The sequence below is a fragment of the Thermostichus sp. MS-CIW-26 genome, assembly GCF_054059115.1.
Map to the genome: position 1 here is coordinate 1 of NZ_JBSSBV010000018.1, position 56,014 is coordinate 56,014.

Sequence of the window (56,014 nt, forward strand, 5' to 3'; positions counted from 1 at the left end):
TAGAAAGACGCAGCGGCATTATGACAAGCATCTGTATCAAGAGAGGCATTTAATCGAATGCTTTTTTCATAAGTTAAAGCAGTACCGGCATCTATTTTCTCGTTTTGACAAATTGGCCAGGAACTTCTTGAGTTTTCTCTATCTCGTCAGTGCTCTCTTTTGGCTCAAATGAAAGATCAACACAACCTAGTGGTGCTGCGGGAGAAACCCTTCCAGGTTATGGGTGTATTCGTTGCCGGCAGGCCCGTCTTTCTCAGAGATAGCCTCTGTTGGAGGGGGGTCTTCTAGGCTTCCCGCCAAGGCCTAGGTTGGAAGGCGAAGACAAGACTTAGTCCTGCCCGAAGGCAACCCTGGGCAGCAGTTTCCGGGTTGGCTTGCGCTCCAGGGACAGGGCAGGCCGTTCCAAGCGCGTATCCACCAGTACCGAGGGAGAGGCCAAGTTAACGCGCTCCAGCAGACGCCGCAGCAGTTGAGCATCGATGATGTCCACCCCTTGGCGGGCTGTCGCCGTTCCGGCCACCAGGGGGGTAGGGGTGGCTGGAAGGGGGGATCCCATCTCACTGCGCTCAGGTGCAGCCAGCACCAATTCCGCCATTGCCTGGGCCAGCTCTTGACCATACACCCCATCAGGGCCAGAGGGGAGCAGATCCAGCCGTCCCCGCTGAGCAGCCAGGTGGCTCAACCCCAGTTGCACCGCCACTACCGCCGGGCCCCGATCCCCCTGCCTCAAAGTGCGCTGGCCGGCCAGAATGCTCTTCAGTTGGGCCCTGGCTGCCTCTTGGTCGCTAGCCGGCAAAAGTTGCACCAGCCCTTCCAGCTGATCTCCCTCAGAGCCAGCCTTGGCCTCGGGAAGGGGATCCTCCCGCCAAAGGCGAGTCAGGTCGTAGAGCAAGATGGCATGGGGCACAGGGCGGCTGGGCTGGTTGGGGCCGGCATGGCCAGTAGCGAGGATCTCCCCTTGGTAGACCAGCGAGGTGCTAAAGCCAGAGTCCAGCAGCACGGCTTCTCGGATCCCGGTTTTGGGCAGCAGACTGGCCAGGATGGCGGCGTTGACGTGGGTTTTGGTAACTCCGATCACCACCCGCTCCTGGTCATCTACCCCAAAGAAAGCTCTGGGGCGAAACTCAGCAGCGCTGGCAAGGCGGAACGAGTTGATCTCCGCCGGAGAGAGGGCATGGCCATCCTTAACCAGCCATAGACCGGCCACAAACAGATCCGTGACATCCGGCATCAACTGGCGGATGTTCTCCAAGTGGGTCATGGTGTCGGGATCAAAGGGCACAAAGCGGAGGCGATCCCTGCCCAGCAGCACCAGCGGCCGGCCGCGGATTGCCTGGTCATCTTCGGGACGACCGGGGATGAAGGTCTTGTGGTTGGCAGCCATCGCCGGCCCCACCATGACGTTGCTGGCGGAGTTGATCCAGGGGATGGAGAAGAAGCTGCCGTTAATGCCAGCATCGGCCTGGTAGCGCTGGACCAACGTCCTGACTTCGTAGCGCCGTTCTGCGTGCACTGTGGCTGCCCGTCCGCCGCGGATGGTGAGCACCCGCACCCCGTCAATGATCTCGTCGGTCAGAGCCAGAGGCTGCGTCACATCCAGCCAGTAGTCGAGGCTGCGGCTGAGGCTAAAGGTGCGGGCGCCAAGAATGGCCTCGGTGAGGCGAAACTGGTTAAAGCGCCGCACCTCCAGCAGGTTGGGCGATTGTCCTGTAAAGCCAGGATCCATCGTAAAAGCCATCCAGTAACCCGCCTCGGCCAGGTATTGCTTTACCCGCTCATCCCGATTGCTCTCCGGATAGGCGAAGTAGTGGATGGGGTGGCCCAGCTCCTGCTCCAGCTTGGTCTTGCAGTCGAACACTTCCCGCCGCAGACGGGCATCGTCTAGCACCCGCAGGTCAGGGGGATGGGTGACGGTGTGGGCGGCAAAGTCGATCAGCCCGCTGGCATCCATCTCCCGCATTTGATCCCAGGTGAAGTGATCCTTGCTGGTGGGCACGCCGACAAAGCCGGTTTGCACAAAGTAGGTGGCGGGGTAGTTGTACTCCTTCAAAAGGGGGTAGGCGTTCTCGTACAGGCCCAGGTAGGCGTCGTCAAAAGTGAGCAAAATGGCTTTTTCGGGCAAGGGATCCCCGTCCCGCAGGTGTTTGTACAGTTGGTCGATGTGGATGGGGGTCAACCCCGCCTGCTTAATGGCCTCAAAGTGTTGCCGCAGCTCCGCCGCCGTAGTGTCGAACCAGACCTGCTTGCGGCCAGCCACCACATCGTGATACATGATGGCGGGCACATAAGAAAGGCTGGCCAAGGGATCCAAAGCAAAGGAATCCCGCTCCAGTTGGGCCTCTAAGGAGATGGGCAAGCGCTGTTGAGCCGCTTTAGCGTGGGCGCGGGGGGCAGGGATCTCCGCTAGAGGTGGCGAGAGCCCCGGCAGGCGGCTGACCCAGTCGGGATGAGCAGTTGCCCAGGCCACCAGGGCTCCAGTCCCAAACCCCAGCAGGATCACCAGCAAGCTGAAAAAGTGGAACGACCTAAGGCGAGACTTTGCCGGCGAACGTCGAGGGGGATGGGGAAAGCTCTGTCGTGAAGTGGGTGAGGAGTATGGCTGGGATCCCCTTGCTGACCCAAAGCCTGCATGGCCTTGGGGCATCGACCCTCCCAAGCGCGTCGGCTGTCGTCGAGATGTCATGGCCTCACTCCCCACTCCCAATTGCAAAAGCTCAGCCCTTGCCGGAACGCCTTTTCCTACCCAAAGCCCACCCCCAGGACAGCAGGAAAAGGCAGCCTTCCAGGCAACGGCAAAACCAACGCCAGCCTACCACCCCATCCTCAGGTTGGGGATAGGGGAGAAATCGCCGCATGCTTTCTACAGGGATCCCTCGTTGAAATTGTTTGAACCAGAACGGCCTGGACGGGTGGCCTGAAAGAACCCAGAACCTCCCAGGAAGCCGCCCGCTACTCAAGGGTGCTTAGCAGATTGGACTCGGCAATGCTGACGATCTTGCCTCCCATTTGGGTGATCCGTTTCACTTCTTGGGAAAGGCGGCTGAAGGGCACTTTGTACTCGACAACACTTCTGCGCACACCTCCTCCCACGAGGCCGGATACCTTGATGGCGAAGATTTTATCGCTATTGGGCAGCCCTCCTTCTGAGCTGCTGGCCTGAGCAACCTCTGGTTCTGGAGCCAATGCCACCTGAGGCGCCGTGGCGACGCTCTCCCGCTCCAGGAGTAGCCGCCAGCTGCGGGGATAGGCAGGCGCCAAACGATAGACCACCTTATAGGAGCCGGATATGTGGTCATCCTCGGCCTCCACCTTCACCACAGTTCCCGCTGGAATGTCCAGCTTGGCCCCCTTAGACATAACTTTAATTCCCGGCCAATTGGTGGGCACATCCGTCAGCAGCTCAACCTCAAAGGCTTGATCCCCCAACAACAACTTGGCCATCTCAACAACTCCGTTTTGCTCAGCACTCAGTGGCGAGAGAGCCGCTCACAGCCACAGCTTTACCGTCAGACATTCTACCGCTGCCAGGTGCCCACCAGAAGCTTCCCGCTGGCATGGGTCAGCTAGAAATCGCAGGAGCCCCGCACTGTACCCGTAGGGTCAGTGTCGGGAGGAATGCGGAAGTTATGATAGAACCATGACCCAAGTCCTGACCGTCTCCTGCAAGCTCAAGGTGTCCCAGTCGCAAGCCGCAAAGTTGGATGCGACAATGGATGCCTTTGTGCAGGCGTTGAACTGGGTCAACCAAAACACACCAGAAAAAGTAGTCAACGCGGTCAAACTCCAATCCCTTTGCTACTACGAGATTCGAGCCCGGTTTGGCTTGTCCAGTAACTTGGCTCAACAGGTGTGCAGACGGGTAGCGGGTTCCCGCAAAGTGGCTAAGCAGAAAAAGCGTCCCGTCAAGGAGTTTAAGAGCGGCTTTGTTACCTACGACGCTCGCATCTTTTCGTTCCGTCAAAAAGACTGGACGGTGTCGCTGACCACGGTGGAAGGGAGAGAACGCTTTGAACTGGTCATTGGCAACTACCAGCGTGGGATGCTGGCTGGTTCCAACCCCAAATCTGCCACCCTGGTCAAGCGCAAAGATGGCTCCTACTACATCCAGATTTGCGTAGAGAAAAAGCCACCCAAGCAACAAGATACCGACAAGGTGATCGGGGTGGACTTGGGAAGGACAGATATTGCCCATACATCGGAAGGAGACAACTGGAATGGACAACAGTTGAACCGAGTCCGAGACCGCTACTCCCGGTTGAGGGCGGTACTCCAACGTAAAGCCAGTAAGGGCACCCGCAGTTCGCGGCGCAGATGCAGAGAACTGTTGCAACGGCTGTCTGGCAAGGAGAGACGCTTTCAAGTGTGGGTCAATCATCGCATCTCCAAAGCTATTGTCTCCAGGGCAAAAGCTACCAACAGCGCTATTGCTCTGGAAGACCTGACAGGGATCCGGGAAAGGGTCAATCAACAGCCACGCAGCAAGACAGAGCGTAGGCGGGCAAATAGTTGGGCGTTTTATCAACTCCGTCAATTTTTGGAGTACAAGGCTCTGCGTGCAGGGGTTGCTTTGATTCTTGTTCCGCCTGCCTACACGTCGCAGACCTGCCACCGGTGTTTGCACATCCATCCCGACCCTGCGCAATCCTATCGCAGTGGAAAGAAGTTTAAGTGCGGGCACTGTGGATGGGAAGGGGATGCGGACTTGAATGGTGCAAACGTAATTGCGCTCTTGGGGGCTGCCGTAAACCAGCCTAGAGGTTCGTGGTTGGCTTGCCAACTGCAGGGCTACCGAAAGCCCGCCCTGTACTGCGAAGCAGTCAGGGTCGGGTAGTTTACCTGACGTCCTCCCTTCAACGAATTGAGGGAGATCACTGATGTCCTCCCATTCTAGAATTGGGGTGTTGTAGATTTGTTAAGCAGCTGTAGATTTATTGCGGAGGTAGAGGGAGCGCCATGAACCTGTTGAGCTTGGCCTTGCCGGATCTGTCGGCAGCTTCGGATGGGTTAGCCGCTACCTTGCAGCCCGTAGCCCAGTTTTTTGCCGGCCTTAACTTGCCCCAACCCATTGTGCAATGGGGTCACCCCTTGATGATGGGGATCGTGGTGGTGGTGATGGGCAGCTTTGTCGGCCTGACTGGGTGGCGAGGACGGGCCTTGCGTCTGGCAGCCGCCTCCACAGCGCCAGAGGGATCCCTGCCGGAAGCGGCCCAGAAGCCTCTGCTTGACCACCGCAAATTGGCCCCCTGGATGGCCACCTTCATTGCCTTGGGCTACACTGGCGGCCTTCTTTCTCTGGTGATGCAAGGGAAGCCCCTGTTGAGCAGCCCCCATTTTTGGACGGGATCCCTGGTGTTGCTGTTGTTGGCGGTGAATGGAGCTTTGTCCCTCAGCGGCTTTGGGGGCAACCGCGCTGCTTTGCGCACCACCCATGCCTATGTGGGCAGCCTCATTCTATGTGTACTGTTTGCCCATGCCCTGCTTGGGCTCAAGCTGGGTTTGTCGTTGTGAGTGGCAGTAGGCTTCCCTCTGCCTGGGCAGGAACTAGCGATAAGGCTGCAGGGATTGCAGCAGGTGGAGCACGGTGAAAATGCCGATACCCAGCAGGACGACGGATCCCACCAGGTAGCTGCTGGCATTGGAGCGCTGCTCTTCCAAGAGGGCTTCAGGGGATTTGGGGGCAATCATAAACCTTTCCCCAGAAAGGGGTTTTCGGATCACGGGATCCCCTGCCTCAAAACGCACCTGCCCCATGGTAAACGCCATCGCATCCACCGGAATCACCCATTCCTTATAGATAAAAGCTCGGGTGGAGCGATTTTCTGTTCTCACTCCGGAAAGGTAGCGCTTGAGATTGAAGTTGAACCGGCTGGGCCCTTTTCCTGGAAAAATATGCTCATCCACAACCGACATAGCCTCTATCTCCGCACCTGTGGGATCCACCCTCACCCTTCCAGTTTCGTCTTCGATGAAAAAAGGGATCTGGCGAACCACCGAGTGAAGGGTTTCGTCTCTCGTTCTCGTCTCTCTTTCAAGGAGATATTCCCGACCTGTGCTCGGATCGTAATACACGTTGGCGTAGTGTTTTTGGGGAGAGCTTACTTCGGAAAACGGCGATTTTTGAGGATAGCCTGGAGAGCCAAGCTGCTGGGGGTAGTCGGGGTAACCAGGCTTTTTCTGGAAAGAACCGGAACCGGGGTAGCCAGGGTTGGGCTTTTGTGGAAAAGAATTAGAGTAGTCGGGATCAACCCTTTTCTGAAAAGAACCGGAGTCAGAGTAGCCCAAGCCGGGCTTTTTCCCGACCATCTCCCCCGGATAGGATTTTGCTCGGGATCCCAAGCGTAGAGCGTTCTGATATTCGCCTTCGCTGATCCGTTCGCTATACGCTACATCGCCTTGGCTATTCAAATACCTTCGATAGCATTCGATCTCGTCATACTCCCAAGAGATCTCAGACTTGTAGTAGACGCAAGGCTGTCGCGAAAGTTCCGATACCAAAGGCCGATCGCACACAACCCTGCCGTAAACTTGAGCCAAGTTTGCTCCTTTTGCCTGGGGGTTGGTCTGACCGAGATGGCGAAGCTCGGCTATCTTGAGCAACCGAGTTGCAGAGAGCTGTTGAACCAACCTTTGGGAGCGCAAATACTCAACAAACGAAAACAGAGAGGCAGGAAGACAAAGCAGACCAAGCAGCATCAGCCAGTTCATAAAGGCCTTCCTTTCCGGGGGTGGGAGTGAAGTTGGCCTCATGCTAGCAGTTACCTGTGAAACAGGATTTAAGAGAAGTTTAAGGCAATCCCGAATGCGGGCAGTTCCAAACTTTACCAAGAAGCTAGGCCTGAAGCCCCGCCCTTCCAGGACGGCTTTTGCCCTGTTAGACCTGCGATAAGATACACCCACGCTGGTCAGAGAAGCCAAACTCCTCAACGCCACTCCAGCGCAGTACCAAGCCTTGGATGACAGAGTACACCGGCCAGGTGGTGGGGCTGGATGTGGGCGACAGCAGTGGGCAAGCTGTGCCGTGTCTCCAGTTTTTGCGTCGTGCCGAAAGGAGATTGAAGCAACAGCAAAGAAGACTGAGCAGAAAGTTAGGCCCACGGCCCGCTGGCGTGAATAGGAAGGGGGTAAAACCTCAATACAGCAACTACCACAAGTAGAGGAAGCGGCTTGGCGAGGTACACTTCAACCAAATCAAAGTCTGGCGCCAGCGTAGAGACCGGGTTATTGAGCTAGCCCAGTGTGTGGGAATGTCTCACGACATTGTGGTTTATGAGGACTTGCAGGTGCAGAACTTGGTGAGAAATCACCACTTGGCCAAGTCTTTCACGCTAGCGGCGCGGAGCGCTTGGGGGAACGACTGGGGAGATAGGCACCGCCGTCGTGGAGGGGAAACCTGATACAGCTAAGTGCTGTCGCAGAACCAGGAACCAGAATCCTTGCTCTTTGGGGCGGGGGGCATGTCAATCGCGCAACACGTAGCCTACCCCGCGCACCGTCTGGATAAGGCGCTTCTCCCCTGGGCCTTCGATCTTGAGGCGCAAGTAGCGAATATAGACCTCGATGATATTGGAGTCGCCCGTGAAGTCGCAGCCCCACACATGCTCTAAGATCTGTTGGCGGGTGAGCACCTGACGGGGGTGTTCCATCAAGTAGCGCAACAGGTCGTATTCTTTGGCCGTCAGCTCCACCTGTCGCTCTCCCCGGGTTACCTCCCGCGTTACGGGATCCAGAATCAGATCCATGAACACCAACTGGCCGTCGCGGGATCGCCTTGGCTGCCGCAAATAGATCCGTATCCGAGCCAGCAGCTCCTGAATGCTGAAAGGCTTGACCACGTAGTCATCCGCCCCAGCGTCCAAGCTTGCTGCCCGATCCGCCACCTCATCTCTGGCGGTCATCAACACCACCGGCACGCGGTTGCCCGTTGAGCGCAGCTGCCGACAAATTTCCAAACCTGAGATGCCGGGCAACATCCAGTCCAACAGCACCAAGTCGGGGTTTTGGTCGCAGGCTGCCCTCAACCCGGCCATGCCATCGCTGGCTACGCTGACTCGATATCCCTCACAGGTCAGCTCCGTTTCCACAAAACGAGCCAGCTTAGCTTCATCTTCGATCACCAGAATGTGGGCAGAAGAGGGTTCAGGCTCTGGCATACGCTCTCTTGCTGAATCCAAGGAAGACGCCGAAAAACTTGCTCATTGCCCCCAAGCATATCTCAACCGTATGGATTGGCAGTCGAGATGACTGAATCCGTCCTAGCCTGCAACAGCCTTGTGGAATTGCCTGGGGTTGATATCAGCAAGTGCTTTGAGTTATTCAAAAGGCATTCATGTACCTTATCACCATGAGTATCCTCAGCCATGACCCTCTCTCCTGTTCGGCTCACCCCGCCCCTACCTCCCATTCGATGGGAAAAACTGCCGGAAGACTTTCCCTTGCCGGATGAGCCTGTGGAAAGCACCTTACAGCCCCTTTTGGCTGCTGCTCTGCGTGAGGCATTGGAACTCGCTCAGATGATCCCTGCCCAGGCTTTGATCGCCTCCAACTTTGGCCTTTGCAGCACTGTCGGGGACAAGGTGGTGGTGAAAGCCCCCGACTGGGTTTATGTGCCCGCAGTACAGCCGATTCCCGAAGGAGAGATCCGCCGCAGCTATACCCCACACTTAGAAGGGAATCCCCCGGCGATTGTGATGGAATTCATCTCCGAAACCGAGGGCGGCGAGTACTCCATCAATCCCCACTATCCCTATGGAAAATGGTATTTCTACGAGCGCATTTTGCAGGTGCCTGTCTATGTAATCTTTCATCCCAAAACCGGTGAGCTGGATGTCTACCGCCTGGAGAATGGCCGCTATACCCCTGTATCGGCGGATGAAAACCGTCGCTACTGGATCCCGGAGATTGGCTTGTTTTTGGGGGTGTGGCGGGGACAAAAAGCCGAGACCAAAGCCAACTGGTTGCGGTGGTGGACTGCCGATGGGAATTTGCTCCTATGGGGAATCGAACAGGTAGAGCAGGAGCGGCAGCGGGCCGAGGCGGCAGAGGCAGCTCTCGAACAAGCCCGTCTGGAACAGCAGCGCCTAGCCGCGAAATTGCGGGAGTTGGGCGTGGATCCCGAGGCAATAGCCGATTGAGGGCTCTCCTAGTAGGTGCGCCCGCGCCAAGAGCGGGGCCGGCTGAGGGCAGATAGGATTATCCGCAGAACGGCCAAGGGATCCGCCAGAGGCGACATCCAGAACGTCCAAGGGGGATCCTGATAGGAGCCGCGAATGCCCAGCAGTACACCTAAGCGCAGAATCAGTAAGCCTAGGTTAAGCCCCAGCAGCACCTGCTCCGTCAGGGAAAAGGGAAACCCCATCCCGGCTTTGCCCAACAGCCCTACAACCACCGGCCCAGGGATCCCTTGGGTGAGGACGAGGAGAGCTATATCCCCCCACAACTGGGCCACAGGGGTGGCATCTTTCAAATCGAGGGATCGGCCCCACTCTCGCCAAGTTTCGCCAAAAGAAGTGTACATGCGCACCTTGAGCAGGTGCCGACCGTCGTAAAAAGCTACTTTAAAGCCGGCTGCCGCAATCTGCCGCACCAAGGTGACATCGTCACAGAAGGAGGCCCGCGCCAGCGTGTAGCCGTTCATGGCTTCCAGCACCGACCGGCGCACTAGCATACATTGCCCATTGGCCATCGTCCGTTCCGGCAGGGTGGCGGTGTCTCCGGCGGCCCCATAGCGATAGATCAGGGTTACCAAAAGAGCCGGCTGCAGCCAGCCTTCCCCCCAGTGCTGCAGGATAAACTGCGGTGCCAGGGTGATCAGGTCGAGCCTTTGGGCCTGGGCAGTTTCCAGCAGGCGCTCCACCAATCCTGGCTGGGGACGGGTATCGGCATCAATGCCCAGGATCCACTCAGAGGCCGGATCCGACTGGAGAAATCCATAGTGCAAGGCCCAGGGGCGCCCCACCCATCCGCCGGGGAGGGGATCGTCGGTCAGCAGGCGAAAGCGGGGATCCCGCTTGGCCATCTGCAGCACTTTTTCGGGGGTGCCATCTTGAGAGCGGCTGTCCACCACCAGCACCTCCCGCAGGACGGAGCTCTGTTGGTGCAATCCTTCCAGGCAGGGATCGATGCGCTCGGCTTCGTTGAGGGTGGGCAACAACACGCTGACCAAGCCCGGCTGCAAAGGGATCCCCGGCTGACCGGGAGGCAGAGGGGAAGGGCGCCGCAAAGAGGGCAGCAGCCGCGCCAGCAGCACCGCCAGCATCGGCACTTGCATAACCAATAGACTCAGGGCGGCAGCATCTCCAGCCCAGGCAGGGATCCCGTTCATGCCAGTTCTAACCTGTAAGGGAAAAGTGTCCAAGAATGCTTGCAAGAGAAGCCCAGGGAGGACAAACTCATACTCATGGTGATTTAGCAATTCAAAATCAGTCTGGTTGCATCGTGCCTGTGCCCATCCCCCCTCAAACCTGCCGGGCTTTTCATGGATGTCTTCATCCAGCTCAGCCACAAGGGATCCCCTGTTACGGTTGTGAAATTGCACAGTGAAAGGCTCAACGCCGCGATTGCCCGCGAGGTACGGAAAGAGCTAAGCCAAATTCTCACCGAGAAACCGGGACATTTCTTGTTGGATCTCAGTCAGGTTAGCCTGATCGACAGCATGGGGTTGTCGGTTCTGGTTTGGGCGCATCGCCATTGCCGCACTTTAGGCTATCAACTCAAGTTCTGCAGCCTGCAGGAGCAGGTCAAGCTGCTCTTCTCCATCACCGGCTTGGATGCCATTTACGAGATCTACCCCTCTGTAGAAAAGGCACTTGAGTCTTTTCCGTAGCTCTCCCTATCGGGTCAACTGAGAACCGTCAGGGATCAGCTTCTCAACACCTGGATTAGCCTAACGGTTGAAAACCTGCTCAGGGGGAGGGGTTGCTGTTTTGGTTCTCGACCGTCTGGGGCCGGTTCACCTGGGCATAAACTTCTGCCTGTTGCCGAATCTGCTCCCGAACTTGGGGCGGGGCCAGCCGGGCTGCTTGCTCAAACAGCTCAGGCGCTTTTGCCCGTAGGTTTTCATCGGTGGCGGAGCTGAGGGCTATGGCTTTGCCCAACACGGGGGTGAAATCACTGGGATCCGCCGCAATCAACTTGTCGTAGAGGACTACAGCTTTCTCAGTCTGGTTGTTGCGGGCGTAGACAAAGGCCAAGCGCAAACGTACATCATTATCTTCCGGCACTTCTTCAAGATGCTTCTCCAGCAGGGCAATGGCCTCAGAGGTGCGGCCCAGGGTTAGCTGCACATCCACCAACTGCTGCAGCACCTGGCCATCTTTGGGATCCCCCTCGTAAAGGATCTGGAGCTGTTCTAATGCCCCTTCAAAATCCCCCGTATCCTGCTGGATTTCGGCCAAAAAAGCTCGCAGTTGCCGATTTTCGGGCTCCAGTTCCACCAGCTTCTTCAGCGGCTCGATTGCCCCTTGCGGCTCGTTGAGCTGCAGTTGGGTGTCGATCAACCCCCGCAGAGCAATGGGGTTATCCGGCTCCCGCTCCAGCACGACGCGATAGCCGTCTGCCTGGGCCCGCAGTTGCTCGGTTACCAGGCTGGCCTCTGGAGATTCGGAAGGCCCGAGGGCCTGGAATAGCGGGCCAAAGGAGAAGCCCAAGAAAGTTACCGTGCCCACCACCAGCAGCAAAATGTTGAGGAGCTTGCGGGCTGGGGATTCTTGGGGTTTGGACTGAGGCATAAAGGGCTCGCGCAGAAGACTCCTCTGTACTCTATCATCGGCGCCGGGGCAGGCTGCGGGGTGAGGTTACCCAATACCCAAAACTTTTGAAAACAGCATCCAAGGGGAGGGCAATGCCGTACTGAATTCAGGTAGTGCTGAATCTTTTTGCCACCCCTCACTCCCTCTTAACCATGCGGATCACCAAATTTTCGGGCTGGAGGCCCGCACCATAGCCGCAGGCTTGGTGTCGGGAGGAAAGCCCGCCTCGATATAGGTTTGCCGGCCAAAAGTCTGGATAAACTACAATAAGCCCATGAGCCAGACTATCTCTGTACGTTGCAAGCTGATAGTCCCACAAGAGTTGCGTCAAGAAATTGACCGCACTTTGCAGGGCTTTGCGAATGCTTGCAACCAGATTCTCGACACCGCCAAACAAAAGAACTGCTGGAACACCGCTAAGCTGCACCACTTGGTCTATCGACCGGTAAGAGCGGCTACGGGGCTGAAGGCTAATCACGTCTGTCAAGCGCTTCGCCGTGTGATTAGTAACGCCAAAGCGGTGAAGCAAGTCCACAAGTTTCGCCCCACCAGTCTGACTTTGGACGCTCGTACTTTTAAGTACCGAGAGTCCGACCAAGCCGTGGGCGTGACCCTGATGAGCGGGCGAGTCTGGCTCAAGCTCAAGATTGGCGGTTATCAAATCGCTTTGCTGCGGGGGCAAACGCCCACCAGCGCTACTCTGTCCAAGACCAAGCAAGGTGACTACTACATCAACATTGCGGTTGAGTTGGACACTCCCCCGACCGGCAAAACTCCAAAGGTAATCGGAGTTGACTTGGGCAGGCGGGATATCGCCACCGCTAGCAACGGACGCTCTTGGAGTGGAGAGCACATCCAGGCCGTCCGTGACCGGTTCAGTCGTGTACGCGCCAAGGTTCAATCCAAACGCACTCGCAGCTCTAGGAGGTTGCTGAGAAGGCTCTCTGGGAGAGAACGGCGCTACCAGACATGGCTGAACCACAACATCAGCAAAACCTTGGTCAGGGATGCCCAGGCTATTGGTGCGGCACTGGCTTTTGAGGACTTGACGGGCATTCGAGAGTGCCTGAATCAGAAACCTCGGAGCAAAGCCGAACGGCGCAGGACTAACAACTGGGCGTTCTACCAGCTCAGGATGTTTGTGGCCTACAAGGCTGCCATTGCTGGAGTGCCTGTGGTGTTGGTGCCGCCTGCCTACACCAGTCAGATCTGTCATAAATGCCTGCACATCCACCCTGAGCGGGGTAAGTCCTACCGCAATGGTAAGTCGTTTAAGTGTGGACACTGCGGGTGGGAAGGGGATGCTGACTATAACGCTGCTCAAGTAATCTCTCTCCTTGGGGCGACTGTAAACTCGCCTGAAATTCCGAAACTTAGCTGCCCCCTGGGGCCGCTGGGGATTGGGATAAAGCCCGCACTCTGCGCATAGCGCGGGTGTCGGGTAGTTTACCGCCGCCATTCTCAGCGCTTCCCTGCGGGGGACGGCCAACTTCGACGAGGAGAACTTTCCCTACGATGTTGTCTACACCTTGGGTCGCTACTTCGCCCAAATGGGGGCCTTGGTGCAGCAATATGGGGGAGTACTGGCCAACCAGAGCGGGCTGAGAAGTCTGGCTTTGTTTGGTCTCAAACAACCCGAGCTGGCCATACAGCAGGCGCTGCAGGCGGGGTTGGCGCTTGGGCAGTCGGTGGTGGAGTTGAACAGGTGTTTGCGGCAACTCTCCTACCCGCAGGTCAAGCTTGCCATCGGGATCCACTACGGCCCAGTCCTTTTGCTGCCCCTCGATCCCCAAGATCCGCAGCGGTTGTCCGCCTTCGGGAAGTCGGTTCAGTTTGCCACCTGGCTGGAGTCGGTTGAGGATGTTTCGCAAGGGGGGGAACAGTCTGAGGAACAGAGCTCCCGGTTGCTCATCTCGGCAGCCGTGTATCGAGCCGTGGAAGGGCAACTCCTGCAGGTGGAGCCTCTTTCGGTGAAACCTTTTCCCAACGCCAAACCCATCCGAGTCTACAGGGTGCATCCCAACCCCGTCAGCTTGCCGACTGGCGAGGAGCAAGCTCCAGAAGCAACCAAGCCCGAACCGATTGGATGGCTGGAAGCGCTCCGGGAATGGCTACAGGCTTGGTCTCGTTTTTGAGGGATCCCTTCAGGCAAAAACGCCATCCCTTTGCTGCACCTGGGCCCTCAGGTAGGGGATCCCCACCCGATGGCAGTAATCTCCAAAGCTCTCGCCAGGACGGCGCTCCTGCTTGTAGGCCTGCAGGAGAACTCTCATCAGCGGCACGATCTGGCTGATGTGCACCCGCTCCTGAAACACTTGCGCCAGGCGATCCCCCTGCGGGCTGGCTCCCAGCCAAATCTGGTAGTAGCCATCGGGGGCGGATCCCACCAATCCCAGCTCGGCCAGGTAGGGTCGGGCACAGCCGTTGGGGCAGCCGGTCATGCGTACCAAGAAGGGCGAATCTTGCAGATCCAGCTCCTGCAACAGCTGATCCAACTGGCGCACCAGCCCTGGCAAAGCTCGCTCCGACTCAGTAATGGCCAAGCCGCAAGTGGGCAGCGCCGGACAGGCCATCGACAGCCGCACCAGTTGAGGGATCTCTTCTTTGGAGAGCACCCCGTGGGATTTGAGGATCTGGTTGATGGCATCCCGCCGGCCATCCTCGATGTCAATAAAGATCACGTCCTGAGTGGGGGTCAGCCGCATGTCCAGAGAAAACGCCTCCACAATCCGGCGCAGTGCCGTCTTGAGCTGTCGCTCTGGGGTGTCCTGGATGCGGCCATTTTCGATGGAAATGCCCAAAAACCAACGGCCATCCCCCTGCTCGTGCCAGCCCAGGTAGTCGTCGCTGTTGGGAACAAACTTGGGTAGGGGGCGAAACCGGGGCAATTTTTCCCCCACATACTCCTCGACAACGCGGCGAAACTTGCGGATCCCCCAGTCTCTCACCAGATACTTCAGCCGCGCCTGCTTGCGATCGTGCCGGTTGCCGTAGTCCCGCTGCACCGCCAAAACGGCCTGGCAAACCCGATACACCGATTCCGGCGGGGCAAAGCAGAGCTTCTGGGCCAGCAAGGGCTGGGTTTCTTCCTTGCCGTGGGTACGCCCCATGCCCCCACCCACCACAATGTTGAAGCCCTTCAAGTTGCCCTTGCGATCCGTGAGCACAATCAAGCCCAAGTCCTGGGAGTACACATCTACCGTGTTTTCCCCGGCTACGGCGATGGCGGTTTTAAACTTGCGGGGCAAATAGACGGGGCCATACAGGGGTTCTGGGCCCTCTAACCTCACCCCGTTGCCGACAAACTTCTCGGCTTCCACCACTTCCTCATCCACCGGCGGGATGGGAATGGGCTCGCCATCCACCCAGATCTCGTAGTAGGCAGAGGTTTTTGGAGCCAACAGATCCGCCAGCTTGCGGGCATACTCTTGGGCATAGCGATAGGCAGGGCGATTTTTGTAGGGGGCCACCGGTGCCATCACGTTGCGGTTGACATCGCCGCAGGCGGCCAGGGTGGATCCCATCTGCTTGAGAATGCTGGCTATGGTGGCCTTGAGGTTTTTCTTGAGGATCCCGTGTAGCTGAAACGTCTGCCGCGTTGTGGCTCGCAGGGTGCCATTGCCGTACTCATCGGCCAGCCGATCCAGGGTCAAGTAAAGCTGGGGGGGCACGTGTCCCCCTGGGATGCGGGTGCGCAACATCATCGAATAGGCCCGCTCCAGCCCCTCCTGCTTTCGCTGCTGCCGCCGATCCCGGTCGTCCTGCTGGTAAGCCCCGTGAAACTTCAGCACCTGCACCGCTGCTTCGCTGAAGTGGGTGGTGTCTTGGGCCAGCTCCTGCTGAAGGGGATCCCGTAGAAAGTGGCTGTCTGCCTTGATCTGCTCCACCTTGGAGCGCTTGGCCTCGGATGGGATCATGGGGGGCATTGATAATCTCCAGTAAACCGGTCGGAATACTTGTGAATAACAGGCTATCACCTCCTTTGAAGAGCGTCCAGTTGGAAAAGTCAGCCTCCTATCCGGGTTTTGTCCCAAACCCGCAAAACTTGTCATTTGAGTCAGCTGGAGATGTCGGCGCTGCTAGCTGGCCAGGGCTAGGCGGGCACCGTACTCCTGCACCGACCACAGTTGCCAGGCACAATTCCCCTGCAGCTCCAAGACCAAGTCGTGGTAGGCCAGGAGGGTGGGGCGATGGCCGACGCTGATGTAGGTGGTGTTCAAGTGTTGCAGTTGCAGGTAGAGCAGTTTTTCGTTGGCCACATCCAGGGCGCTGGTGGCCTCGTCCAAAATGGCGTAGCGGGGCTGGGTGATCAAAATGCGGGCGAAGGCAAGGCGCTGCTGTTCCCCTAGGGAGAGGGTGCTGGCCCAATCTTTCTCCACATCAAAGCCGCCCACCCGCTCCGGCAAGTCCCCCAAGTTCACCTGGGCCAAGACTCGGATGAGATCTTCATCGGTGAGGTCTCGGCGGCGTTTGGGATAGAGCAGTTGATCCCGCAGGGATCCCAGCAGCATATAGGGTTTCTGGGGCAAAAAGAGCATCTCCTGAGTATCTGGGCGGGCGATGGATCCCTGGCCGTTGGTCCATAGGCCGGCAATGGCCCGCAACAGGGAACTTTTGCCGCTGCCGCTAACACCGACAATCAGCAGCCGCTGGCCGGCTTCCAAGGCGAAGGAGAGATCCCGCACCAGGGTTCGTTCTGAATTGGGGGTGAGCAAAGTGACGTGGTTTAGCGCCAATTGCTGGGCAATGCGAGTTTGAATGTTGCTTTCCCGAGCGCCGGTGTGGCGCAGCGCCGGATCTTCCAGAGACTCGTGAAAGGAGCCTAAGCGGTTGATCCCAGCGGCAAAACTGGAAATGCTTTGAATCTGGTTGGCCACAATGGAGAGGGCGCTCAACACCTGGCTGAAGGCAATGGTGGCTTGGGTAATGGTGCCGAAATCTCGCACGCCGCTGAAATAAAGGGGAGCCACGATGACATAGGGCACAATGCGGGTGAAATAGTTGTAGGCGTATTGGAAAATATCGATGATGGCCTGCCAGATGATCAGCAAATTAAAATTGCGCAAGGCCGCACCAAAGCGATGCAAAATCTGCCTGAGTTCTTGATCCTCTCCCTGGTAGAAGGCAATGGACTCGGCATTATCCCGCACGTGCACTAAGCTGTAGCGAAAATCGGCTTCGTAGCGCAGTTGATCGAAGTTAATTTTGATCAGCTTGCGACCAGCCAAAATGGCAATGGCGGTACCAATGGTGGCATAGACCACCAGCCCCAACGCCAACGGACGAGAAATGCCATAGAGAATGCCAGTAAAAGCATAGAGGGTGAGAATCGAGTCGAGAATGTCCAACAGGAAGGAGAGGGTGGTGCCGGTAAAGGAGCGAACATCCTCGGAAATGCGCTGGTCGGGGTTGTCGATTTCGGTGTTGGCGGCGTTGGAATCCAGCTCGTAGTAAGCCCGCTGATCGAAGTAGCGATCCAGAAAATGATCGGTCAGCCATTCTCGCCAAAACAGCCCTAGCTTGAGGCGAGTGTAGCGGTAGATCACCAAAATCGGAATAGCTGAGATAATCAGCACTCCATAAATAATCAAAAACTGCCAGAAAGTGGGCTCTTCTTTTTGCTGCAGAGCTGTGTCGATAAACCGAAAGATAAAGCTGATCATCACGTTCAGCCGGTTTACCGTCAGCGACAGAAACAGCAAAAAGGTGAGCAGCGCCCACTGCAACCAGCGCTGGCGAAGCTGCCGCCACGCCGCCCCAAAACAAAGGCTGCTCAGAGCCAAGCTGACCGAGGCCACCCACAGCACTGGCGAGGACAAGTTTCTCTCCGTTTGCGCCACCAATCCGGCTGCCACATTGGTGAAAAACTCCGGGAACAGGGCTTGACCGACCAAAGTCACCCCAATCTCCACAAAGAACATCAGGGCAACCACAAACACCATGGCCGCTGCCAGCAAGCCCAAAAAGATCCAGCCCCCATAGCGTACTCTGGGGTAAAAGTAGGGCTGGGCCACCGTGATAAACCGATCCCACAGTTTGCGGTCAAAGTTAAATTGAGAGGCTTGGGATTCCATTGTTGTGGTCGGCGGAGAGAGCAAGATCGACATCTCTCAGGCTAGCAGGCCACGGCTGCCAATCTGTGTTCAATAGGAGCAAATTCCATTGGGGGTGGAACAGGTTCGGTGTCTCTTCAACCTTGCAACCGGTTTTGCCAAGCCGATTGGGCCGCCAGCCACACCGTCTGAACCGGCACGTGAAACTCCTGGGCGCGGGCCACACAGTCGCGAAACTCCGGCTGAGCGTTGACGATGCGGCCATGGTGGCGGGCTACCTTGATGTCGACCAAGCCGTAAGGGGTTTCCACCCGCTCGATAACCCGCTCCAGTAGGGTGCGCTGCTGTTGGAAGTGGCGAATGCCCAGGGTGGTGGTCTCCCGGAAGATGAGATCTTGACACTCCGGCACCCGATCCGGCGGACAGATGACGGTAAGCAGGATCCCCGGCCGCCCCTGTTTCATGGTGATCGGCTGGGTAAACACGTCCCAGGCCCCGAGGGCCAACAACTGCTCGCAGGTGTAGGCAACCACTTGGGGGTTGAGATCGTCAATTTGGGTCTGCAACACCGATACCGTTTCCGTTAGCTCTCCCCCATCGGCTTCCCCAATCCAGAGACGAAACACGTTGGGAATGGGCAGCTCTTGGGCACCGGCCCCACGCCCCACTTTTTCCACCCGCATCGGCGGACAGGGGCCAAACTCTTCCGCCAACGCCACAGCCAAGGCTGCTCCTGTGGGGGTCACCAGCTCGGCTTCCACCCCGTTGCTGAACACCGGCACGCGGCCCATTTCCCACAACTCGATCACCGCCGGCACCGGCACGGCCAATTTGCCATGCTCTGTGCTCACCCAGCCGCCCCCAACAGGATGGGGGGATGACAACACCCGCTCCACCTGCAGCCAATCCAGGCCAATGCAAGTGCCGACAATATCCACCAAAGCATCCACTGCCCCCACTTCGTGAAAGTGCACTTTTTCCACAGGCATCTGATGGACTTTTGCTTCCGCCTGCGCCAACTTTTCAAACACCGCCAAGCTGCGGGCCTTAATGGCTGGGGAAAGCTGGGATCCCGCGATCAAAGCCTGAATCTCTGCCCAATGCCGAGCAAGGGATCCCCCACTCTGGGATCCCAGTACCTCTACCACAGCTTGCAGAGCAGGCTGCCCACACCGCTGCACCCGGCTCACCTGCAAGCCATATTCCCCCTCGATGCCCAACGCCTGGAGCTGACGGTTGAGGTACTCCAAAGGCACCCCGCAATCCAGCAGGGCTCCTAGACACATATCGCCGGCAATGCCCGCCGCACAGTCGAAGTAGGCTATTTTCATGCTGGAGAACTGGGGGTAGCCGCTGCCGCCAGAATGGACTTGGATCCCTCTTGATTGTAGGCAGCAACCGGCCTGGAAAAGGCGACGGGAAAGCAGTTAGGCTTCCCTAGAGTCAGAAGATTCAGAAGATCGAGCAGCAGATTCCCGCCACTGTTGGATGATGTTGCCCAAATTGCGCCGGAATTCTCCAATTCCCAGCAGGGATCCCGGCTCGGGATCCCAGGAAGCTGAGAACACACCGTAGCTGATGCCCAAAAAACCAAGGCCAAACAAGGTCAGCGACTCTGCCAAGGTGAAGTAGGGGGGCAGAGCGACCACATGGTTGGTCAAGAGATAGTAATTCACAAAAAAGCTGCTCAGACCTAGCCCCGAAGGGATCCCAGAAAACACCAGAATCCGCCGCACCATCCGCCGGCTGACCTCAGGGGGAATCACGGCAACAGGCTCCTTCTTGGCCGGCTTCTTCTCCACCTCAACAGAGGCGGAGGGGGAGCGACGGCGAAAGGTTTTGGACTGGCGGCTGGATTTGCCCACGAAGACAGATCTCCGATAGCGTTTTGGATGGGCTGCCTACTTTTTCACCCGGATGTTCAGCCGTTCGGCCAGCTCCCGGAAGCGGTCAGGAGAATGCTTGGCGATGTAGTTGAGCAAACGCTTGCGACGACCGATCATCATCAACAGGCCGCGGCGGGAGTTGAAATCTTTCGGGTTTCTCTGAAGGTGCTGAGAGAGCTGGTTGATGCGACTGGTGAGCAGAGCCACCTGAACCTCGGCAGAACCGGTGTCGGTGTCGTGCAGTCGATAGCTCTCAATGATCTGCTGCTTCTCTTGTTGCAATAAGGCCATAAGATCAAGGGACTGGATGCACTGCTTCAAGATAATAACATCGGCTTTTCCTCCCTCGCTATGGCCGAGGAGGGTTATGGAGAGAATGGGATATGACAACAACCTCTGGGGATCCTCCGGCACTGCCCGCTTTGCTGGAGCTGTTGAACTCACAAGACTTGGGAAATCGGCTGCGCGCTGTCAACAAAGCCAGAGAACTGCCTGGGCCAGAAGCCCTGACATTGCTGCAGCGAGCGATTCACGACGAGAATGCCCGCGTCCGTTATGCTGCCATCAGCCAGATGGGCACCCTGTCTGGCGTCGATCCGAACCTACTGTTGCCCATTTTGCAGCGCTCTTTGCGAGAGGATCCGGAGTTCGATGTGCGGGCTGCTGCCGCCGCTGCCCTGGGGGATCTCAAGCAGCCACAGGCCCTGGACGATCTCCTGGAAGCTTATCGGCGAGAAACGGAGTGGCTGGTACGGTTTAGCATCATCGCTGCCCTGGGAGAGCTGGGGAACCCTGCCGCCTTCGACACTCTGGTGGAAGCTTTGCAGGACAAGAGCGAGCTGATCACCACAGCCGCTGCCGCTGCCTTGGGCGATCTGGGGGATCCGCGGGCCATCCCCTACCTGGATCCCCTCATTGATTCCGACGACTGGCAACTGCGCTACCGCGTCTGCATTGCCCTGGCCAAGTTGGGAACAGAAGCCGCTCGCGCCGGACTGACCCGGCTGGCCCAGGATTCCCAAGAACAGGTGGCCGTACATGCCCGGGCTGCCTTGGGATCCCTGTAGTTCCCTAGCTCATGGCATTGATGATGTAGTCAAAGTAAGGGGCGGCTTCAGCGGCTGCCGCCGGCTCCAACAAGCTGAGGGCAGCTTCCTTCAAAAAGACAATCGCATCGATCATGCCGGGGATGGGTACATTGAGGGCATTGTACATTTCCCGCACCCCTATCAGGCCGATAGACTCAATCGGCTCTTTGCTGCCGGCAATAATGCCATAGGTCACCAGACGCAGGTACCAGTCGTAATCTCGCAAACATTGGTTGTAGCGCTTGTCACCGTAGGCATTGCCACCGGGTTGCACGTACTCGGGCCGCTTGGCGAATAGCTGCTTCTGGGCCTGGTCAATGATGCGCTTTTTGTTTTCTGCTAACACCTGAGCGATTTGCAAGCGCCTCTCGCCCGTGGTCATGTAATTCCTGATGGCTTCCAGTTCGCTAACTGAGAGGTAACGCAGCTGGTCATCCGCGGTCTCGATGATCTGGTTGATCACGCTCACGGTAGGGATTCTCCTGTTTTCTAACTTGCTTTCAATTCGGTTCATCAATTCGCAACCCATCCCCCCAGCCCAAGGTCGGCCCAAGAGATGAGCAGGTAGCTCGGCAAGCCAGCGCCGCCGGCTGCTCCCAGTTTAGGATAGGGCAAACCTTCCCTCAAGCACTTTGGCGTGACTCCATCTCGAGACTGGCCCTAGATCCGGCCTCGCAGCCATTGGGCCATCTCATTGCGGCGTGGGGCAGCCTCCAGACACACCTCTTCGGTAATCCGCCCCTCTTGGTAAAGCCTAAACAGGGATTGATTCATGGTACACATGCCCTCATAGGAGCCGTCGGCGATCAGCTCCTCAATTTCATCCACCGCCCCCCGCTTGATGTAGTCCCGAATGGCATCGGTGTTGCGCATGATCTCGTGGGCCGCAGCTCGCTTGCCATCGGTGGTGCGCACCAGGGTTTGAGCGATGATCGCCACCAGGGTTTCTGCCAGCTGCAGACGCATCGGCTCCTGTTCTTCCGGCTTGTAAATCCCCAGCAGACGCTCGATGGTGCGGACGGCGCTGTTGGTGTGCAGGGTTCCAAAGACCAAGTGGCCCGTCTGGCCGGCCTTCAGGGCAATATCCACTGTCTCTCGATCCCGCATCTCCCCAATCAGGATGATGTCCGGATCTTCCCGCAGAGAGGCTTTCAGGGCATTGGCAAATTCCAGGGTGTGGATCCCGACCTCCCGCTGCCGCACCATCGATTTCTTGCTCTGGTGGACAAATTCGATGGGATCCTCGATGGAAATGATGTGTTTGGGAAAGTTGGAGTTGATGTAGTCCACCATCGCCGCCAAGGTCGTGGACTTACCGGAGCCGGTGGGGCCGGTCACCAAAACCAAGCCTTTGTGCTCCTCGGCAATGCGCTTTAGCACTTCCGGTGCCCGCAACTGCTCCAGCGTCAAAATTTTCAACGGGATCAGACGCATCACCATAGCCGGGCCAAGCAGGGAAACAAAGCAGTTGACCCGACACCGCACCAAACCCTCGTACTGGATGGCAGTATCCAGTTCCAAACATTCCTCAAACTGGCGAATTTGGCTCTCCGGCAGGCTTTCCCGCAGCCAGCCATAGAACATCTCGGTGGTGGTGACCGGGTAGTTGGTCAAAAGCATTTGCCCCCGATCCCGAAAGCGAGGCACTTCCCCCACCCCCAAATGAATATCGGAGTAGCCTTTGTCATAGGCTTCCTGCACCAGTTGGCGCAGGGTCAGGCCCGCAGGAGCAGCTGGAGCCACTGGGATCCGACCGGCAGCCGTTGGGCGAGCTGGTGGCGCAAAAGGCGGGGCAGCAGGAGTGGGGACAGGTGGCGACACTGGAGGCCGAGCAGCAGCAGCCGGAGCCGGAGTGGGCGGGGGCATCTGAGGAGAAGCGGCAGAGCCCGGCACAGGCACAGGCACCTGAGGGGGAGCGACAGCCACACCAGGAGGAAGGGGCCGACCCAGAATGGGGTTGGGGGGGTTTTTGGCATTGGCAGGCCGGGATCCCATCCCTTGGGAAGCTGAACCCAGCACCGGATCCAGTTGCGTTGGGGGCTCCACCGGGGGCGTTTGAGCAGCCGGACGAGGCGGACGCTGCATGACCGGCGGAGCCGGGGGCTTCCAATCGGACTCCACGTCGGTGGGAAATTGATTTTCAGGGCTGACCTCGCTCATGACGGGCCTCGCTTCTGGCAGGGTTTGAGTCAATCTTAGGCTAGTATTCCCAGCCTGAGCAGAGGGTTAACTCAACCCAACCACCGGCAAAGCTCCGGGAAGCTCCCTAAAAATTGGACGGATGGCGAATAAGACTCAAAAACTCCTCACGGGTACGGGGATCCTCCTGAAACACCCCCACCATCGAGCTGGTGACCGTCCAGGAGCCGGCCTTTTGTACCCCCCGCATCACCATGCACATGTGGGTAGCCTCGATAACCACCCCCACCCCGTAGGGATCCAGCACCTCCATCAAGGCCTCAGCAATTTGCCGTGTCAGGCGTTCCTGAACCTGCAGGCGGCGGGAGTACATCTCGACGATACGGGCAATTTTGCTTAGGCCCACCACCTTTTGCTTGGGGATGTAGGCCACATGGGCTTTGCCGATAAAGGGCAGCAGATGGTGCTCGCACAGGCTAAACAGAGACACATCCCGCAACAGCACCATCTCGTCATGGCCCTCATCAAAGATGGCACTGTTCAGTAGCTCCTCCAAAGACTGCCGATACCCACTGGTCAAAAACTTCAAAGCCGCAACCACTCGTTGCGGGGTTTTTCGCAGCCCCTCCCGTTGGGGATCCTCCCCGATCCCCCGCAGCAGCGTCTCCACCGCCGCCACCATAGCCGGATCTGAGACATCCGAGCTACCCAATTCTTCTTCCGCAAAAGTGGCTCGATCTCGAATCACCCGAGACTTGAAATGGGCTTTGTCATCCATTCGAGATTGCGAGCCAGATCCGGGTTTCGCAAGGGTCATAGCAGGATATTCCTTGGTTAACGAAAGGCTAAGAGAACTCAGTGCAACTCAGCTCAAGGGGCATCCAGTCAAAAGCTGCGATAGCCAAGACCATCCTCAGTCAGGGGCAAGCCTAAAAGGCTCCCACCGCAGGCATGAAGGTGAGATCTTCCACCACCGCACCTGTGGGCAACCGAACAACGTAGGCAATCAAATCGGCTACCCATTCCGGCGAGAGCATTTTGGAACGGTCGAAGTTGACCCCTACCGTGCCCGTATCCCAGAGGGACGTGTCCACGGCACCAGGGCACAGGCTGGTGACCCGAATGCCATGCTGTCGTTCCTCTTCGGCCAAAGCTTGAGAAAAGCCCATTAGGCCGAACTTGCTGGCACAGTAAGCTCCCCAGTTGGGAAAAGCTCGCTTGCCCGCAATCGAGATGACGTTGACAATCGTGCCGCAGCGCTGCCGGCGCATTCCGGGAAGTACGGCTTGGGCACACAGAAAAGCTGCCGTCAAGTTCAAGTCGATCACTCGCTGCCAATCCGACAAAGGTAAGGTGGCCAAAGGGCCAACGTGGGCCATGCCCGCATTATTGACCAAGACATCGCAGACGCCAAATCGATCCAGGAGAGCCTGCAACTGCTGGGGCAGAGCTGCTAAGTCGGCCAAGTCCATGGGAAAAACCGCTGCCTTACCCCCCTGGTCTTGGATTTGGGCCTGCACCGCTAGCAGATCAGGTTGGGAGCGGGCCACCAGAGCCACCGCTATCCCTTGTCGGGCTAGGGCTAGGGCTACCGCTCTGCCGATCCCTCGACTGGCCCCTGTAATCAGAGCACGTTCGGGAAACTTTGTCTCAAAACCCATTTACAACAAGCCTCTGGCGTGCGCCACACAAGCAAGCGCCACCCAACCTGAGAAACTTCCTTAACTAAGTGTAACACTGATTTTCCATCGCTTCCCTTGGAATCAGGGTAGGGCGCAGAGACCTCAGCCTGTCCTGCTCAAGATCCGTCCGCTGGCTGTTGAACCTCGATCCGGCTAGGTGGGGTCTGGGAGTATGGTAGTGTGGTAAAAATGGTGAAAATCTTTTGCAACAACAACCGTCATGGCTGAGTCTTTGTTTTCTCCAAGCCCCACTGCCGCGCGGGAGGATCCCTCCTACATCCTTCAGCTTGAGGGCATCAGCAAGGGGTTTCCCGGCCAGCGGCAGTTGGTTTTGCGGGAAGTCGAGTTTCGCCTGCCCCAAGGAGACATCCTCAGCATTGTGGGCCCATCAGGTTGTGGGAAAACCACCTTATTGCGCACCATTGCCGGATTTGAGCAGCCGGATAGCGGGCGGATCCTGCTGGGGGGGCAGGTTGTGGCTGGGGAGGGGCAGTGGATCCCACCGGAGCGACGGGGAGTGGGGCTGGTGTTTCAGGATTTTGCCCTGTTTCCCCACTTGAACGTGTTGGCCAATGTGATGTTTGGCCTCCGACCCACTACCCCGTTTGCGTCGGCGGCAGGGGGTGGCAATCGCTCCTCCTCAACTGAGTTGCGAGCTGAGTTGCGAGGCGCTGCCCAACAGGCGCGGGAACGCGCTTACGAGGTGTTGCGGTTGGTGGGCCTGGAAGACTACACCCATCGTTATCCCCACGAGCTTTCGGGCGGGCAGCAGCAGCGGGTGGCTTTGGCGCGGGCTTTGGCCCCCAGGCCTAGCTTGATCCTGTTGGATGAGCCGCTGAGCAATTTGGATGTGCAGGTGCGCTACTACCTGCGGGAAGAAATCCGCAAAATCCTCAAGCAAACCCAGACCTCGGCCATTTTTGTCACCCACGACCAAGAGGAGGCTCTCTGCCTCTCCGACTGGGTGGCGGTGATGCGGGAAGGCCGTATTGAGCAATGGGGATCCCCGGAGGAGGTTTACCGGGAGCCGGCTACTCGCTTCGTGGCAGAGTTTATTACCCAGGCCAACTTTCTGCGCTGTGAGCGGCGGGAGTTGGGTTGGCAGGCTGAAGAGCTGCTGCACATCCCATTCCAGGCTTTGAGGGATCAGCCCGACCCCAGCTTGCGCTGCGCAGAGTTGATGGTTCGACAGGAGGAGTTGCATTTGCATCCTGATCCTCAGGGCGGCATTGTCATTCGGGATCGACAGTTTTTGGGGCGAGAGTACCGCTATTCCCTGATCACAGCAGCCGGCAAAGAATTGCACGCCCTAGCCCGGGAAGCCCTGCCTGTGGGCGCGCGGGTTCACATTGCTGTTGGGCAAGGTCGGCTGTTCCCCCTCGCTGAGGGGTCCTCCGTGGCTGAAAAAGAGCCAAATCGCGCAAAAAGTAAAAGTGTTGCCTGAGTCGGGGTTCTTTTGCACACCTTTAGCAACCCATCTTCCCCGCGACACGAAAGCCTTCGCCCCAGATAGGGCTTAGACTGGCAAGACGGTGGTTCATGCCGGCGGCTCCCTCTGGAGCGACAAACTGGGTAGGCTGTTGGTGGAGGATTCGATGCCAAGCTATGCAGGGATCCCGCATCGTGGCAGGCCCATCGGAGAACCGGATCGCCTTGGCGGAGTTCCGGGTGGGCGTGGATGCGGTCATTTTCTCCATCGACACTGAGCAGAATCGCCTCCTGGTGCTGCTGGTGCGGCGGCGGGAGGATCCCTTCCGCGGTTGCTGGGCTCTGCCGGGAACGCTGGTGCGGCGCTCAGAATCCTTGGAAGCAGCGGCTTATCGCATCTTGGCCGAGAAGATTCGTGTTAGGAACCTCTATCTGGAGCAGCTCTACACCTTTGGGGGGCCGGAACGGGATCCCCGTGAGGCCGAGGATGGCTATGGGGTGCGCTACCTGTCGGTCAGCTACTTTGCCCTGGTGCGGTTCCAGGATGCTGAATTGCTGGCAGACGGAGTGGAGGGCATTGCCTGGTATCCCGCCGACCAGATTCCCCCTTTGGCCTTTGACCACGAAGAGATTTGCCGCTATGCCCGCCGTCGCCTCTGCGCCAAGTTGGAGTACAGCCCGATTGCCTTTGACATTTTGCCCGCCACCTTCACGCTAGGGGAGGTCTATCAGCTCTACGGCACCGTTTTGGGCGAGGGGTTCTCCGACTACTCCAATTTTCGCGCCCGCCTACTGAAACTGGGTATCTTGCAAGATACCGGCCAGAAAAGTTCCCAAGGAACAGGCAGACCGGCAACCCTCTACCGTTTTGATGCGGCTGCTTTCGAGAAAATCCGTCATAAGCCGATGGTGTTTGTCTGAAGGCCGTCTGAGGGATCCCAGCTCGCCAAGGCCAAGCTGGCCGGATCGGTTGGTATAGATTGGCTTTTATTCAAAGGGAGTTCCATACATGACCACCTAGACAAAGGTTTATGCCTTGATCATGGTCATTTCAAGTTAGGCTGAGACACTTCCCAACTACTCCGCGTCGCTTCCACAACTATCCTCAACCCCTCTTCCAATGGAACAGTTTCATTCCTCGTTAAAATGACTACAGTCGTTTCAGGTTAGGGTGAGACGCCTAGGCTACTGATCGCGCCAGCGGGACGGAGTCCTTGAAAAGCTTTCTAGCCCTTTGCATTATTGCTCCGCAACGCTGACGCGACCAAGGTTTTAGGTGTGGGTGCAGTGTCCTAGTTTGAATCAAAGTGACCATATAGGATAGGAGCAGCCTGGTCATGACGCACTCAACTATCCCGGGAACCTTGCCAAGACAAATCTTTTGATGGATGCCGTAGAAGCCTGCTTCAGCACGGCTCAGATGCTTTCGGTGCCGTCCCCAAACTGCCTAGCGCTGCGGTTGGCTGAGCGAAGGTCTCAGGCCGGGATCCCAAGGGACAGTTCCTTTGGCGAACGCTCCGTGTAGTAGCAATGGAACAGGCTGAGGTCACCAGCAGCCTGGGGGCTGTGCTAAGATCAGAGACCGTGACAGGTGTTGTTTCAGGAGTTATCCAGGCATGTCTGCAGCAATAGATATCGCTGATGCCACCTTTGAGGCAGAGGTGCTGCGCAGCGATATTCCAGTTCTGGTTGATTTTTGGGCACCTTGGTGTGGCCCCTGTCGGATGGTGGCTCCTGTGGTTCAGGAGATAGCTGAGCAGTATGTTGGCAAAGTTAAGGTTGTAAAAATCAACACCGACGAGAACCCTCAAACTGCCAGCCAGTACGGCATTCGCAGCATTCCCACCCTGATGTTGTTCAAGGGCGGCCAGAAAGTGGATGTGGTGGTTGGCGCCGTACCCAAGGCAACTCTAACCACGATCCTGGAAAAGCACTTCGACACACCTGCCGAAGCCTGAGGGCTATGCCTTGGGTGTTTCAGAGTGTAACTTTTGGGTTCTGGATTAGAACCCAGCTGCCATTTTGTGCCGAGAACTGATTAAAGTAATTCCAGAGAACTTTAGGATCCCAGCTTGACCGATTCCGTTTCTTCCCTTCTGCGAGAGGTTTTTTCCAACGCTGAGACTCGCCTAAAGCAGTTGGAGCATCACCCCAACCGGACAGCCTGGCTGCGTATTGTGCAGTCGCTGCAGCGCATGGGATCCCTAGAGCTGAGCCGTTTGGATGCCAAGATCTTGGCGGCCACTCTTGAGGATCTGGAGCAGGGGTTTGCCGCCTTCCAAAACTATGCTCATCAACGCAAGATCACCGTTTTCGGGTCGGCACGGCTAGGGCCAGAAAGTCCCGAATATCGCCAGGCCCAGTTGTTCGCCTACTGCATCAGTCAACGGGGGTTCATGGTGATGACGGGGGGCGGCGGCGGCATTATGGAAGCCGGCAACCGAGGGGCAGGGCTGGAAAACTCTTTTGGGCTCAATATCCAGCTTCCCTTCGAGCAAATGGCCAATCCCGTCATTGCTGCCAGCGATCGGGTCATCAACTTCAAGTATTTCTTTTCCCGCAAGCTCTTTTTTGTTAAAGAAACCGACGCGCTGGTGCTTTTTCCCGGCGGTTTCGGCACTCAGGATGAAGCCTTTGAATGCCTAACCCTGATGCAAACCGGCAAAACCAAGCTCATGCCCTTGGTGCTGGTGGACAGAACAGGTGGCTGCTACTGGAAAGAATGGGACGAATACGTGCGGGAGCACCTGCTTGGTCGCGGCTTGATCAGCCCAGAAGATCTCTTCCTCTACACCCTAACCGACGATGTGGGAGATGCCTGTCAGCAGATTGTCGATTTTTATCGCGTCTTTCACAGCAATCGCTACGTGCGGGAGCTCCTGGTTTTGCGCTTGAACACCAGACTCTCACCGGAAGCCCTAGACATCTTAAACGAAGAGTTTGCCGATATTCTCGATTCGGGCCGGATCGAGCAAACTAGGGCCTTGCCGGAGGAAGCCGAGGAAGATATTGCCCATCTGCCACGGCTGGTGATGCACTTCAACCAGCGCAACTTTGGACGGCTATGGCAAATGGTGCGCCGGATCAACAAGCTTCACCCGGAACAGCCGGATCCCTTGCAAATGCGCCCTGAACAAAAGTAGATGTATCAGCGCTCTCAGAACCATCCAAGAACCAGCAGCCAATTGTTTTGGTGGTGCTCCCAATGGGCCGGTTGTTTGTCAAAATCTGCGGCATCACCCGTCAGGATCAGGCGGAGGCCATCGCCGCGCTGGGGGTGAGTGCCCTTGGGTTCATCGCGGTGCCCAATACCCCCCGCTATTTGCCCCTCTCGGAAATGGCTCGTTGGGTGGGATCCCTGCCCGACCACGTGGAAAAAGTAGGGGTCTTCCTGGATCAGGATCCCCGCGCCATCGCCGCCTGGGTGGAAACGGTGGGCCTCACGGCTGTCCAGTTGCATGGCCAAGAATCCCCGCAGGATTGTCAGCAATTGGGGAAATGGCTTCCCGGGATCCGCCGCATCAAAGCCCTGCGCATTCGCCAGCCGGCGGATCTGGAAGTAGCCCATCTCTACCGAGACTGTGTGGAGGTGCTGCTTTTGGATGCCTATCACCCCCAACAGGCGGGGGGAACGGGGCGAACCCTGAATTGGCCAGAACTTGCTCGCCTTTCGCGTGAGCGGGCTCTGCCCTTGCCTTGGCTACTGGCCGGTGGTCTGAACCCGGACAATGTTCTGCAGGCACTCAGCCACCTTCAGCCAAGCGGCATCGACCTCTCCAGTGGTGTGGAACGCCACCCCGGCGATAAAGACATAGACAAAGTCCGACACCTGCTGCAGCAGCTCCGCTCCCAGGGGTGGGAGATTGCTCCTGCGCTGCCGCCGATAATGCCAAGCGCAACGGGATGATCATTTGGCTGGGTTCCTACTGCAGCGACTGAATATCCAACCCCGGCTCGAACATCAGCTCTTTCACTTCCCCAAATCGGCCCATCACTCCAAGCTCCCGGTCGTTAAAGGTCACCAACACACCGCCCGCATTGCCGGTACGCAACACGATTGACTGCTCCGCTTCCCAATTCAACTCGGCCCCTGGCTGTAAGGTGGCCTCAAAAACCGTTTGCCCATCGGCGATGACCCGCAACCAGGAAGGGCGCTCCACAACGCGAATATCCAGACGCACCGGCTTGCGCCCCGCCCCCCCTGAGTGAGCTTCCAAGACCTCGGGGAAGACGCCCTGAATGCGCGTCCATTGGTCGAGGGTGGGAAACAGTTGGCGGGCCGTGGGCTGAGCTGCCGACAGAGTAGGATCCGGGGAGTTGGCAGCAGGCGGTTGCTGGCCGGAGCCTTCCCGGCCAACTGTTGGCAGGCTCACCAGCCAACGCCCAAAAGGATTGCCTGTGCCCTCCAAAAGAGCCGATAATCCCCCCACCGTCAGCACAATCAGCACCACATAAGCGGCCCAAAGGTGGAGAGGGCGCAGGGCAAAGGCAGGTTGCTGGCCGACAACAGCAAGAGGAGCTGGCGCGCGGGGGGTTTTGGCCGATAAAAGCGGAGAGGCACGCCGAGAGAGGGTTTCGCCATCCAACCCCAAATAGTCGGCATAGCGCTTGAGAAACCCTTGCACATACACCGGCTCCGGTAACCGGCTCAAGTCAGCTTCCTCCAGCGCCTGCAGATATTGGCAGCGAATGAAAGTATCGTTGGCTACTTCTGTCAACGTCAGTCCCCGTGCCTCCCGTGTTTGCCGCAACAGGGATCCCAGGGCTTCTAAAGAGTGTGCTGGCTCTTGCATCATTTGGCCACCTGCGGAAGAAAGGAGGCTACTGTGAGAGTTTGCACTCAGTTAGAGGCTCTGACGAGCTAATCGCGTGAGCGGGCCGGAGGCCTTAGAGGGCGCTTCCCGAGCGAGGATGAGCTGCTGTGCCCGGTGAGAGGGGCCAGCAAAGCTTGGAGCTCATGGGGATCCAACTGGCGGAACTGGCCTGCTTTCAGGTTGCCCAAGCCCAGTGGGCCAATGGCCTCCCGATGTAAGCTGAGCACCGGATGCCCAAGACGCTCCGCCACCCGCCGAATTTGCCGGTTGCGTCCCTCAAACAACACCACCCTCAGCCAGGAGCAATTGGGATGCTCCCTTTGCCGGAAATCCGGGGCAGGACAAAACTCCACCTCCGCCGGCAGAGTGGTGTACCCCTCTAAGTCTACTCCGTCTCGCCAATGTTGCAGAGTGGCCTGACTCGGATGCCCTTGTACCTGTACCCGGTAGGTTTTGGGCAGATGATAGCGCGGATGGGTCAGCTTCAAGGTCAAGTCGCCATCATTGGTGAGCAGCAAAGCGCCACTGCTGTCCGCATCCAGCCGGCCCACCGGGTAGAGGCGGGTTTGCCGTTTCCAAGATGGGGGGAGCAGATCCAGCACCGTCTTGCGTCCCCAAGGATCTGCACAGGTTGACAAAACCCCCACTGGCTTGTGCAGGAGCAAAACATAGCGCGCCGGATCCTTGGCCAAAGGGATCACTTGCCCATTCACCTCGATGCAATCCCGCTCTGGGTCGGCTTTGGAGCCCAGCTCAGTGACCACCTTCCCATTGACCCGAACGCGCCCGGCCAGGATCCAGGCTTCCACCTGGCGACGCGAGGCCAATCCCTGCTGAGCCAAGAGCTTCTGTAGCCGTTGGGGTTCTGCCATGGGGATTTGAACAGCAAAAGCAGCAACCGAAGCTGGGGGTGCTAGGCGGCAGAGCCTGGGGCCTCCGGCCCGCTTACGTGAACGGGGTTGGAGAGCCGGTCGGACAAATCAGCAGAATTGGAGGGCAACAGCAGCATCTCCGACTGAGACTCTGAGTTTCCTCCTAGAGAATAGCTGAGGCCACAGTCGAACTCTTCTGCCAGCCGACAGACTTCCTTGAGATCTCCCACCGACCAAATGCTCCAACTGCTGCGAATTTGGTTATCCACCCACACTTCCACGCGGTTGCCTTCGATGTGAAGGATGCGCTTGGGCTGGGCTTCTGAAGGGCAGCCTGCAGGCTCGTCCAAGACCTCCGGCCCGCTTACGCGAAGGGAAGATTTTTGCCTCAAGGCCCCCAGAGCCGCCATGAGCTGCGGCAGAGCCAGCAAAAGGTGCTGAGTGGCCTGTTGGGGTTGCCCTTTCAAGCAGGAAACCAAAGCTTCGGTAACACTCTGGTTTAGGGCCTGCAGAGCTTGGAGTGGAGTAGCACCCCCTAGAGAGGGATCCGGTTGCAGTGGGCTTTGAACATCCATGAAAAGGCAGGAAAGGCATGGACAGCAACCTTACAGCCCTTTCGCAGGTTGACCATAACAACGCCGCTGCCCATTGGAGCAGAGCGCTCTGGTTTGCGCAAGCGTGCCGCAGACATGGAGTCCTGTACGGATAGACGATCGGGGGAAGGGCTGTATAGCTCCCTTAAGCCTAACAAATCCAAAAACTTCAGGGCCCGCTTACGCGACACGAACGGTAAAAAATCTTTCTTTCATGTTGTCCGCATTGCTGCAAAGCAAAGGCCCCTCTATCTAGTGGCCATCAAGGCAGATCCTTTGCTCTCTCGTGCAAAGCAGGCTGAGCTCCAGCGCGGATCCCTCGAAATGGTGCAACTATTCGCCGCTCGATTCGTTTTCTTCGCCCTCGGCGGTGTCCTCAACCCCAGCTTGGGATCCCTCCGGTTCCTGGGCCTCAGAGGTCTGTCTCAGTTGGTTAAGCAGAGCCAAAACGCGGGATCCCCGCTCCAAAGAGCGATCCTGCAAAAACACCACCGTTGGCACCCGTCGCAGGCTGAGGCGCTGGCCGATTTCCCGCCGCACAAAGGGTGTGGCCGCCGCTAACCCTTCCATGGCCCGGTGTTGAGCTGTCTCATCCCCATAAATGCTGACGAAGATGCGAGCATTTTGCAGGTCATTGGAAACCTCGACATCCACAATGCTGACCATCCCTGCCCCGACCCGGTCATCTTTGATCTCCGAGAGCAGGATTTGGCTGACCTCTCGTTTGATCAGCTCTGCTACCCGTGCCACCCGTCGCGCTGTCGCCATTTTTGGATACCTAGGCTAACATCATCCGCAAGCCTGCTCTGGCTGGTGTGGAGCTCAGCCCTTGCCGGCTCGATCCCAAGAACAGTAGCCAATGCTACGAGCATCTCTTCCTTCCACCTTTATCCTGAGTCCATGTCCATCTTGCCTTGAGTATGTATACCTAAAGCCATCGATGGATGGATGGAGACGTGATGATCAAGACGCCAGAGGCGCTGCGGCGCTCCATTGAGCAGTTCATGCTGAATGTGACGGAGCCGCTTGACCCGTTGCTCTCGCTGAAGCTGACTCAGCTGGTGGTGATGTTGGGGGATACAGCTTACGCGATGGGATACAGCGATGGCCAGCAAAAGCCAGAGGAGCGCTGCCGCTATTGTCCCAGTCGGGTGTTCGACAGTCTAGAGCTTTGATAGGGTTCTTCAAGGTTCTTTAGAATGTAGCTTCTGGCCGCCCCGGCTCCCAGCCTTGGGGGGGGTGAGTTGAAAGAGGCGGTGGAAACCAGCCAAGATGGGATCCCATTGCTTGGCAGCCTATGACTTCCCCCGTTTTGCTTTGGCATCGTCGCGATCTGCGGTTAGGGGACAACACAGCCCTGCATGAGGCAGCCCAGCGCAGCTCCCAGGTGGTGCCTGTCTTCATTTTCGACCCGCAGATGCTGAGACGGTCGGACATGGCCCCAGCTAGGGTGGCCTTTTTGCTTCAGGCTCTGCAAGAGCTCCAAGAGCGCTACGCCCAGATGGGGATCCCACTGATCTGGCGGCTGGGGGATCCCTCGGTGGAGTTGCGGTGCTTGGCCACAGACCTGGGAGCCAGGGCCGTGTTTTGGAATGCCGATGGGGAGCCGTTCGCCCTACAGCAAGAGAGTCGAGTGCAGGCCAGTTTGGCCGCAGCCGGGATCCAGTCCTTCTCCTACCAAGATATGCTGCTGCACGGGCCGGGGGAAGTGTTGACCCAGGCGGGGGAGCCCTATTCGGTCTTCACTCCCTTCTGGCGCAGGTGGGCGAGCTTGTCCAAGCGGGATCCCTACCCGATTCCCAAAGGGCTACAACCGGTGTCCGGTCTGAAGGCGCAGCCTCTACCGACTTTGGCAGATTTGGGCTTTGTCTGCGACCAGCGGATCCCAGCAGCGGGGGAAGCAGCGGCTCAAGCCCTTTTGGAAGACTTTTGTCAGGGTTTGCGCATTTTGGACTACGAGCGAGCCCGCAACTTCCCGGCTGAGCCGGGCACTTCTCTACTGAGCCCCCACTTGTGCTGGGGAACGATCGGCATTCGCCAGGTGTGGCAAGCCACGCGGGAGGTGGAAGCCGAGGTGCGCAGCCAAGAGGCCGAAAGCAGCTTGCAAACTTGGCGGCAGGAGCTGTGCTGGCGAGAGTTTTACAAGCATGTCTTGGCCCACTGGCCCCACGTGGAAACCGGAGCCTATCGACGAGCCTTCGACGCCCTGGAGTGGGACAATCGGCAGGACTGGTTTCAGGCCTGGTGCACCGGTCAGACGGGCTACCCCATCGTGGATGCGGCCATGCGCCAACTGAACGAAACCGGCTGGATGCACAACCGCTGCCGCATGATTGTGGCCAGCTTCCTGACCAAGGATCTGCTTATCGATTGGCGCTGGGGGGAACGCTACTTTATGCAAAAGCTAGTGGATGGGGATCTGGCGGCCAATAACGGCGGTTGGCAGTGGAGCGCCAGTGTGGGCACGGATCCCAAGCCCCTGCGCATCTTCAACCCGGCCACGCAAGCAGCCCGCTATGACCCGGAAGGAGAGTACATCCGTCGCTATCTGCCGGAGCTGGCACGGCTGGATACGCCGGCTCTGCTGTGGGTGGGAGATGACCCCAAGGGAGCCTGGGCTTTGCGGGAACGGCGAAGCTGTGGCTATCCGGATCCCATTGTGGATCACAAGGTGCAGCAGCAGGCGTTCAAACGGCGCTACCAGGCGGTGCAGCAGGCCTACTCTAGGTCTGTTCGAGACGGTCTCCCCCCTCCTTCCTAGTCCTCTGTGCCGCTGCCCCCTCTCTCGACGACGGCAGACAAAAGGCAAGACAGGTGCCATTTGAAATGACCACAAAGCAGGTCTGTGTAGTTGTAGTCAATTCAGTTGACAATGAGACGGTGTTAAAGGCAAGATGACGTGGGGGTAGACCTCAGGAGGAAGCTTCATGACCTATAGCTTAGACCTGAGAGAGAGAGTCGTAGGGTATGTCCAGGAAGGGGGCAGCCCCACTGCAGCTGCACAGATGTACAAAGTCAGTCGTGCAACGGTTTATCGCTGGCTGAACCGAGAAGACCTGAGGCCGACAAAAGTCAAGACTCGGAAGCGAAAGATAGACTTGGTCGCTCTGCAGCAAGACGTAGAACAGTACCCAGAAGCTCGACTGAAGGATAGAGCCCAGAGGTTTGGCGTCCATCCCAGCGCTATTTACTATGCTCTTAGGAAGATGAAAACAACGCGAAAAAAAAGAGTTAAGGCACCGAGAGCGGGATTGGCAAGAGAGAATCCAAGAGAGAATCAACGACTCTAGGGTCTTGAGGGAGTTGGTTCAGAAGTATGGAAGTGAGAGTTTAGCTTACAATGGGCTCTGCACCGCTGACGCGAATGATGAGAGAATGACGAGACAGGGTTTGGGGAGATACGCACCTGTTTTATGCTTGGCCAAAGAGAGGGGAGAAAGTTTATGGGAAGAGAGAGAGCTGAGTAGCCGGTAGGAGGAAGGAGAGAGGGGGTTTGATAGCCCCGACGCTTTTTCAAGTAGCTCGAATGCGGAAGAATTTGAGGGACCCTAAATGCCGAGTTTGGAGAGGACATCTGTATTGACTCTGGGCAATGGGCCGATTCAAAGGCCTAGGGCCTGCTCGGCGAACGGAAGGGAAGGATAAAGGATTTGATGAAAGCGGCAGGGCAGGAGGTGGTTTTTTGCTGAGGCCCTCGCCAGACTTGAATGAGATTGAGGGTGACTTTAGTGCTCTCAAGAGGGCAAGGATGCATGCTGATAGAGGAACTTCTGTGGATGAAGTGATAAGGCCTGCGGTCCGCTGTTGCAGACGGAACTGTTGTACTGGCTAGCGTCTCATTGTTATTTGGATTGACTATGGCGGCTATTCCAGCAGCAGCGAGAGGAGGGCTAGGGATCTTCAGGGCAGTTGCAGCACCTGAACGGGCGAACCAGCAGGGATCTGGGTTGTCCCTACTGGCAGCACAGCCAAGGCATTACAGCCGGCCAGACTGATGAGATTGCCGGAATTGAGGTTGGCGGCGGGCTGAAATTGGATCCCCTCAGGCCTGACCTGCAGCCGTCCCCAGAGATAGTGTTCCCGCTGACCGTCGGCATGCAGATCCACCGGGCTGAAGGCGGAGAGGATCTGCCAGTAGGGGGGCAGGGATCCGCCCATTTTTCGCAGGGCCGGGTGCAAAAAGCGCCAGAAGGTCACCAGGGCAGAGGCAGGGTTGCCCGGCAGGCCAAAGTAGAGCTTGGGGGGGCCGTGGGGATTGGGAAAACGAGCCACCGTCAGGGGTTTGCCCGGCTTGATGGCCACGCTGCGGATGAAAATCTCGCCTCCCAACTCCTCCAGCACCTTTTCCACCAGGTCAAAATCCCCCACCGATACCCCTCCGGAAGAGATCACCCCATCGGCGGAGGCCAGGGCCTGCTGGACGACCTGCCGCAACACCTGGAGCCGATCCGGCACGATGCCCAACTGGATCGGGATCCCACCCGCTGCCTTGACCAGAGCCGCCAGGCCGTACTGGTTGGAATCCACAACCTGCCCCGGCTCCGGCACCTGCTGGATGGGCACTAGCTCATCCCCTGTCGAGAACAGGGCTACCCGGGGCTGACGAAACACCGGCACCATCGCCTGTCGGATGGCGGCCAAAACGGCCAACTCCGCTCCGCCCAAAGCCTGCCCTGCCGGCAGGAGGGGATCCCCCTGGCGGGCAAAGTCTCCCTGAGGCCGGACAAATTGGCCCCGCTGCGGACGCTGCAAGAGGCGAACGGTTCCTGGCGAAGGTTGCTGCGTGTATTCCTGCATCACCACGGTGTCCGCACCGCTGGGCAAGAGGGAGCCGGTGTAGAGACGCACCGCTTGTCCAGGCTGGAGCTCTCGGGTGGGTGCCTTTCCGGCGGGGAGAGTCTCAATCACCTGCAGCTCACAAGGGATCCCCGCTTGCACATCTTCATGGCGCACGGCATAGCCATCCATACTGGAGGTGGGATGGGCCGGAAAATCCTGGGGGCTATACACAGTTTGGCTGAGAACGCGGCCTTGGGCGGATCCCAGCTCCACCCACTCTGGGCCCAGCGGCTGAACCGCCTGCAAAATCAGGGCTTCTGCTTCCGCCACCGGCAGCATCACGGCTTTTAAACCCCCTTCTCCAACACCTTTCTTCAGCATCCAGAAGTCGGTTCCGCCAAGGCCATTAAATTACAACTTAAACTGCGAACAGCAGCCATGAATTCCGACCTTGGCATGAGAGGTGTATGACCAGGATCCCACCAAGCTCCAGAGCTGGCAAGAAGTCGCAGCAAGTTGCCCATTGGGAGCTGCAGCTCTTTCGAATTCGGGATCCCGGTCTTGCTGGGGAGATGGGGATCCCGGCAGCGTTGCAGCCGGCCACAGGCTATCTGGCTGCCGCGGCTGCGGAAGCTGGATACTGGTCACGTAGCGGGCGTAGCCTTAGAACGACTGAGCGACCAGATAGCTCGAGCGCAGCAAGCGAGGTGTCTATGTTAAATGCCGCCGTCATCCTCACGATCTTCCTTGGCTTCTGGGGAGTCGTGGTTAAGCGCAACCTCATTATGAAGATCCTGTCTATGGATGTCATGAGCACCGGGGTCATCGCCTTCTTCGTGATCTGGGCAGCCCGGAGCGGTGTGTTCACCCCCATCTACAAACCCTGGCGCGAGCTGGACTATGCCGACCCGGTGCCTCAGGGGATCATCCTCACGGCCATCGTCATTGGCCTATCGGTACAAGCCTTGATGTTGGTGGGGGTGATGAAGCTGTCCCGCAATCATCCCACCCTCGAAGTCGAGAGCATCGAACAGGCACTCGCGTCAGGGGCGCAGAGCACTTCTACCGATGACTGAGCTGACGCTGGTGTGGGTGGCATTGCCCTTTCTGCTGGCCTTCACAACCTACTTGATGCCGGCCCTGACCCGTCCCAGCTTGGTGGGGATGGCCGCGCTGACGGTGGCCTATGCGGTGCAGCAGGGGGGCTTGCCCGGCACAACCGCCACACCCCTGGAGCTGCAGCTTTTGGATCACTTCGGGGTGACGCTGCGGATCGATGCCAATGGAGCAGCGATGCTCTTGGCCCACGGCCTGGTCACGCTAGGAGTGGCCCTGTATTTGGATAGACGCTTTGCGGGCAGCCGCTTTCTGGCCATGCAGTTGCTGATCGTCCACGGTAGCGCCAATGCTGTCGTCATCAGTGCCGACCTGATCAGCGTCTACGTTTCCCTGGAGGTGCTCAGCATCGGCGTGTTTTTGCTGCTGACCTACGGGCGGCGGGCTGAGGGCCAACCCACAGTGGAAGAAAATGCTCCGCACCGCGATCGCCAGCTCTGGGTGGGGCTGCGCTACCTTTTCATGAGCAATGTGGCCATGCTCTTCTACCTGATGGGCGCAATCCTGGTCTATGTGCGCACGGGATCCCTGGCGATGAGCAGTTTGGCTATGGCCGACCCCACGGCCTTGGCGCTGATTGCTGTGGGTCTTTTGGCCAAGGGGGCGATCTTCGTTGCCGGCCTGTGGCTGCCCCTCACCTACGTTACCGCGGATCCCGTTGTTGCGGCGGTGCTCAGCGGTTTTACGACCAAAGCAGGAGCCATGGCTTTGGTGCGCTGCAGCGAGGCTTCGCCGGTCTTGGCCCAGGGGTTGCCCTACTTGAGCGCTGGTTCAGCCGTTTTCGGGATCCTACTGGCCCTGATGGCGAGCACGCCCCAGCACCTTCTCGCCTGGAGCTCGGTATCGCAGATGGGATTTGTGATTGCTGCCCCTCAATGGGCAGGTTTGTACGGTCTTGCCCATGGGTTGGCAAAGCCCTTGCTGTTTGTTGGAACAAGCGTGACCCATCCCTGGCGTTGGCCGATGCTGCTCTTGGGGACGGCTTCCCTGGCAGGGGTACCCGGCAGTTTGGGGTATGCAGCCAAGGCCCTCAGCTTATCTGCTCTGGATCCCTGGCACGAGTGGCTGCTGGTGGGGGTTACCGTCGGCACCACTTGTTTAGGCGTGCGAGTGCTGCGGGCACCTGTTTCTCCCATGAAGGGGGCAACCACCTCTGCAACTCCTTGGCAAGATAAAGTGGCACTGGTGCTTTGGGGTGGGGGCTTGCTCTGGGGCTGGCTACCGGCGGCCTATGGCGCTGACAATCTTCTCAAGGCGCTCCTCAGTTTGGGCGTTGGGATCCCCCTAGGCTGGTTTTGGGAGCGGATCCCTTTGAAGGGAGGGTCGGTGAACGAAGGGCTGGAAGCAGTGGTGGGCGGCTTGAGCATAGTGTTGGTGCTGGTTTGGGCTCTGTTAGCTGTGGGGAACTATGGGACGCTACCCTGAGTTGGGTCTATTGGAGATCGGCCTGCGCCTCTTGATTTGGTTTCTGCTGACGGGCAATCTGAGCTGGGACAATGTGGCCATCGGGGTGGCGGCAACGTTGCTGCTGCCGCGCCAGGCTTCCGCACCGGTGCAATGGCGGGATTGGGGGCGAGTGCTCCAGGAAATTCTTCTCGCCATCCCAAGAGCCTACTGGGAAGCCTTCGAGATGATCCTCAAGCCCCACACTGTTGAGGAAGTTGTATACAAACAAACCCTGCCCAACCGTTCAGCAGGGCTGGTGTTTCTGGATATCTTTTTAATTACCTTCACGCCCAAAACCATCGTGCTCAATTGCAATGCCCAAGGCACTTATGAAGTCCATGTGCTCAAGCCGCGGGAGGACGTGTGAACCTACTGCTGTTTCTCCTGACCCTAACGCTGTGCTTGCCCCTGTATGCCGCTTGGCTGAAGGAAGATATTTGGCAGACGATGCTCGCCTTTGCCAGCTTGGCCACAAAGACGGCCATCCTGATTTTGGTGGTGTCGGTGGTGCGGGATGATTGGATGATCGGGATTGTGGGGGTTTTGATTTTGTCGGTGGGCAATGCGGCCTTAATGCTCTTGGCCCATGTACTGAAACGGCTGGAAATGCTTTAGAAAGGCCCTGGGGGTAGGTATGGAAGTCTGGGTGGAAGGTCTGAGCTATCTGTTGTTTGGGATTGGTGTGCTGTTTTGGCTGTGGGGAACGGCGCCGCTCCTTGGGGATCGCTCGATTTTATTTAAGCTGCACGGCCTTTCGGTGTCGGACACCCTGGGCTCGATGAGCATCGTGCTGGGGCTGCTGTTGCGGATCCCACGGGAATGGCCCCTGTTGGTGTTGGCACTGATCTCCCTGGCTATTTGGAATACCATTCTGGGCTATGTGCTGGCGTTTTGCTCGCAGCGCAAGTCCCTATAGGAGGGCAGGATGGAAGAGACCCTGTTGCTGGTGATGGCGTTACTCCTGCCCCTGACGGCAAGCTTGGTGGTGACTCAGACCAATCCCTACCACGCCTTGGTAATGCGAGGGATCCTGGGGACGATTGCCGCCCTGATCTATGCGCTGTTTGGGGCGGCGGATGTGGCTCTGACCGAGGCGCTGGTGGGCACTATGCTTTCCATTACCCTCTACGCCATTGCGGTGCGCTCTTCGCTGAGCATGCGCCTGGGTGTTCTCGAAGGCAGCCCTGTGCTGGAGGCCAGTACCTCAGCAGCACGGCAGTTGTTACAGCAGATGCGCCAAGGGCTACAGCGGTATCACATGCGCTTGGAGTTGACCGCCTATGGGAGTTCAGAGGCGTTGGTGGCTGCTCTTCGCAGCCGGGAGGTACACACCATTGCCCTTGAGCCCGCCGGAGAAGCAGCAGAGTATCGCCTGGTTACACGCGTGCCCCGCCTGCAGGCCATTTTGGCGCAGCAAGCTCTGGCCGCTGAGGTGATGGCGACATGAAGTGGGTGTATGGGATAGCGGTGTTGCTGGCAGCCCTACAGCTCATTGTGGGCGAGGCGGGATCCGTGTCCCCCAATCGCGCAGCGGGCGTAGCTTTAGTCGAGGCAGTGGAGATTCTGGCCAGCGAAAGCGGTGTGCCCAACACGGTGACGGGTCTCATTCTGCGCAACCGCCTCTACGATACGGTCTTTGAAGTGGTGGTGTTTTCTACGGCAATTTTGGGCGCCCAATATCTGCTGGCGGATGAGCAGCCGACAGCCAATGTAGCTCAATTTACCGATATTCCCTCGATTGTGTTGGCGCGAGTGGGGGCCACCATTTCGGCTTTGATTGCGGTGGAGCTGGCCATTCGAGGGCACCTGACGCCGGGCGGGGGCTTTGCTGCTGGGGTGGCAGGAGGGACAGCCATTGGCTTGGTGGCGATCACCGCCTCTTCCGCCTGGATGGAGGCCATCTACAAACGGTGGCGGGCTGCGATGTGGGAGAAGCTGTCGGTGGTGGCGTTTATCGGGGTGGCTGTGATGGCTCTGGCCGGCTGGGAATTGCCCAGAGGGGAGTTGGGGGATCTGTTTAGCGGCGGTTGGATCCCGATTCTTAACATTTTGGTAGCCATCAAGGTGGCGCTGGGATCCTGGGCGGCAGTTTTGATCTTTATTCGCTACCGCGGCTTGTTATGAGGGTCTAAATGGGTTAATGAGAGGTACCCCTGTCCCGGCAAAATCACGGACATTGCGAGTAACCAGGGTAAGTCCGTAAACCAAGGCTGTAGCAGCCAGTTGTTTGTCAATCGCATTTTGAGAGTGAGGTACGCACAGGCTTCCCCATACCTGGGCTTCGGTAATTGTGAAATCAAGAATGTGATCGGCATAGTCATCGACAACCGTTTGCAGCCACCTCTCCAGAAGGTTGGCTTGCAGATGATCGCCGCGATGGCGCATGAGTTCAACGCCTCGGCGGAGTTCGCCCAGCGTGATCACGCTGATGTAGATGCGGGCCTCTTGCTCAATGGCAGTTTGAAGAAATTCTTGAACCCCGGAGTTGGCTTGACTGTGTTTGCGCAGCTCACTGATGACGTTAGTGTCAAGCAAATACGTCATGGGCAGTGTTATCTTGCACCCGCTCAAAGTCTGAATCGTTGCCAACGTTAGGTATCGATCTGAGCACTTCGGCAAAGGACTGTTTCGCAGGCTGGAGTAAGACTTGCTCTAGGATTTTGCGGTGTTCGGCCTCTGCACTAACGCCGTGACGACTAGCCCTTTGTTTGAGAGCTTTGACAATGGCTTCGTCAACATTGCGAACAATTAACGTGGCCATAGAGCGTTTCCTCGATCGGCAGATCCCTGGGCGGCTTTGCTGCGACGGTAGCATTGATATCATCTAAAGTTCAAGTTTTCCCGTCTATTGATACTGATGAAGAAGCTGCCCTTTTGCGGGTTGCCCCAGAGAACTCCTGCCTGCCAGGGATCCAAGCTCTGCCTGCTGTGCATAGCCTTTGAAAGCGCAACACTCAAAAAAGAGGGATCCCGATGAGCAACTTGACCTGCAGGTGACCTCTACAATAGAAGGCTGACTCTGCCACCTCTGGGATCCCTATGCCGCGCCGCACCGATATCCACAAAATCTTGCTCATTGGAGCGGGGCCGATCGTCATTGGCCAAGCCTGTGAGTTCGACTACTCGGGCACCCAAGCCTGCAAAGCCCTGCGGGAAGAGGGCTATGAGGTCGTTTTGGTCAACTCTAACCCCGCCACCATCATGACGGATCCCAGTATGGCGGAGCGCACCTACATCGAGCCGGTGACGGTGGACTTTGTGGCCAAAATTATCGAGCGGGAGCGCCCTGATGCTTTGCTGCCCACCATGGGCGGCCAGACGGCCCTCAACGTGGCGGTGCAACTGGCCCAGCAAGGGATCCTGGAGCAGTACGGGGTGGAGTTGATTGGGGCCAAGCGGGAGGCCATTGAAAAAGCCGAAGACCGGGATCTCTTCAAGCAAGCCATGCAGCGGATTGGCTTGGCCGTGCCCCGCTCTGGCCTGGCCCACACCCTGGAAGAAGCCAAGCAGATTGCCCAGGAGATCGGCTATCCCCTCATCATCCGCCCGGCCTATACCCTGGGGGGCACCGGTGGTGGGGTGGCTTACAACCAGGAGGAGTTTGAAGAGATCTGCGCTGCCGGCTTGGAGGCCAGCCCCGTTTCCCAAATCTTGGTGGAAGAATCGGTCATCGGCTGGAAGGAGTTTGAGCTGGAGGTGATGCGGGATCTGGCGGATAACGTGGTGATCATCTGCTCCATAGAAAACATCGACCCGATGGGGGTGCACACCGGCGACTCCATCACCGTGGCCCCGGCCCAAACCCTCACCGACAAGGAATACCAGCGGCTGCGGGACTATGCCATCGCCATCATGCGCGAAATTGGCGTAGAGACCGGGGGATCCAACGTGCAATTTGCCGTCAACCCTGCCAACGGCGAGGTGCGGGTGATCGAGATGAACCCGCGGGTCTCCCGCTCTTCTGCTTTGGCCAGCAAGGCCACCGGCTTTCCCATCGCCAAAATTGCCGCCAAATTGGCAGTGGGCTACACGCTGCCGGAGATCCCCAACGACATCACCCGCAAAACTCCGGCCAGCTTCGAGCCCACCATCGACTATGTGGTCACCAAGATCCCTCGCTTTGCTTTTGAAAAATTCCCCGGCGCAGAGCCGGTTCTCACCACCCAGATGAAATCGGTGGGGGAGGCGATGGCCATTGGCCGCACTTTTCAAGAATCCATCCAGAAGGCCCTGCGCTCTTTGGAAATCGACCGTCCCGGTTTTGGCAGCGATAGGCCGGAGGTTTTCCCCAAGCCGGAGGAAGTGCGGGCCAACCTGCGCACCCCCAACCCCTTCCGCCTGCTCACCATCCGCACCGCTCTGCTCATGGGCTTTTCTGCCCAGGAGATTGCCCAACTCACCCACATCGATCCCTGGTTTATCGACAAGCTACAGGAGTTGGTGGAGGTGGAGCAAGCCCTCAAGGGGCGGGAGCTGGGATCCCTGAGCGCTGACGACTTGAGACACCTCAAGCAAATGGGCTTCAGCGACCGACAAATTGCTCACCTCACTGGATCCACGGAACATCAGGTGCGGGCCCGTCGCAAAAGCCTGGGGGTGATCCCCACCTACAAAACTGTAGATACCTGCGCCGCCGAATTTGAGGCTGCTACCCCCTACCAGTACTCTACCTACGAGAGCGAGTCGGAGATTTTCCCGGCCCGCAAAGAGAAGGTGATGATCTTGGGAGGTGGCCCCAACCGCATCGGCCAGGGGATCGAATTCGACTACTGCTGTTGTCATGCTGCCTTTGCCCTCAGCCGCCTGGGTTACGAAGCGATCATGGTCAACTCCAACCCGGAAACCGTTTCCACCGACTACGACACCGCTGATCGCCTCTATTTCGAGCCGCTCACCCATGAAGAGGTGATGAACTTGGTGGATGCTGAGCAGCCGGTCGGCCTGATCGTGCAATTTGGCGGCCAAACCCCGCTCAAGCTGGCGCAGGGGCTGGCGGCAGCCCAGGCTCCCATCTGGGGAACTTCCCCCGATTCCATCGACATTGCTGAGGATCGGGGGCGCTTCGAGCGCATCTTGCGGGAGTTGGATATTCGCCAGCCGGCCAACGGCATCGCCCGCAGCGTGGAAGAAAGCTTGGAAATTGCCCGCCGCATCGGCTATCCGGTGGTGGTGCGGCCCAGCTACGTCTTGGGGGGACGGGCTATGGAGATCGTCTATTCCGACCAAGACTTGCAGCGCTACATGCAACTGGCGGTGGCGGTGGATCCGGATCGTCCGGTGCTGGTGGATCAGTTTCTGGAAGAGGCGGTGGAGGTGGATGTGGATGCCATTGCCGACCGCACCGGCGCCGTAACCATCGGCGGCATTCTGGAGCACATCGAGCAGGCCGGGATCCACTCGGGCGATTCGGCCTGTGTATTGCCCAGCCGCACCCTCAGCCCCGAGGTGCTGCGGGTGATCCGCGAGTGGACGGTGAAGTTGGCCCAAGCCCTGAAGGTGGTGGGCCTGATCAACGTGCAATACGCCGTCCAAAAAGGTCAAGTCTATATCCTGGAGGCCAACCCGCGCGCCTCTCGCACCGTACCCTTCGTCAGCAAGGCCATCGGCCATCCGCTGGCAGACTACGCCGCTCAAGTGATGAGCGGCAAAACCCTAGCCGAGCTGGGCTTTACCCAGGAGGTGATCCCCTCCCACATTGCCGTCAAAGAAGCGGTTTTGCCCTTCCACAAGTTTCCCGGCACCGACACGCTGCTGGGGCCGGAGATGCGCTCCACCGGTGAGGTGATGGGCATTGACACGGACTTTGGCCGCGCTTACGCCAAAGCGCAACTGGCGGCGGGGCAGAATCTGCCTCTCCAGGGGACGGTGTTCATCAGCGTCAGCGACCGGGATAAACAGGCGGTCATCCCGGTAGCCCGCGAGTTTGTGGAGCTGGGCTTTCGCCTATTGGCCACCGAAGGAACCCAAAAGGTTTTGGCCGAGCACGGGATCCCGGTGGATAAAGTCCTCAAGCTGCACGAGGGGCGGCCCCACGTCATCGACGCCATCAAAAATCACCAGATTCAGCTCATTATCAACACTCCTTCCGGTGTCGAGGCGCAGCAAGATGGCCAAAAGATCCGCCGCACTGCCCTGGCTTACAAGATCCCTCTGGTGACCACCTTGGCAGGGGCCAAAGCCACCGCGGCTGCCATCCGTGCTTTGCAGTCGGGATCCCTGCAGGTGAAGTGCTTGCAGGATTTTTTCTCTGTCTAGGATTCTGGAGGAAAAAAAGCAGGTCCCGGACGGCACCTCTTTCCTAAACCTATCCTTAAGAAACGTCTGCTCAAGCTTGGCTGCCATCAACTGCCAGTGACCGACCTTCGCCGGGAAGCTCTCAAAGACCTCCAAGTTGCAACATATCGGTGCTGATTTGTATCGACAAATCCATTTTTTTCACAGTCCCGTTGCGAAAGTTAGGGATCCCTGTCGGCGTCCCTAAAACTGTCTAGCCTGAAAGAAGGAGACGCTTTTGGCGGTCGGCGCGGGAAGAGTTTTGCCCCGTTCAAGGAAGCCGACAAAGCAAAGAATGGTTTTGTCTCTTTAGGAGTTGGCCTATGAGTACTGTAGTTCGCCGCTCCTCGGCTGCGCGGCAGCTCTGGAGTTGGAATGGCTTTTGTCAATGGATAACCAGCACCGAAAACCGGCTGTACATCGGCTGGTTTGGCGTGTTGATGATCCCGACGCTGTTGGCGGCTGCCTTTTGTTTTGTAATCGCTTTTATTGCTGCTCCGCCGGTGGATGTGGATGGGATCCGCGAGCCGGTGATCGGCTCTTTGATAGGGGGGAACAATCTCATCTCGGCGGCGGTGGTGCCCACGTCGGCGGCCATCGGCTTGCACTTTTATCCCATTTGGGAAGCCGCCTCTTTGGATGAATGGCTCTACAACGGCGGCCCCTACCAACTGATCGTGCTCCATTTCCTGATCGGGGTGTGGTGCTACCTGGGCCGGCAGTGGGAGCTGAGCTATCGCTTGGGCATGCGTCCCTGGATTGCGGTGGCGTTTTCCGCTCCGGCGGCGGCGGCTACGGCAGTGCTCTTGGTCTACCCCATCGGCCAGGGCAGTTTCTCGGAAGGCTTGCCCCTGGGGATCGCCGGCACCTTCTACTTCATGCTGGCTTTCCAGGCGGAGCACAATATCCTCATGCACCCTGCTAGCTGGCTGGGGGTGGCCGGCGTCTTTGGCGGCGCTCTGCTGGCCTCCCTGCACGGCTCCCTGGTGATCTCCAGCCTAATCCGCGAGACCTCGGAAGAAGAGTCACAAAATGCCGGCTACCGCTTCGGGCAGGAGGAAGTCACCTACAACTTCCTGGCCGGGCACTACGCGTTCTTGGGGCGGCTGGGGTTCCCCGGCCTGGGCCTGAGAAACAGCCGTTCCGTCCACTTCTGGATGGCGGCCCTGCCCACAGTGGGGATTTGGGCGGCGGCAATAGGTATCGGCATAATGGCCTTTAACTTGAACGGCTTGAACTTCAACCAGTCCATCCTGGACAGCCAGGGCCGCTTCATCCCCACCTACGCCGATCTCCTCAACCGCGCCAATCTGGGGATCCAGGTGATGCACGCCCCCAACGCCCATCATTTTCCCTTGCTGCTGGCGGCTCAACCCTAAGGCAGGCTAGGGGCAGTCCAGCCGGAAAGCGCGGTGAATAGCTTGCAAGGCCGGGATCCCTCGATCCCGGCGCACTACACAGCTCACCTTGATCTCCGAGGTGGCGATCATCTCGATGTTGATTCCCGCTTCGGCCAGAGCTGCAAACAGACGGGCAGCGACGCCGGGATAGGTTTCCATCTCAGCGCCGACAATGCTGACCTTGGCAATGTCGTGATCCGCGTCAACGCCTGCCGCCTGGAGTTCTTCGGCCACCTGCCGGCAGACTGCCTCAGCAGCCATCGCTTGATCCTGAGGCACGGTAAAGGCAATGTCGGTACTGGGGATCCCGTTGTGGTAGCCCCGCTGGCTTTGGATGATGGTGTCCACGATGATCCCGGCAGCCGCCAAGCGCCCGAACAAATGGGCGGCAGTTCCCGGACGATCCGGCACTTTGCGAAGGCCCAGCCGCGATTGCTTCAAATCCAAGGCAACACCGCGTACCGGGTGGCTGTCTTGAGGGGCAGCCGGCATCTTTGCCCGATGCAAGTGGGGGATCACCTGGAACGACTCTCCCAGAGCCAAGGCGGCATCACCGGCCCGCTCCGCAGCCACCACACAGCTCACCTTGATCTCGGACATGGAGATCATCTGCAAATTGATCCCGGCCTCGGCCAGCACCTGGAACATTTGCGCCGCGATCCCAGGTCGGCCCATCATCCCCACCCCGGCAATGCTGACTTTGGCCACCGCCTCATCCACAATCACCGCTGCACACTGCAGCTCTTGGCCAATCCGCCGGGCAACGGCTGCAGCCTCGGCCACCTGCGACCGACTGACCGTAAAGGCAATGTCATTGGTGGGCTGGGGCACGGATCCCTGCGGCAAGGAGTCCGTCCCGCTGGCGTGAGCGGCTGTGAACTGGAGCGACTGCAAAATCAAATCCACATTCACCCCTGCCGCCGCGATCCCCTGAAAGAGCTGGGCGGCAATGCCAGGGCGATCCGGCACCCCCACCAACACCAACTTGGCCTGATCCCGATCCAGCTCCACCGTATCCACCGCCAGGCCCAGCTCGATACTGCTGTCGGCAGCACGAGGACGGGGGGGAGGAGAAAGAATGAGAGTGCCCTCGCATCCCGCCTGCAACGGCTCCAAGCTGGAGCGCACCCGCAGCTTCACACCGTAGTTGCGGGCAATTTCCACCGAGCGGGGATGCAGCACCTGGGCCCCCAAGCTGGCCAGCTCCAACATTTCATCACTGGTGATCTCCGGCAACAGCCTGGCCTCAGGCACCTTACGCGGATCCGTGGTGAAGATCCCCGGCACATCGGTGTAGATCTCACACAGCTCTGCTCCCAAAGCCACTGCCAAGGCCACCGCCGTGGTGTCGGATCCCCCCCGACCCAGGGTGGTGATCTCCAGCTCCGCCAGGCTAGTAATCCCCTGGAACCCGGCCACCACCACCACCTCTTCCCGCTCCAGGTGCTGCCACAGGCGGTCGGTGTGGATGTGCAAAATGCGGGCCCGGCTGTGATCCCGAGTGGTGACAATGCCCACCTGGGCTGCCGTCAGGGAAAGGGCAGGACACCCCAAGCGTTGCAGCGCCAAGGCCACCAGGGCAATGCTCACCTGCTCACCGGTGGAAAGGAGCATATCCCATTCCCGCAACTGGGCCGGTGTGGTCGGGGATCCCTGCAAGATCTGCTCCCCCAAGCCCACAAGGCGATCGGTTTCATCCCCCATCGCCGAGACCACCACCACCACCCGATGCCCTGCCTTCACCGTGTGGGCCACCCGTTGAGCCACGGCCTGGATACGCTCCACAGAGCCGACAGAGGTACCGCCGTACTTTTGAACAATTAAGCTGCGTTGCATGAGAGGAGAACGAGGTCAGGGGCGGTTTGGATCCTACCCCGGATCTAGGCCAAGCCCAGTCCATTTTGCAAAAACGGCGGTACCGGCAGCAGGATCAGCACCAGCAGCGTTAGCATCCCCAGCCCCAGCAGATCCCGGGCCTCGTCCAGTTCCGTCACATCGTTGAGGGCCGGCTCGTCAGCACTGGAAATCACAAACAGCAGCAGCGCCCAGAGCAACAGCCAAGGCTGCACCGTCAAAGCCAGCAGCAACACCAACCAGCGGGCTACCCGGCCCACATTCGCTCCCATCCGCTGTCCATACACTGCGTGGACAATGTGCCCTCCATCCAGTTGGCCCACCGGCATGAGGTTAAAGGCAATCACCACCAAGCCCAGCCAGCCGGCAAAGGCCAGCGGGTGCAGCTCGATCACCTGCCCCGGCTGCAACTGATCCCCCAGCACCATGCGGGCCAGAATTGCCAGCAGCACCGATAGGCGCGGGTCAATGCGATGAAAACTAATCGGGGTCGGCTGCCCCTCCGGCACCGTGGGAGGATCTGCAGGCGCTGAAAACACCAGCCCCAGCAACAGCATGCCCAAAGCAACAAGACTCCCTGCCAGCGGCCCAGCGGCGGCGATATCAAACAACACCTTGCGGTTGGGCACCGGCTCTTTCAACTGGATAAACGCCCCAAAAGTCCCTAGGACAAAAGGCACCGGGATGAAATAGGGCAGCGAGGTTTTGATGTGGTGGCGGCGGGCCACCCAGTAACGAGTCCACTCATGGGATCCCAAAATGGCAAGGATCCCGACCGCATAGGGCAATCCTTTCATCAGAGAGGGCAAATGCAGCAGCCGGTCAGGGCTAACCCCAGCCGCGTGGGCCCCAGCACTGAGGGTTGTCCAGAAGGTGAATAGCAACAGCCCCAAAGCCAGCAGCGGCAACTCTCGACTGTCCGCCAGGGAGCGCCGCGCCGCCGGGTTGGGCACCAAGGCAAAAAAGGGCTTACCGGCAAACCCCTCCTGCAGCACCACCAAAAAGCGTTTGCCGAAAGTGGTTTCCACGTTTTGCTGCACCCGCTCATAGGCTTCACTGGGATCCGCCCGCAAGTTGCCCCGGCAGATGATCGCCTGGGGGCGGTACTCCACATTTTGCAAATAAAAGACGTTCCAGGGGAAGCAATGGCTCAGCTTCTCCCGCGGCACTTCGGAGATGGGGGTGTGGGCAAGAGCCAGCGAGACCGGATCTGCGGCGCCGTCTTCCTCCTCTTCCTCTTGCTCAGGTTCCCCAGCCGGCGAGGGATCCGCTTCTGGAGAGGAGTTTTCCACCTCTGGCCGAGGGCCTCCGGTTGAGGGTCGAATACCCCCTCGTCTCACCAAGGTCATGCTGGTAAAGTAGGAGGTGAGAAACAGCAGCAACATCAGCAAGGGAGGCAATTCGTACTGAAACACCTGACGCCCCAGCACCCAAACCAAAGGGGGCAGCATCATCACCAGCCACAGGATCCGCCACGGCACCTTCGAAAGGCGGGCCACACTTTTTTGCAGCAGCAGGTAGGTTGCAGAACCCACCAGCGCCAACAGGATCCAATCTGCCATGAGTTCAAAAAACGGAGGAGAACACCTGATACATTTACGCTGAACACTGCTGAACATCACTGTTCAACTATGCAGCGACAGCATTCTGTTTGTTTCCAACCAGAATGGCGGTATCCCGCAAAGCTTTGAGTAGAATACCCAAAGCGCAGTTTCCGTGTCGTCTTACTACCAATTTTCTGCTTTGCTTTGGCTACCATGTTGGCAGACTCGAAAGTAAACAGAAAGATCAACTGGTAGTAATCCGTACTGAACATATTATACATTATTTTCAGTATAGTTGAGCTTATTATTGACTAGAGTCATGCTCTACCAAGCTAGCGGCAAATCCAATCCCCTCGCTACAGCTTGCAGCCGGGATCCCTGAAGAGCCAATTGAGGCTTGGCCTGCCCATAGACCGCCACCATTCCGGGGCAAACTTTTCATTCGCGCGAGCGGTGCGGAGCACTTTACTTCTTGTCAGCAGTGGGGCGAAAAAGAGGGATCCCCTTGAGGCGTGCTTATGCTGCCGGCGTCCACTGCACAGCTTCGCCCATGGGCCCCAACCTCAACCCAGTATCTATTCTGGCCAAAAGGTATTCCCTGTCATGCCTCGCAGGGTGAAATAAACAAATAGAAGCAACAAAAGGGATCCCAGCGTAACCATAGCCGCCGCTGTTGGACTTTTGCGATACAGGCCGACAAAAGGCTGGAGGCCAGCCCAGATCCCCCCCAGCAAAACGGTAATAAAGTAAGTGGGATAACGGGAGACATTCTCCACAAACTGGTCTTCCAGTCTTCTGGGGGGCTGCGGTTGTGGCATAAGAGGCTGGGGCTCCAACTGATACATTTACGCTGAACACTGCTGAACATCACTGTTCAACTATGCAGCGACAGCATTCTGTTTGTTTCCAACCAGAATGGCGGTATCCCGCAAAGCTTTGAGTAGAATACCCAAAGCGCAGTTTCCGTGTCGTCTTACTACCAATTTTCTGCTTTGCTTTGGCTACCATGTTGGCAGACTCGAAAGTAAACAGAAAGATCAACTGGTAGTAATCCGTACTGAACATATTATACATTATTTTCAGTATAGTTGAGCTTATTATTGACTAGAGTCATGCTCCTTTTTTCTCAGTGTGCCATAGGTAGCTGTCAACCATCTGGAGGCTGGCCATCTTCAGGGAACTGGCGGCAACTCAAAAAGTGTAGTCATCTCAAACTAGATTGAGACACTCCCCAAACGCTCCGCGCCGCTGCCGCGACCCCCCAGCTCATCTCTCTGGGAGAGGGGGGTTGGAGAGCAATGCAACGGAAATGTTTTATTCCTATTCAAAATGACTATAAATCTCCTCCATTGGCGCTCTTTTGGCAGCCGAGCAACCTCGGCTCCCCAGCCGCTGTGGCACCAACCGACCGGTAAGCAGCCTCTCTGCCGCTTGGCTCACAGCCTCCGCGAGGGAGAAAGTCCATCGTCCCCTCATATCAAAAAGAACATCTACTTCACGAAGAGTGGTTGGAGCGAAGGGGAGACTGCGCAGATTCAGGAAACCGAGAACCTGATATGGTAGGCGTTATCCTGCCTGATCTGCTCTTTTGCTCAGTGCAGCCTCCCCTCTTCATAGACTGATGCGAGAATTGCCCTCTGATCCTTCCAATCGTGCCGGCGTACCCTTTGGGGATCAGACCCTGGCTCTGATGCGCGTCCAGGAGGCCCTGGATCAATTGGAGGCAGCCATTCTCAGTAGCCCTCGCCTGTTTTGGTCTCGCACCCTTATTGAAGAGGAAAAGATTCTGGAGCAGTTAGACTTTATCCGCCTGAACCTGCCGACAGCCCTGGAGGAAGCGGAGGAACTGCTGCGCCAGCGGGATCGGATCTTGGCAGAGGCCAATCGCTACGCCCAAGAAATTGTGGCCGCGGCCCAACGTAGGGCTGAGCAGCTCCTCAACGAATCGGCGATTCTGCGACAGGCCCAAGCTCAGGCGGAGCAGTTATTGCAACAAGCCTATCAACATAGTGAGGAGGTGCGGCGACAGACACTGCAGGAATCGGAGCGCCTGCAGCGGGAGGCCCACCGTTACGTGGATCAGGTGTTGCAAGACTTGGAGTTGCGGTTGGTGGAGTCCTTGCGGGTGATCCGCAACGGGCGGCAAAATCTGCAGACCTAACAGAGAAGAGTCAGACTGGGGCTTGAGCGCTGCCTTCAACCTGTGCCAGGAGCATTTTTATCCCGCGTTGTGCAAGTCTTTTGGAGCGGTGGGTTAGGGATCTCCTGAGCAGGCGAGGGACGGCTCCCCTCGCTAGACTTGAGCAGAAGACGTTCCCCAGCGGCCCTTGACATCCTCTCTGCCCATCATCCTTGGCGTATCAGGCGCTTCAGGGATGCTCTATGCTGTGCGCGCTCTGCATGTTCTGCTCAGCCTGGACTACCGCGTCGAAGTGGTGGCCTCCAAAGCGGCCTATCAGGTGTGGCAGGGAGAACAAGGGGTGCTGCTGCCGACAGACCCCCGCAAGCAGGCCCACTTTTGGCGACAGCAAGCCGAGAGCAGCGGTGGATCCCTAGTTTGTCATCGCTGGCAGGATGTGGGGGCAACCATTGCCAGTGGCTCCTATCGCACGCAGGGGATGTTGGTGATCCCGTGCAGCATGGGTACAGTTGCCAAGTTGGCTGCCGGCTTGAGCTCGGATCTGCTGGAGCGGGCTGCTGATGTGCAGCTCAAGGAGGGACGACGCTTGGTGGTGGTGCCGCGGGAAACCCCCTTTAGCCTGATCCACCTGCGCAACTTGACCACTCTGGCAGAAGCGGGGGCGCGCATTGTTCCGGCCATTCCAGCTTGGTACCACCAGCCGCGTACCATCCTAGATTTGGTGGATTTTGTGGTGGTGAAGGCGTTGGATCAGTTCGGTATTGATGGCGATCTCATTCGCCGCTGGCAGGGGATGCGCCAGCATCAGATCCTCAAGCTGCCCCCTGATCTCTGAGCGGGATCCCTTTTCCCGGCGGCAGGCTGGGATTTGGCTTGGGGGTGTTCCAAGCTGGGGGGGCCTGTGCCGATAGCCCTCACTTGTGGCACCTTGCCGGGAATAGCTCAGATCACTTGCTGAGCTAGCCGACTCGGGGATCCCGCTGAAGGGGGGTGGGCAAGTCAGGGCAGGTCTCCAGACTGGCCGCCCATTCCCCGATGAGGGTGTTGACCCAGTGAGGCAGCTCGTCGTGGGCGCAGTGGCCTACTCCCGGCAGCTTCACCAAGGTGAGGGCAGGTTGCCAGCGCTTAAATTGGTCTGCCAAAAAACTGGGCACTGCCGGATCTTCTCGGCCCCAAAGTAGCAAGATAGGCATTTTTAGGGTGGGCAGCAGGCGTTTGGGGCTGTCGAAGCGGCGGCAGAGAATGGCCCTCAGACCGTCCAAAAACACGTGGGCTGCCCCCGGCTCAAAGGCCGGTCTCTGGAAGATCTGCACCAGCTCGTCATCCACCTGCTCATCCCGCTTGTAGACATTCTTGATCCAAGCTCGTAGCACCTCGGTTTGTCGCAGCCAGTTGAAGAGGTGGGGATAAGTGAGGGGGCACCCCAGCAACGACAGAATCCCTTCGCAGAGGGCTCGCACCAGAGCATCCCAGGGAGAGGGCAATTCTTCCGGATGGGGCCCATCGGCGCAGCTAATCAAGCACAGGCCCTTCACCATCTGGGGATAGCGGGCGGCGGCAATGACTCCCACCAAGCCCCCGATGGAATGGCCCACCAGGATGCTGGGCTGCTGAATGTGAGTTTGCCAAAACTCGTGTACCTGCTCCACCCACAGATCAACGCTGTAGGCAATCTCCGGCTTGGCACTCTTGCCAAATCCCAGCAGGTCGAGGGCATAGACGGAGCGCTGGGATCCCAGAGGGAGAATGTTGTGGCGCCAATGACCCACTGACGCTCCAAATCCATGGATTAAAAGGGCCGGAGCTGCCGTCAAGTTGACGACACCGGCAGGGGTTTGGGCACGACTGGGGGTGTAGGTGAAATGGATGGGCCAGCCCCGCCAATGCCAGGTTTGGGAGTAGCCGTAGCGAGGCAAAGCCGACAAGGGATCCCTGTCGCTACCCGTTGGGGAAGAGGAGGGCGCATCAACAGAGGAGAAACCGGGATTGCCGACGGAATTGGCGCTGACCCGAGCAGAAGGGGAAGGATGGGAGTTGAGTCTGTGCAAGGGAGGAGTGGGTGACAACAATAGGCTCATCTCCAATTTAGGCTAGACCAATCTTAGTGGTTTTCTCGGCTCGCCCAAAGCTACTTTGCCACCGGTTCTTCTTTAGGACATGCCAGCATGACTGTGCCCCTGACTCCAGACCCAATGAATGAAGCCTTCCAGGTAGACCCAATCACTGCTGCCAGCTTCCGCCAGATCGATCAGGAGATCGGCCCCCACCCCTGGCAAGGGATCCCTTATGAGGTGGTGCGCCGTGCCATTCATGCCACTGCCGACTTTGAGCTGCGGGATCGCTTTTTCTTCGGCCCCAACGCCGTTGAACACGCCCTGGCAGCCCTACGGCAAAAGCAGCCTGTCATTGTCGATGTCAGGATGGTGGCAGCTGGGATCCAGTCAGGTCTGAAAGCCCAAGGGATCCCCCTCTACTGTGCTTTGGACTGGGTGGAGGAGCCCCGTTGGCCCGGTCAAACCCGCGCCGCCAATGGGATGGTGAACTTGGCACGCCGCTATCCAGAAGCCCTGTTTGTCGTTGGCAATGCCCCCACCGCGTTGCTGGCTTTGGTGGAGGAGATTCGGGCAAAGCGGGTCAAGCCGGCTTTGGTGATCGGAGTGCCGGTGGGATTTGTGGCGGTGGAAGAGGCCAAGCAGGCGTTGGCGCAAACGGATGTTCCCCAGATTCGGGTGGAGGGCCGCAAAGGCGGATCCCCAGTTGCTGCTGCCATTGTCAATGCCCTTCTCTTGGCAGCTCAACGGGATCCCATCCCCAACTGACTAGAATTGAAGGGATATCTTCAGACCTTTCCCATGACCCCAGAACAAGAGGAGTGGCTGATTCGCAACCTTCAGCAACAACAAGAACAAATCCAAGAAATGCGGGCCGAGCAGCAGCGGTCGGCTGAGCGCTTTGAGGCTCAGATGGTTGAGATGCGGCAGGGCTTTGCAGCCCAAATCTCCGAGATCCGGGCTGAACAGCAACGATCTGCCGAGCGCTTTGAGGCCCAGATGGCCGAAATGCGAGCCGAGCAGCAGCGGTCGGCTGAGCGCTTTGAGGCTCAGATGGTTGAGATGCGGCAGGGCTTTGCAGCCCAAATCTCCGAGATCCGGGCTGAACA

52 protein-coding genes and 7 pseudogenes are annotated in these 56,014 nt (G+C 58.2%); 30 read left to right on the forward strand and 29 right to left on the reverse strand.

What is annotated here, in order from left to right; genetic code table 11:
• A pseudogene (locus ACVWZU_RS07615) lies at positions 1-172 on the forward strand (IS5-like element ISSoc13 family transposase); the annotation flags it as partial.
• Between the two features lie 156 nt (positions 173-328).
• Here the strand turns inward: ACVWZU_RS07615 and ACVWZU_RS07620 are convergent.
• Complete coding sequence (locus ACVWZU_RS07620; RefSeq protein ID WP_457444203.1) at positions 329-2,683, reverse strand: polysaccharide deacetylase family protein; 2,355 nt, start codon at positions 2,681-2,683, stop codon at positions 329-331.
• 266 nt (positions 2,684-2,949) lie between these two features.
• A complete protein-coding gene (locus tag ACVWZU_RS07625) occupies positions 2,950-3,441 on the reverse strand; it encodes a phycobilisome linker polypeptide (protein WP_457444205.1) in 492 nt (163 codons plus the stop codon).
• A 196-nt stretch (positions 3,442-3,637) separates the two neighbouring features.
• On the opposite strand from ACVWZU_RS07625, the gene ACVWZU_RS07630 reads away from it, so the two are divergent.
• On the forward strand, positions 3,638-4,831 hold the full coding sequence (locus ACVWZU_RS07630) for an RNA-guided endonuclease InsQ/TnpB family protein (protein ID WP_457444207.1): 1,194 nt from the start codon (positions 3,638-3,640) through the stop codon (positions 4,829-4,831).
• A gap of 122 nt (positions 4,832-4,953) precedes the next feature.
• Positions 4,954-5,508, forward strand: a complete 555-nt coding sequence (locus ACVWZU_RS07635; RefSeq protein WP_011431843.1) for a DUF4079 domain-containing protein — start codon at positions 4,954-4,956, stop codon at positions 5,506-5,508.
• Between the two features lie 33 nt (positions 5,509-5,541).
• Here the strand turns inward: ACVWZU_RS07635 and ACVWZU_RS07640 are convergent, their stop codons facing one another.
• Complete coding sequence (locus ACVWZU_RS07640; RefSeq protein WP_414419504.1) at positions 5,542-6,534, reverse strand: E3 ubiquitin ligase family protein; 993 nt, start codon at positions 6,532-6,534, stop codon at positions 5,542-5,544.
• A 710-nt stretch (positions 6,535-7,244) separates the two neighbouring features.
• Here ACVWZU_RS07640 and ACVWZU_RS07645 point away from each other — a divergent pair.
• The gene (locus tag ACVWZU_RS07645) at positions 7,245-7,394 is read left to right on the forward strand and encodes a hypothetical protein (protein ID WP_187147255.1); all 150 of its coding nucleotides are present in this window, start codon (positions 7,245-7,247) and stop codon (positions 7,392-7,394) included.
• Positions 7,395-7,457: 63 nt separating this feature from the next.
• On the opposite strand, the gene ACVWZU_RS07650 is transcribed toward ACVWZU_RS07645, so the two are convergent.
• Positions 7,458-8,150: a response regulator transcription factor gene (locus ACVWZU_RS07650; RefSeq protein ID WP_457444210.1), complete on the reverse strand. Its 693-nt coding sequence runs from the start codon at positions 8,148-8,150 to the stop codon at positions 7,458-7,460.
• Positions 8,151-8,357: 207 nt separating this feature from the next.
• Here ACVWZU_RS07650 and ACVWZU_RS07655 point away from each other — a divergent pair, with 207 nt between their 5' ends.
• A complete protein-coding gene (locus ACVWZU_RS07655) occupies positions 8,358-9,131 on the forward strand; it encodes a Uma2 family endonuclease (protein WP_414408014.1) in 774 nt (257 codons plus the stop codon).
• A gap of 8 nt (positions 9,132-9,139) precedes the next feature.
• Here ACVWZU_RS07655 and ACVWZU_RS07660 read toward each other — a convergent pair whose 3' ends face one another.
• Positions 9,140-10,321, reverse strand: coding sequence for a glycosyltransferase (locus tag ACVWZU_RS07660; RefSeq protein WP_414341896.1), 1,182 nt, complete (start codon positions 10,319-10,321; stop codon positions 9,140-9,142).
• Between the two features lie 153 nt (positions 10,322-10,474).
• Here ACVWZU_RS07660 and ACVWZU_RS07665 point away from each other — a divergent pair, with 153 nt between their 5' ends.
• Positions 10,475-10,822 carry an STAS domain-containing protein gene (locus ACVWZU_RS07665; protein WP_414351151.1) on the forward strand — a complete coding sequence of 116 codons (348 nt, stop codon included), beginning with the start codon at positions 10,475-10,477 and terminating at the stop codon, positions 10,820-10,822.
• Positions 10,823-10,901: 79 nt separating this feature from the next.
• On the opposite strand, the gene ACVWZU_RS07670 is transcribed toward ACVWZU_RS07665, so the two are convergent.
• Positions 10,902-11,726 carry a tetratricopeptide repeat protein gene (locus ACVWZU_RS07670; RefSeq protein WP_457444213.1) on the reverse strand — a complete coding sequence of 275 codons (825 nt, stop codon included), beginning with the start codon at positions 11,724-11,726 and terminating at the stop codon, positions 10,902-10,904.
• A 295-nt stretch (positions 11,727-12,021) separates the two neighbouring features.
• On the opposite strand from ACVWZU_RS07670, the gene ACVWZU_RS07675 reads away from it, so the two are divergent.
• Positions 12,022-13,176, forward strand: coding sequence for an RNA-guided endonuclease InsQ/TnpB family protein (locus ACVWZU_RS07675; RefSeq protein ID WP_457444215.1), 1,155 nt, complete (start codon positions 12,022-12,024; stop codon positions 13,174-13,176).
• Positions 13,177-13,204: 28 nt separating this feature from the next.
• Positions 13,205-13,882 (forward strand): adenylate/guanylate cyclase domain-containing protein, encoded by a 678-nt coding sequence (locus ACVWZU_RS07680; protein WP_457444241.1) that lies wholly within the window; start codon positions 13,205-13,207, stop codon positions 13,880-13,882.
• A 9-nt stretch (positions 13,883-13,891) separates the two neighbouring features.
• Here the strand turns inward: ACVWZU_RS07680 and ACVWZU_RS07685 are convergent, their stop codons facing one another.
• From ACVWZU_RS07685 to rpsO, 5 genes are all read right to left on the reverse strand, one after another.
• A complete protein-coding gene (locus tag ACVWZU_RS07685) occupies positions 13,892-15,673 on the reverse strand; it encodes an NADPH-dependent assimilatory sulfite reductase hemoprotein subunit (protein WP_457444216.1) in 1,782 nt (593 codons plus the stop codon).
• A 153-nt stretch (positions 15,674-15,826) separates the two neighbouring features.
• Positions 15,827-17,854 (reverse strand): ABC transporter ATP-binding protein/permease, encoded by a 2,028-nt coding sequence (locus ACVWZU_RS07690; protein WP_457444218.1) that lies wholly within the window; start codon positions 17,852-17,854, stop codon positions 15,827-15,829.
• A gap of 83 nt (positions 17,855-17,937) precedes the next feature.
• The gene (gene larC, locus ACVWZU_RS07695; RefSeq protein WP_457394796.1) at positions 17,938-19,131 is read right to left on the reverse strand and encodes a nickel pincer cofactor biosynthesis protein LarC; all 1,194 of its coding nucleotides are present in this window, start codon (positions 19,129-19,131) and stop codon (positions 17,938-17,940) included.
• 96 nt (positions 19,132-19,227) lie between these two features.
• Positions 19,228-19,665 (reverse strand): photosystem II biosynthesis protein, encoded by a 438-nt coding sequence (locus ACVWZU_RS07700; protein ID WP_414329551.1) that lies wholly within the window; start codon positions 19,663-19,665, stop codon positions 19,228-19,230.
• A gap of 36 nt (positions 19,666-19,701) precedes the next feature.
• Entirely contained in the window at positions 19,702-19,977 is a 276-nt protein-coding gene (gene rpsO / locus ACVWZU_RS07705; RefSeq protein WP_011431855.1) for a 30S ribosomal protein S15, read from the reverse strand.
• 92 nt (positions 19,978-20,069) lie between these two features.
• Here rpsO and ACVWZU_RS07710 point away from each other — a divergent pair, with 92 nt between their 5' ends.
• Positions 20,070-20,753, forward strand: a complete 684-nt coding sequence (locus ACVWZU_RS07710) for a HEAT repeat domain-containing protein (protein WP_414341875.1) — start codon at positions 20,070-20,072, stop codon at positions 20,751-20,753.
• Between the two features lie 4 nt (positions 20,754-20,757).
• Here ACVWZU_RS07710 and apcD read toward each other — a convergent pair whose 3' ends face one another.
• The 4 genes and pseudogenes from apcD to ACVWZU_RS07730 all read right to left on the reverse strand — a co-directional run bounded on the left by apcD (position 20,758) and on the right by ACVWZU_RS07730 (position 24,574).
• Positions 20,758-21,243, reverse strand: a complete 486-nt coding sequence (gene apcD, locus ACVWZU_RS07715; RefSeq protein ID WP_457444220.1) for an allophycocyanin subunit alpha-B — start codon at positions 21,241-21,243, stop codon at positions 20,758-20,760.
• Positions 21,244-21,434: 191 nt separating this feature from the next.
• On the reverse strand, positions 21,435-22,769 hold the full coding sequence (locus tag ACVWZU_RS07720; RefSeq protein WP_457444243.1) for a type IV pilus twitching motility protein PilT: 1,335 nt from the start codon (positions 22,767-22,769) through the stop codon (positions 21,435-21,437).
• Positions 22,770-23,040: 271 nt separating this feature from the next.
• Positions 23,041-23,610 (reverse strand): annotated as a pseudogene (gene folE, locus ACVWZU_RS07725) (GTP cyclohydrolase I FolE); the annotation flags it as partial.
• A gap of 232 nt (positions 23,611-23,842) precedes the next feature.
• On the reverse strand, positions 23,843-24,574 hold the full coding sequence (locus ACVWZU_RS07730; protein ID WP_457444222.1) for an SDR family oxidoreductase: 732 nt from the start codon (positions 24,572-24,574) through the stop codon (positions 23,843-23,845).
• Positions 24,575-24,815: 241 nt separating this feature from the next.
• Between ACVWZU_RS07730 and ACVWZU_RS07735 the strand changes: the two genes are divergently transcribed.
• The 5 genes from ACVWZU_RS07735 to ACVWZU_RS07755 all read left to right on the forward strand — a co-directional run bounded on the left by ACVWZU_RS07735 (position 24,816) and on the right by ACVWZU_RS07755 (position 29,930).
• On the forward strand, positions 24,816-26,039 hold the full coding sequence (locus ACVWZU_RS07735; protein ID WP_457444224.1) for an ABC transporter ATP-binding protein: 1,224 nt from the start codon (positions 24,816-24,818) through the stop codon (positions 26,037-26,039).
• A 161-nt stretch (positions 26,040-26,200) separates the two neighbouring features.
• Positions 26,201-26,944, forward strand: a complete 744-nt coding sequence (locus tag ACVWZU_RS07740) for an NUDIX hydrolase (protein ID WP_457393248.1) — start codon at positions 26,201-26,203, stop codon at positions 26,942-26,944.
• Positions 26,945-27,639: 695 nt separating this feature from the next.
• Entirely contained in the window at positions 27,640-27,981 is a 342-nt protein-coding gene (trxA, locus tag ACVWZU_RS07745; RefSeq protein ID WP_011431863.1) for a thioredoxin, read from the forward strand.
• Positions 27,982-28,095: 114 nt separating this feature from the next.
• A complete protein-coding gene (locus tag ACVWZU_RS07750; RefSeq protein WP_457440822.1) occupies positions 28,096-29,166 on the forward strand; it encodes an LOG family protein in 1,071 nt (356 codons plus the stop codon).
• A gap of 71 nt (positions 29,167-29,237) precedes the next feature.
• Positions 29,238-29,930, forward strand: coding sequence for a phosphoribosylanthranilate isomerase (locus ACVWZU_RS07755; protein ID WP_457444245.1), 693 nt, complete (start codon positions 29,238-29,240; stop codon positions 29,928-29,930).
• A 16-nt stretch (positions 29,931-29,946) separates the two neighbouring features.
• Here ACVWZU_RS07755 and ACVWZU_RS07760 read toward each other — a convergent pair whose 3' ends face one another.
• The 5 genes and pseudogenes from ACVWZU_RS07760 to rbfA form a co-directional block, all read right to left on the reverse strand.
• On the reverse strand, positions 29,947-30,474 hold the full coding sequence (locus ACVWZU_RS07760) for a DUF4115 domain-containing protein (RefSeq protein ID WP_414408085.1): 528 nt from the start codon (positions 30,472-30,474) through the stop codon (positions 29,947-29,949).
• 132 nt (positions 30,475-30,606) lie between these two features.
• Positions 30,607-30,819 (reverse strand): annotated as a pseudogene (locus ACVWZU_RS07765) (helix-turn-helix domain-containing protein); the annotation flags it as partial.
• A gap of 65 nt (positions 30,820-30,884) precedes the next feature.
• Entirely contained in the window at positions 30,885-31,709 is an 825-nt protein-coding gene (locus ACVWZU_RS07770) for a pseudouridine synthase (RefSeq protein ID WP_011431867.1), read from the reverse strand.
• 41 nt (positions 31,710-31,750) lie between these two features.
• Entirely contained in the window at positions 31,751-32,284 is a 534-nt protein-coding gene (locus tag ACVWZU_RS07775; protein ID WP_457444226.1) for a hypothetical protein, read from the reverse strand.
• Positions 32,285-32,635: 351 nt separating this feature from the next.
• Entirely contained in the window at positions 32,636-33,070 is a 435-nt protein-coding gene (gene rbfA / locus ACVWZU_RS07780) for a 30S ribosome-binding factor RbfA (RefSeq protein WP_414328963.1), read from the reverse strand.
• A 191-nt stretch (positions 33,071-33,261) separates the two neighbouring features.
• Here rbfA and ACVWZU_RS07785 point away from each other — a divergent pair, with 191 nt between their 5' ends.
• The 3 genes and pseudogenes from ACVWZU_RS07785 (at position 33,262) to ACVWZU_RS07795 (ending at position 36,134) form a co-directional block, all read left to right on the forward strand.
• Entirely contained in the window at positions 33,262-33,477 is a 216-nt protein-coding gene (locus tag ACVWZU_RS07785; RefSeq protein ID WP_238376842.1) for a hypothetical protein, read from the forward strand.
• Between the two features lie 122 nt (positions 33,478-33,599).
• On the forward strand, positions 33,600-35,063 hold the full coding sequence (locus ACVWZU_RS07790; RefSeq protein WP_457444228.1) for a cryptochrome/photolyase family protein: 1,464 nt from the start codon (positions 33,600-33,602) through the stop codon (positions 35,061-35,063).
• 166 nt (positions 35,064-35,229) lie between these two features.
• Positions 35,230-36,134: pseudogene (locus ACVWZU_RS07795) on the forward strand (IS630 transposase-related protein).
• A gap of 68 nt (positions 36,135-36,202) precedes the next feature.
• On the opposite strand, the gene ACVWZU_RS07800 reads toward ACVWZU_RS07795, so the two are convergent.
• Entirely contained in the window at positions 36,203-37,462 is a 1,260-nt protein-coding gene (locus ACVWZU_RS07800; protein ID WP_457444230.1) for a molybdopterin molybdotransferase MoeA, read from the reverse strand.
• A gap of 332 nt (positions 37,463-37,794) precedes the next feature.
• Here ACVWZU_RS07800 and ACVWZU_RS07805 point away from each other — a divergent pair, with 332 nt between their 5' ends.
• Genes ACVWZU_RS07805 through ACVWZU_RS07835 form a run of 7 tightly spaced genes read left to right on the forward strand, consistent with a single transcriptional unit; the run spans position 37,795 to position 41,767 of the window.
• A complete protein-coding gene (locus ACVWZU_RS07805) occupies positions 37,795-38,157 on the forward strand; it encodes a cation:proton antiporter subunit C (protein ID WP_457444247.1) in 363 nt (120 codons plus the stop codon).
• A complete protein-coding gene (locus tag ACVWZU_RS07810) occupies positions 38,150-39,622 on the forward strand; it encodes a cation:proton antiporter (protein ID WP_457444232.1) in 1,473 nt (490 codons plus the stop codon). Before ACVWZU_RS07805 ends, ACVWZU_RS07810 begins: the two co-directional genes overlap by 8 nt.
• Positions 39,606-40,010, forward strand: coding sequence for a Na+/H+ antiporter subunit E (locus ACVWZU_RS07815; RefSeq protein ID WP_041436089.1), 405 nt, complete (start codon positions 39,606-39,608; stop codon positions 40,008-40,010). The genes ACVWZU_RS07810 and ACVWZU_RS07815 overlap by 17 nt, the downstream gene beginning before the upstream one ends.
• Positions 40,007-40,258 (forward strand): hypothetical protein, encoded by a 252-nt coding sequence (locus ACVWZU_RS07820; protein WP_011431878.1) that lies wholly within the window; start codon positions 40,007-40,009, stop codon positions 40,256-40,258. The genes ACVWZU_RS07815 and ACVWZU_RS07820 overlap by 4 nt, the downstream gene beginning before the upstream one ends.
• A 19-nt stretch (positions 40,259-40,277) precedes the next feature.
• On the forward strand, positions 40,278-40,559 hold the full coding sequence (locus ACVWZU_RS07825) for a monovalent cation/H(+) antiporter subunit G (RefSeq protein ID WP_457444234.1): 282 nt from the start codon (positions 40,278-40,280) through the stop codon (positions 40,557-40,559).
• A gap of 9 nt (positions 40,560-40,568) precedes the next feature.
• Positions 40,569-41,090: a DUF4040 domain-containing protein gene (locus tag ACVWZU_RS07830; RefSeq protein WP_414406336.1), complete on the forward strand. Its 522-nt coding sequence runs from the start codon at positions 40,569-40,571 to the stop codon at positions 41,088-41,090.
• Positions 41,087-41,767: a Na(+)/H(+) antiporter subunit B gene (locus ACVWZU_RS07835; RefSeq protein WP_457393234.1), complete on the forward strand. Its 681-nt coding sequence runs from the start codon at positions 41,087-41,089 to the stop codon at positions 41,765-41,767. Before ACVWZU_RS07830 ends, ACVWZU_RS07835 begins: the two co-directional genes overlap by 4 nt.
• Here the strand turns inward: ACVWZU_RS07835 and ACVWZU_RS07840 are convergent.
• Positions 41,762-42,187, reverse strand: a complete 426-nt coding sequence (locus ACVWZU_RS07840) for a type II toxin-antitoxin system VapC family toxin (protein ID WP_414348624.1) — start codon at positions 42,185-42,187, stop codon at positions 41,762-41,764. The two genes, ACVWZU_RS07835 and ACVWZU_RS07840, sit on opposite strands and share 6 nt — an antisense overlap.
• Positions 42,171-42,404 carry a FitA-like ribbon-helix-helix domain-containing protein gene (locus tag ACVWZU_RS07845; RefSeq protein WP_071818136.1) on the reverse strand — a complete coding sequence of 78 codons (234 nt, stop codon included), beginning with the start codon at positions 42,402-42,404 and terminating at the stop codon, positions 42,171-42,173. Before ACVWZU_RS07845 ends, ACVWZU_RS07840 begins: the two co-directional genes overlap by 17 nt.
• Positions 42,405-42,682: 278 nt before the next feature.
• On the opposite strand from ACVWZU_RS07845, the gene carB reads away from it, so the two are divergent.
• Complete coding sequence (gene carB / locus ACVWZU_RS07850; protein WP_457444237.1) at positions 42,683-45,898, forward strand: carbamoyl-phosphate synthase large subunit; 3,216 nt, start codon at positions 42,683-42,685, stop codon at positions 45,896-45,898.
• Between the two features lie 341 nt (positions 45,899-46,239).
• Positions 46,240-47,295, forward strand: coding sequence for a photosystem II q(b) protein (psbA, locus tag ACVWZU_RS07855; protein WP_457388072.1), 1,056 nt, complete (start codon positions 46,240-46,242; stop codon positions 47,293-47,295).
• 6 nt (positions 47,296-47,301) lie between these two features.
• On the opposite strand, the gene ACVWZU_RS07860 is transcribed toward psbA, so the two are convergent.
• The 5 genes and pseudogenes from ACVWZU_RS07860 to ACVWZU_RS07880 form a co-directional block, all read right to left on the reverse strand.
• Positions 47,302-49,152, reverse strand: coding sequence for an aspartate kinase (locus tag ACVWZU_RS07860; RefSeq protein ID WP_414375144.1), 1,851 nt, complete (start codon positions 49,150-49,152; stop codon positions 47,302-47,304).
• A 44-nt stretch (positions 49,153-49,196) separates the two neighbouring features.
• The gene (locus ACVWZU_RS07865; protein ID WP_457444239.1) at positions 49,197-50,732 is read right to left on the reverse strand and encodes a site-2 protease family protein; all 1,536 of its coding nucleotides are present in this window, start codon (positions 50,730-50,732) and stop codon (positions 49,197-49,199) included.
• Positions 50,733-50,799: 67 nt separating this feature from the next.
• Positions 50,800-50,983, reverse strand: a pseudogene (locus ACVWZU_RS07870) (hypothetical protein); the annotation flags it as partial.
• A gap of 306 nt (positions 50,984-51,289) precedes the next feature.
• Positions 51,290-51,532 (reverse strand): DUF751 family protein, encoded by a 243-nt coding sequence (locus ACVWZU_RS07875; protein WP_041436092.1) that lies wholly within the window; start codon positions 51,530-51,532, stop codon positions 51,290-51,292.
• 60 nt (positions 51,533-51,592) lie between these two features.
• Positions 51,593-51,776: pseudogene (locus ACVWZU_RS07880) on the reverse strand (hypothetical protein); the annotation flags it as partial.
• Between the two features lie 559 nt (positions 51,777-52,335).
• Here ACVWZU_RS07880 and ACVWZU_RS07885 point away from each other — a divergent pair.
• Entirely contained in the window at positions 52,336-52,875 is a 540-nt protein-coding gene (locus tag ACVWZU_RS07885) for an ATP synthase subunit B family protein (RefSeq protein WP_414380997.1), read from the forward strand.
• A gap of 166 nt (positions 52,876-53,041) precedes the next feature.
• Complete coding sequence (locus ACVWZU_RS07890) at positions 53,042-53,689, forward strand: flavin prenyltransferase UbiX (protein ID WP_011431889.1); 648 nt, start codon at positions 53,042-53,044, stop codon at positions 53,687-53,689.
• A 124-nt stretch (positions 53,690-53,813) separates the two neighbouring features.
• Here ACVWZU_RS07890 and ACVWZU_RS07895 read toward each other — a convergent pair whose 3' ends face one another.
• Positions 53,814-54,920, reverse strand: coding sequence for an alpha/beta fold hydrolase (locus ACVWZU_RS07895; RefSeq protein WP_457404136.1), 1,107 nt, complete (start codon positions 54,918-54,920; stop codon positions 53,814-53,816).
• Positions 54,921-55,019: 99 nt separating this feature from the next.
• On the opposite strand from ACVWZU_RS07895, the gene ACVWZU_RS07900 reads away from it, so the two are divergent.
• Both ACVWZU_RS07900 and ACVWZU_RS07905 read left to right on the forward strand, forming a co-directional pair.
• The gene (locus ACVWZU_RS07900; protein WP_457404138.1) at positions 55,020-55,673 is read left to right on the forward strand and encodes a cobalt-precorrin-8X methylmutase; all 654 of its coding nucleotides are present in this window, start codon (positions 55,020-55,022) and stop codon (positions 55,671-55,673) included.
• Between the two features lie 33 nt (positions 55,674-55,706).
• Positions 55,707-56,014, forward strand: a pseudogene (locus ACVWZU_RS07905) (hypothetical protein); the annotation flags it as partial.

Bases quoted from the DNA above. Each gene is read 5' to 3' on its own strand.
- ACVWZU_RS07620 (WP_457444203.1), bottom strand. From the start codon at position 2,683: ATGACATCTCGACGACAGCCGACGCGCTTGGGAGGGTCGATGCCCCAA.
- ACVWZU_RS07625 (WP_457444205.1), bottom strand. From the start codon at position 3,441: ATGGCCAAGTTGTTGTTGGGGGATCAAGCCTTTGAGGTTGAGCTGCTG.
- ACVWZU_RS07630 (WP_457444207.1), top strand. From the start codon at position 3,638: ATGACCCAAGTCCTGACCGTCTCCTGCAAGCTCAAGGTGTCCCAGTCG.
- ACVWZU_RS07635 (WP_011431843.1), top strand. From the start codon at position 4,954: ATGAACCTGTTGAGCTTGGCCTTGCCGGATCTGTCGGCAGCTTCGGAT.
- ACVWZU_RS07645 (WP_187147255.1), top strand. From the start codon at position 7,245: ATGTCTCACGACATTGTGGTTTATGAGGACTTGCAGGTGCAGAACTTG.
- ACVWZU_RS07650 (WP_457444210.1), bottom strand. From the start codon at position 8,150: ATGCCAGAGCCTGAACCCTCTTCTGCCCACATTCTGGTGATCGAAGAT.
- ACVWZU_RS07655 (WP_414408014.1), top strand. From the start codon at position 8,358: ATGACCCTCTCTCCTGTTCGGCTCACCCCGCCCCTACCTCCCATTCGA.
- ACVWZU_RS07660 (WP_414341896.1), bottom strand. From the start codon at position 10,321: ATGAACGGGATCCCTGCCTGGGCTGGAGATGCTGCCGCCCTGAGTCTA.
- ACVWZU_RS07665 (WP_414351151.1), top strand. From the start codon at position 10,475: ATGGATGTCTTCATCCAGCTCAGCCACAAGGGATCCCCTGTTACGGTT.
- ACVWZU_RS07670 (WP_457444213.1), bottom strand. From the start codon at position 11,726: ATGCCTCAGTCCAAACCCCAAGAATCCCCAGCCCGCAAGCTCCTCAAC.
- ACVWZU_RS07675 (WP_457444215.1), top strand. From the start codon at position 12,022: ATGAGCCAGACTATCTCTGTACGTTGCAAGCTGATAGTCCCACAAGAG.
- ACVWZU_RS07685 (WP_457444216.1), bottom strand. From the start codon at position 15,673: ATGCCCCCCATGATCCCATCCGAGGCCAAGCGCTCCAAGGTGGAGCAG.
- ACVWZU_RS07690 (WP_457444218.1), bottom strand. From the start codon at position 17,854: ATGTCGATCTTGCTCTCTCCGCCGACCACAACAATGGAATCCCAAGCC.
- larC (WP_457394796.1), bottom strand. From the start codon at position 19,131: ATGAAAATAGCCTACTTCGACTGTGCGGCGGGCATTGCCGGCGATATG.
- rpsO (WP_011431855.1), bottom strand. From the start codon at position 19,977: ATGGCCTTATTGCAACAAGAGAAGCAGCAGATCATTGAGAGCTATCGA.
- ACVWZU_RS07710 (WP_414341875.1), top strand. From the start codon at position 20,070: ATGACAACAACCTCTGGGGATCCTCCGGCACTGCCCGCTTTGCTGGAG.
- ACVWZU_RS07720 (WP_457444243.1), bottom strand. From the start codon at position 22,769: ATGGGATCCCGGCCTGCCAATGCCAAAAACCCCCCCAACCCCATTCTG.
- ACVWZU_RS07730 (WP_457444222.1), bottom strand. From the start codon at position 24,574: ATGGGTTTTGAGACAAAGTTTCCCGAACGTGCTCTGATTACAGGGGCC.
- ACVWZU_RS07735 (WP_457444224.1), top strand. From the start codon at position 24,816: ATGGCTGAGTCTTTGTTTTCTCCAAGCCCCACTGCCGCGCGGGAGGAT.
- ACVWZU_RS07740 (WP_457393248.1), top strand. From the start codon at position 26,201: ATGCAGGGATCCCGCATCGTGGCAGGCCCATCGGAGAACCGGATCGCC.
- trxA (WP_011431863.1), top strand. From the start codon at position 27,640: ATGTCTGCAGCAATAGATATCGCTGATGCCACCTTTGAGGCAGAGGTG.
- ACVWZU_RS07770 (WP_011431867.1), bottom strand. From the start codon at position 31,709: ATGGCAGAACCCCAACGGCTACAGAAGCTCTTGGCTCAGCAGGGATTG.
- ACVWZU_RS07775 (WP_457444226.1), bottom strand. From the start codon at position 32,284: ATGGATGTTCAAAGCCCACTGCAACCGGATCCCTCTCTAGGGGGTGCT.
- rbfA (WP_414328963.1), bottom strand. From the start codon at position 33,070: ATGGCGACAGCGCGACGGGTGGCACGGGTAGCAGAGCTGATCAAACGA.
- ACVWZU_RS07785 (WP_238376842.1), top strand. From the start codon at position 33,262: ATGATCAAGACGCCAGAGGCGCTGCGGCGCTCCATTGAGCAGTTCATG.
- ACVWZU_RS07790 (WP_457444228.1), top strand. From the start codon at position 33,600: ATGACTTCCCCCGTTTTGCTTTGGCATCGTCGCGATCTGCGGTTAGGG.
- ACVWZU_RS07800 (WP_457444230.1), bottom strand. From the start codon at position 37,462: ATGCTGAAGAAAGGTGTTGGAGAAGGGGGTTTAAAAGCCGTGATGCTG.
- ACVWZU_RS07805 (WP_457444247.1), top strand. From the start codon at position 37,795: ATGTTAAATGCCGCCGTCATCCTCACGATCTTCCTTGGCTTCTGGGGA.
- ACVWZU_RS07810 (WP_457444232.1), top strand. From the start codon at position 38,150: ATGACTGAGCTGACGCTGGTGTGGGTGGCATTGCCCTTTCTGCTGGCC.
- ACVWZU_RS07815 (WP_041436089.1), top strand. From the start codon at position 39,606: ATGGGACGCTACCCTGAGTTGGGTCTATTGGAGATCGGCCTGCGCCTC.
- ACVWZU_RS07825 (WP_457444234.1), top strand. From the start codon at position 40,278: ATGGAAGTCTGGGTGGAAGGTCTGAGCTATCTGTTGTTTGGGATTGGT.
- ACVWZU_RS07830 (WP_414406336.1), top strand. From the start codon at position 40,569: ATGGAAGAGACCCTGTTGCTGGTGATGGCGTTACTCCTGCCCCTGACG.
- ACVWZU_RS07835 (WP_457393234.1), top strand. From the start codon at position 41,087: ATGAAGTGGGTGTATGGGATAGCGGTGTTGCTGGCAGCCCTACAGCTC.
- ACVWZU_RS07840 (WP_414348624.1), bottom strand. From the start codon at position 42,187: ATGACGTATTTGCTTGACACTAACGTCATCAGTGAGCTGCGCAAACAC.
- ACVWZU_RS07845 (WP_071818136.1), bottom strand. From the start codon at position 42,404: ATGGCCACGTTAATTGTTCGCAATGTTGACGAAGCCATTGTCAAAGCT.
- carB (WP_457444237.1), top strand. From the start codon at position 42,683: ATGCCGCGCCGCACCGATATCCACAAAATCTTGCTCATTGGAGCGGGG.
- psbA (WP_457388072.1), top strand. From the start codon at position 46,240: ATGAGTACTGTAGTTCGCCGCTCCTCGGCTGCGCGGCAGCTCTGGAGT.
- ACVWZU_RS07860 (WP_414375144.1), bottom strand. From the start codon at position 49,152: ATGCAACGCAGCTTAATTGTTCAAAAGTACGGCGGTACCTCTGTCGGC.
- ACVWZU_RS07865 (WP_457444239.1), bottom strand. From the start codon at position 50,732: ATGGCAGATTGGATCCTGTTGGCGCTGGTGGGTTCTGCAACCTACCTG.
- ACVWZU_RS07875 (WP_041436092.1), bottom strand. From the start codon at position 51,532: ATGCCACAACCGCAGCCCCCCAGAAGACTGGAAGACCAGTTTGTGGAG.
- ACVWZU_RS07885 (WP_414380997.1), top strand. From the start codon at position 52,336: ATGCGAGAATTGCCCTCTGATCCTTCCAATCGTGCCGGCGTACCCTTT.
- ACVWZU_RS07900 (WP_457404138.1), top strand. From the start codon at position 55,020: ATGACTGTGCCCCTGACTCCAGACCCAATGAATGAAGCCTTCCAGGTA.